We start from the raw sequence: 57671 nt of genomic DNA, 5'->3' as shown, positions 1-57671 counted from the left end.
GGACTGTCTGTGAGTGTGTAGCCAAAGCTCAGCCACGGAAAACCAGTTAAGAGTTTGCCACGCAACCACTCGAAAATAGCAAAACCAACAATGAGTACAGCGACACGTTGCCATGGGGTATTAACAAATCGACTGGCGAGCATAAAGGCAAGTGTTGGGTAGAGCGCCAGATACGCGCACAACAAAGCCATCAATAATAAGGAAATAGGTAAAGGCAAACCACCGTATTGGGCGATAGAGACATGGACCCAGCTGATCCCCAAGGAAAACCAAGCAAAACCAAAGATAAAACCATATTTGGCCGCTTGTTTTGGGCTTGGCATGTCAGTTACATAACAGGCGATAGCAAGTGCAAAAAAAGTCAGTGGCCAAACATTAAAGGGGGCATAGGCAAAAGTAAGAGCGAGGCCTGCAAATAATGCTAGCCACGCTCTTTTGTCTTTGCACAAGGAAAGTAGGTTACTCAGCTTCGTCGTCGCCATCTTCAGTTTTTGGCACAGTTACTTGTAACTGAATAATGCGGCGGTTATCAGAATTAGTCACCTTAAATTGCAGAGGTTCAATGTCGATGGTTTCACCTCGGCTAGGCATATGCCCAAACGCATGGAGAATAATGCCACCAATTGTATCCGCTTCTTGGGTGTCGTAACCTGTTTTAAAGAACTCGTTAAACTCATCCAGCGGGGTTAAGGCCTGCACCATATACACATGCTTAGACAGCTGGCGAATATCCTGCTGTTCTTCATCATCGTCGTGTTCATCTTCGATTTCACCAACGATGATCTCAAGAATGTCTTCAATGGTTACTAAGCCCGACACACCACCATACTCGTCCACAACGATGGCCATATGGTAACGCTTTTGACGAAACTCATTAAGCAGTGTGTCTACACGCTTGCTTTCAGGCACGACGATCGCAGGTCGTAAGTACTCCCTAATTGCGGGTAGGTTTTCGTCCTTGTTCAAAATCAATGGCAGTAAATCTTTAGCCAGTAGGATGCCTTCAACATGGTCTTTATCTTCACAAATCACCGGAAAGCGCGAGTGAGATGATTCCACCATGGTTGGCAATTGTTGTTCTAGTGATTGATCTACGTCCAGCGTGATCATCTGTGAGCGTGGGATCATAATATCGCGCACTTTAAGCTCAGAGACGCCTAACACACCTTCCATCATATCCTTTGTCTCAGGGTCTATCAGACTTCGCTCCTGAGCATCAGCAATGACTTCTACCAACTCTTCTTTGTTTTGGGGTTCCCCTTGCAGCATCTGTGTGATGCGTCCCAACCAGGTTTTGCCAGAAGAACCCTGGCTACTCTGCGAGTTATCGTCGCTCATTGTCGTGTTTTACTCCATAAAATAACAAATTGGATAATGATGCTATTTGACCATTAAATAATTACAAATCATCGCGGTAGGGGTCACTGATCCCCAGCTGCGCTAAAAACTCTTTTTCTAGACTTTCCATTTCTTCGGCGTCTTTTTCATTTATATGGTCAAAACCAAGTAAATGCAAGCAACCGTGGATCACCATGTGGGCAAAGTGTTCGTGAAAGGGCTTTTCCTGCTCAATGGATTCTGCTTTAACAACCTGCGGGCAGATGATGAGATCGCCAACGAGCGGCAGCTCGATGCCCGCAGGGGCTTCGAATGGAAATGACAGCACATTGGTGGGCTTATTTTTGCCACGATACTGATGATTCAGCTCTTGGCTTTCTTTTTCATCTGCGATACGAATTGTCAGCTCGGCATGCTCCAGATAAGGAGACAACGCTTTATCGGCCCATAGTTCGAATTGTTGCTGTGAAGGTAAATCTGCAAATTCGCAGGCAATTTGTAGGTCTAGCTCAACGCTCATCAGTCTTGCTCTTTTTGTTGTTTGGCCTGTTTAAAGGCCTGCTCTTTGAGTGCCTTCTCTTTTCGCTCTGCTTCTTCTTTTTTCTCATACGCTTCTACGATACGTGCCACCACAGGGTGGCGTACCACATCATGTGATTTAAAGAAGTTAAATGAGATTTCATCCACATCGCTGAGCACTTCTATGGCATGACGCAACCCAGAACGCGCTCCACGCGGTAAGTCAATCTGCGTGATGTCACCCGTTATCACCGCTTTTGAGTTAAAGCCGATACGAGTCAGGAACATTTTCATTTGCTCGGTGGTGGTGTTCTGGCTTTCATCAAGGATAATAAATGCATCGTTGAGTGTACGTCCGCGCATGTAGGCCAACGGGGCTACTTCGATAACATTTTTTTCAATCAAACGCTCTACTTTTTCAAAGCCAAGCATTTCAAATAAGGCATCGTAAAGCGGACGCAAATAGGGGTCGATTTTTTGTGTTAAGTCACCAGGTAAAAAGCCTAACTTTTCACCCGCTTCTACAGCTGGGCGAGTCAGTAAAATACGGCGGATCTCCTGACGTTCCAGAGCATCAACGGCGGCCGCAACGGCCAGATAGGTTTTACCTGTACCAGCAGGACCAATACCAAAGCAAATGTCATGTGTTAGGATGTTTGCCACATACTGGCTTTGATTAGGGTTGCGTGGTTTCACTACGCCGCGACGTGTTTTTATGTAGACCTCTTGGTCCCAGACTGCGGGCGCGTCTTGTTCTAATACATTCGCTTCACTAATTGCCAAGTGAACATGGTCAGGTTCAATCTCGTTGACTTGGCCTCGAACAGGCTGAGTGTCAACATACAGAGACTTTAAAATATCCATAGCGGCTTTGGTTTGTACAGGCTTACCTGTCACTTTAAACCAATTATCACGATGGGCGACTTCTACCCCTAAGCGGCGCTCTATTTGTTTTATGTTTTCATCGAATGGACCACACAATGATGAAAGACGATTATTGTCGGCGGGTTCTAGGTAAAATTCAATATTTTTTAACTGACTACTCAAAATGGCTTCCTATAACAAGTACGCCAGCAAAGGCTGGCGTAATCAATCTGATTTATGGCGTAAACGTTGTTACACCTAACTCATCAGCTTCTGGCTCTAGCGGGGCACGATTTAATATATCAGCCGGTGCCACGTCCTTACGTAAGTTCATTTCTGATTCTGTACGAATTAACTCGCCACGTAAAGAGTTTGGTAATGCTTCTGTTATACGTACATCAACAAACTGACCGATCACAGAGTGTGGACCTTCAAAGTTAACCACTCGGTTATTTTCGGTACGACCACGCAGTTCCATTGGGTTTTTCTTCGATGGACCTTCAACCAGAATACGCTGCTCGGTATCAAACATTTTGCGGCTGATATCTTGTGCCATTTGGTTAATACGGTTTTGTAGGATGTACAAACGCTCTTTCTTTTCTTGCTCAGAGACATCATCCGGCAAATCAGCCGCAGGCGTACCAGGGCGCGCTGAGTAGATGAAGCTAAAGCTCATATCAAAGCCAATGTCATTAATAAGGTTCATTGTGGCTTCAAAATCAGTCGCCGTTTCACCTGGGAAACCAATGATGAAGTCTGACGACATGCTTAAGTTCGGGCGAATTTTACGCAACTTACGAATTGTTGATTTGTACTCAAGTGCAGTGTGGCCACGTTTCATTAGATTCAAAATGCGGTCAGAGCCACTTTGTACTGGCAAGTGTAAATGGTCAACTAGCTCAGGTACATCTGCGTAAGCTTCGATAATGTCTGGTGTAAACTCTACAGGATGAGACGTGGTATAACGAATACGGTCAATACCATCAATTGCCGCAACATAGCGCAATAAATCTGAGAAATAACAGGTTTCACCATCATGGGTTTCACCTCGGTAAGCATTTACGTTTTGACCAAGTAGGTTTACTTCACGCACGCCTTGCTCTGCAAGCTGAGCCACTTCAAGCAATACGTCATCAAGTGGACGGCTAACCTCTTCACCACGCGTGTAAGGAACCACACAGAAGGTACAATACTTAGAGCAACCTTCCATGATAGACACAAACGCGGTTGGGCCTTCAGCTTTTGGCTCTGGTAGTCTGTCAAATTTTTCAATTTCAGGGAAAGAAATATCAACGACAGCGCCTTGTTTGCTTTGTACTTGTTTGATCATTTCAGGCAAGCGATGCAGTGTTTGCGGGCCAAACACAATATCAACGAAAGGCGCACGTTGGCGAATTGTGTCACCTTCTTGCGATGCTACACAGCCACCAACACCGATTACCAAGTCAGGGTTATCATCTTTTAATAACTTCCAACGACCAAGTTGGTGGAATACTTTCTCTTGTGCCTTTTCACGAATTGAACAGGTATTGAGTAAGATAACGTCAGCTTGCTCGGCTTCTTCTGTTAGTTGATAGCCGTTAGTGGCATCCAGTAGATCAGCCATTTTCTGAGAGTCGTATTCATTCATCTGACAACCCCAGGTTTTAATATGCAACTTTTTACTCATTGAAATATTGCCTCGTTTTCAATTCGGATCTTATGCACAACGTCGCGCAATTCGTGGTTCGCTATGCAATAGCAAAGCTTAAAGGACGCGTATTTTATATGACCTAGGGTCACTAGCCAAGTATAGTTTTTAACTTTAAAAGACTGGATCAAGGTTGAGCGTATTGGCGTGATTACAAATGGGCAAACGGGTGTGACTTAAGATACAATTCTGGTGGTTCAAATTAGGTGAGGCAAAGTTATGAAAAATAAGGTGGTGATTGTCGGTGGCGGCATGGTTGGCGCAGCTGCTGCGGTGCAACTGGCTAAGCAAGGCGCGCAGGTTACTGTGCTTGAACACTCGCCAATAGATGCTCAAGCCGTGCTTGATGATCCACAGATTGATATTCGTGTTTCTGCAATCAATCGTTTTTCAGAATCCTTGCTAGAAAAGTTAGGGGCAATGCGGTTATTAAAAGCAACGCGAGTTGCGCCTTACTATCAACTTGAAGCCTATGAACAGCTGGGTAATAGCCTGTTATTTGATGCCGCAGATGTATCGCAAACTCATTTAGGCCACCTGATTGAAAATAAACTCATTCAGGCCAGTCTTTGGGCACAATTTGCCGAGAATGGGGTGGCAGTGGAAACCGTCGATACATTGCCCACGGCAATTGAACAAAATTTAGACTCCATTACATTGCATTATGCTGACAAAAGCTATCAGGCTGATTTACTGATTGCGGCCGATGGAGGTCGCTCGCCACTAAGAGCACTTGCCAATATCGGCGTGACGGGTTGGCAATACCAGCAAAGTTGTATGGGGGTGCTAATCAAATTAGATGCGCCACAGCAGTATAAAACTTGGCAGCAATTCAAACCCTCAGGGCCAATCGCTTTTTTACCCATGCGTGCGCCTTATGCAAACTTAATCTGGTATCAAGATGCACAAACGCTTGCAGCTATGTCTAATGAGCAGCTGAAGGAGCGGATTGTTGAGCACTTTTTTGAATTGCCTGGAGATTTTAGCGTAGAACAAAAAGCCATCTTTCCATTAGCAAGACAACATGCCAACCAATACAGCCAAGGTCGATTGGTACTTGTAGGAGATGCCGCTCATACCATAAATCCATTAGCAGGGCAGGGCGTAAACCTCGGTTTTAAAGATGTAGCAGCGCTGGCTGAGTGTTTAGAAGAGCTGGAAGATTTAGGAGACTCTAAAGCGCTTAAGCAATATGAGCGAAAACGTCGAGCTGATAACTTAGCTATGATGAGCATGATGGATGCGTGTTATTTTGGCTTTTCTAACGATATAACACCGCTAAAGGCGCTACGTAATGGTATTTTGAAGATAGCGGATCAGGCCGGCCCTCTAAAGCGCAAGGTGCTAGAACACGCTATGGGCTGGTAACTAACTGACAATTTGTCGATTTTTAAAGCGGGCGCAGGTCCGTTTTTGCTATCAACGGGTTGGTACTAAAATATTTAACGGACAATAAAAATAATAAGTAGGAAACTAAAGGGAATAATTAAGAAGAGAAAAAATAAGAAATAACCTGAATGGTGCGGAGGGAGAGACTTGAACTCTCACACCCGAAGATACTGGAACCTAAATCCAGCGCGTCTACCAATTCCGCCACCCCCGCATCACAGGATATGCTTAGAAGCATAAAGTTCAGTAGTTAAGCTACTAGCTTGCCTAATATCTTAGGCTTCGACTTCCGCTTTAATTGGTAGATTAAAGTGGCTGGAGTACCAGGATTTGAACCTGGGAATGGCGGGATCAAAACCCGCTGCCTTACCGCTTGGCGATACTCCAACAGTCGATTATTCAAATCTATCAATTTTACATCTTGAGAAGATGGTGCGGAGGGAGAGACTTGAACTCTCACACCCGAAGATACTGGAACCTAAATCCAGCGCGTCTACCAATTCCGCCACCCCCGCATGGCTGGAGTACCAGGATTTGAACCTGGGAATGGCGGGATCAAAACCCGCTGCCTTACCGCTTGGCGATACTCCAACAACGTTTACTTAATTCAAATCTTGTGTGGTCCCAGGATTTGAATCTGGGGGAAATGAGTGAGGGATCAAAACCTCTCTCTTTTGCCTTACCGCTTGGCGATACTCCAACAAAAAGGTTTGATTATTTTACTTCTAATCGAGAAGTTGGTGCGGAGGGAGAGACTTGAACTCTCACACCCGAAGATACTGGAACCTAAATCCAGCGCGTCTACCAATTCCGCCACCCCCGCATCACAGGATATGCCTAAAGGCATAATTTAAGTAGTTAAGCTACTAGCTTGCCATAGGTGTTCCTAAGGCTTCGATATACACTTTAATTGGTAGGTAAAGTGGCTGGAGTACCAGGATTTGAACCTGGGAATGGCGGGATCAAAACCCGCTGCCTTACCGCTTGGCGATACTCCAACAATCGAGAGTTCTATATTTAATGTTTTACATCTTTAAAAGATGGTGCGGAGGGAGAGACTTGAACTCTCACACCCGAAGATACTGGAACCTAAATCCAGCGCGTCTACCAATTCCGCCACCCCCGCACAAGGAGGTCGTGCTTTTTTACCACATTGCACTTTGTGGGAGTAAATGGTGGCTATGCCCTGATTTGAACAGGGGACCCCATCATTATGAGTGATGTGCTCTAACCAGCTGAGCTACATAGCCATTGGCTGGAGTACCAGGATTTGAACCTGGGAATGGCGGGATCAAAACCCGCTGCCTTACCGCTTGGCGATACTCCAACAACGTTTACTCAAACCAACTTAAAAAGTTGGTGCGGAGGGAGAGACTTGAACTCTCACACCCGAAGATACTGGAACCTAAATCCAGCGCGTCTACCAATTCCGCCACCCCCGCAGTTTGACCAGCTAAATCGATGAGTTTGGTAGTAATAAAAGCATGGTGGCTATGCCCTGATTTGAACAGGGGACCCCATCATTATGAGTGATGTGCTCTAACCAGCTGAGCTACATAGCCATCTTTTTTTATTTCCCATCATCGCTGATGCGGGGCGTATTATGCTGATATGCCCCAAACACGTCAACACCTTTTTTGCAAAAAACTGACTCAAAGCGTTTGTTTGCAGATTAAATAGCCGAATTGGTCATTGAAATGTCACTGTCCGCTGCTATTTTAATCGATTAATAAAAAAGTATGTTCTGCTGCGACAAGACCAATATGCAGCAACAAACAAAAAAGGGCCAGCAGGCCCTTTTAATATTTTATGGTGTCTTAAACATTAAATAAGAAGTTCATTACATCGCCATCTTTGACGATGTAATCTTTACCTTCTTGGCGGAATTTACCCGCATCTTTAGCACCACTTTCACCACGATATTGAATATAATCATCAAAGGCAATGGTTTGCGCGCGGATAAAGCCACGTTCAAAATCTGTATGGATCTTGCCAGCAGCTTGCGGAGCGGTAGCGCCAACAGGAATTGTCCAAGCGCGAACTTCCTTTACACCAGCGGTGAAGTAGGTCTGTAGTTTAAGTAGTTCATATCCACCACGGATCACTAGGTTTAGACCAGGCTCTTCAAGACCAAGATCTTCCATAAACTCCAGCTTGTCTTCATCTTCAAGTTCAGACAGCTCTGCTTCAATGGCAGCACAAACTGGGATCACAACAGCATCTTCGGCTGCCGCGATTTCGCGTACTTTATCTAAGTAAGGGTTATTTTCAAAACCGTCTTCGTTTACGTTAGCAATGTACATGGTTGGCTTAATTGTTAAGAAGTTTATTGGCTTAATAGCCTCATTCTCTTCTTTATCCAACTGTAGTGAACGCAGTGTTAAGCCTTCATCTAAGTGGGCTTTTACTTTCTCTAACACAACGTTCTGGAACTTGGCTTCTTTATCGCCACCTTTGGCTTTTTTGGCATTTCTTTGCATGGCGCGATCAGCGGCATCCATATCTGCCAGTACTAATTCAGTGTTGATAACGTCAATATCATCAGCTGGATCGATAGTGCCCGCTACGTGAACGATATTTTCGTTTTCAAAACAGCGTACTACATGACCAATAGCGTCCGTTTCACGAATGTTCGCTAGAAATTGGTTACCCAGACCTTCACCTTTAGAAGCCCCTTTAACTAGGCCGGCGATGTCAACGAATTCCATGGTTGTAGGCAAAATACGCTGAGGGTTCACGATCTCGGCTAATTGATTTAGGCGATTATCAGGAACCGGTACCACACCCGTATTTGGCTCGATAGTACAAAATGGAAAGTTTGCGGCTTCGATACCCGCTTTAGTTAATGCATTGAAAAGGGTAGATTTACCAACGTTAGGTAAACCAACAATGCCACATTTAAAACCCATAGTTTTGAACCCTAATTTGTCTCAGATAAACGCAATATAAATTTAGATCACGGCTTAAATGAATGTAGTCTGTTTTGTGCTTTTAACACACCGTCTTTTGCCAGTATTTCCATACAACGCACCGCTTCATCCACTGCTGCGTCAATTTTTTCCTGATCTTCTTTAGGCGCTTTACCAAGCACCCAGCCAGTCACTTTATCTTTGTGCCCAGGATGACCAATACCAATGCGTAAACGCAGAAATTCTTTATTGTTGGCCATTTTCGCGATGATGTCTTTTAGGCCATTATGACCACCATGCCCACCGCCTTTTTTAAGTTTGGCGATGCCAGGGTCTAGGTCCATTTCATCATGTGCAACGAGAATATCTTCAACTGGAATTTTATAAAAATTCGCTAAACTGCTCACGGACTTACCACTTAAATTCATATAGGTGGTAGGGATCAGAAGTTTGAATTCTTTATTATTTATAATGACTTTACCTGTCAGACCAAAGTGTTTGGTGTCAGGTTTTAATTGGCAGTTGTAGCGCTTGGCCAGTTCAAGAATGAACCATTCACCAGCATTGTGACGTGTGTTTTGATATTCGGGGCCTGGATTAGCCAGGCCCACAAGCATTTGAATATTATTCAAGGTGCTGACACCTTAATAATTATTCAGCAGCTTCTTCAGTTGCTTCTTCAGATGCAGAACCTTTAGGCGCGTTTAGAGTAACAACCGCTTGGTCATGACCTTCGCCTTTAGCAAGTTCAACTGAAGCAACACCAGCTGGAAGTTTGATGTCAGTTAGGTGTAAAGTTGCACCAACTTCAAGAGCTGCTACGTCTACTTCGATGAACTCAGGAAGTGCAGCTGGTAAACATGTTACGTCGATTTCAGTAACGTGGTGAGCAATAGTGTTGCCGCCTTTAGTTGCTGCTTCTTCATTTAGGAAGTGGACAGGTACTTTAGTGTGGATCTTGTGGTTAGCATCTACACGTTGGAAGTCTAAGTGAGTGATCTTAGGCTTGTACGGGTGACGTTGAATGTCTTTAAGAATTGCTTCTACAGACTCACCAGCAATGTTTAGCGTAAGGATGTGGCTGTAGAAACCTTCATCTTCTTGAGCTTTGATTACTTTGTTGTGATCAAGAGTTAGCGTTAGCGCTTCTTTATCAGCACCGTAAAGGATTGCTGGTACCTTGTCTGCACGACGTAGGCGGCGGCTCGCACCAGTACCTAACTCAGCGCGTACTTCGGCATTCAATGTGTATAATTCGTTAGACATAATGTCTCCAAAAATTTTAGTTTAAAGTTTAAGGTGCTCGCGACCAAACACCCTACCTAAAAAAGGCGCGCTACTATACCATTGCTGAGTGATAAATAAAACATAGAGATACAAAAAAAGCACCCTGAGGTGCTTTTATAGTGCTAGTTGCTATGTTTATTCAACATCTTAGTGCTGAAACATAGCCGAAATAGATTCTTCGTTGCTAATACGACGAATCGTTTCTGCTAGCATATCAGCCAGAGTCAGTACTTTAATGTTATCTAGAGTACGTAGCTCGTCTGATAGTGGAATTGAGTCCGTAACGATTACTTCATCAATAACTGAGTTGCGTAGGTTTTCAGCAGCAGCCCCTGACAAAACAGGGTGTGTAGCGTAAGCAAATACGCGTTTTGCGCCATGCTCTTTAAGCGCTTCAGCTGCTTTGCATAATGTACCGCCAGTATCAATCATATCATCCACGATGATGCAGTCGCGACCTGCAACGTCACCAATAATGTGCATAACTTGTGATACGTTTGCTTGTGGACGACGCTTATCAATGATTGCCAAGTCGGTATCATTAAGCAGCTTTGCGATAGCACGAGCACGTACAACACCACCAATATCTGGTGATACAACAACCACATCGTCAAATTCACGTTCTTTCATATCATCTAACAGTACTGGGCTACCAAATACGTTATCAACTGGAACGTCAAAGAATCCTTGGATTTGTTCAGCGTGAAGATCAACCGTTAATACACGGTCAACACCAACACTAGATAGGAAATCGGCAACAACCTTAGCTGTGATTGGCACACGGGCAGAGCGTACACGACGGTCTTGACGAGCGTAACCAAAGTAAGGGATCACGGCAGTAATACGACCCGCAGAGGCACGACGTAGCGCGTCGACCATAACGATAAGCTCCATAAGGTTATCGTTAGTTGGGGCACAAGTTGACTGGATAATGAAAACATCCGATCCGCGTACGTTTTCATTGATTTGAACACTGATCTCGCCGTCGCTAAAACGACCAACTACAGCGTCACCTAATTCAATGAATAAACGTTTTGCAACTTTTTGAGCTAACTCAGGTGTTGCGTTACCAGCGAAGAGCTTCATGTCAGGCACGGTAGGGTTCCTCAGGCACTGAATTTTTGGACTAACATGCAATGACAGAGTCAAAACAGGCTAACTTAAACAATTTACTTCTGCATTTTAAGCCAACTATCAAGCTGCGTATGAGCAGGTGATATGTTGGTACTAGGGGCTACAAACCCTTGCCAGCATGACGGTAATGAACTGAGCACACGCTGTGCTGCATCTGCTGAATCAAGTTCAACAAAACAACACGCTCCGGTTCCTGTCATACGGGACGGGCCATATTTTAGCAACCAGACTAGGGTCTTTTCAACCTCGGGGTAGAGCTTTTTAACCAAAGCCTCACAATCATTACTGGTATTTGCCAGTTGCCAATCACTTGTCAGCTTTGCCGTATTTCGAGGTAAATCTGGGTGAGTGAAGATAGCACCTGTGCTGACATGAACACTTGGAAATACTACGCAAAACCAGCGCTGGGGCAGCTTTACGGCGGTTAACTTTTCTCCGACCCCTTGTGCTAAAGCGGTTTTTCCATTGACAAAAACAGGAACATCAGCCCCCAATTTAAGACCTATTTCAGCCAGTTCTTGCAAGCTTAAATGACATTGCCACAATTGATTTATTGCTAATAATGTTGTGGCAGCGTCTGATGAGCCACCACCAACACCACCTCCCATTGGCAGCTTCTTGCTCAGTGAGACTAAAATGCCGGTCTCTGCGCGGCGAAAAGGGCGCAGGGCTAATGCGGCTTTATAGATAAGGTTGTCTTCAAGGGGGATATCGCCGGTATCCCCAATAATTTCTACCTTATCATGCTCAGTACAGGAAAACGTGAGTTCATCACCAAACTCTAAAAATGTGAACAGGGTTTCTAACTCATGATAGCCGTCTGCACGTTGTGCGTTGATGTGTAAAAATAAATTAAGTTTGGCTGGCGCCATTAACGAAAGCGAAGTCATATTAAAACTGCCATGAGTTGAGCTGAATTTTGATTTTGAGTGTATTATGAGTCAGGTTAATTCGCGTTGGAAGCCACATATCGTCGACTAAGGAATATTGAGCATAGTTTGCTTGCCAAATTTGCCCCTGCTCATCTTGCCAACTGCTAGAGGTTAAACGCCCATAGCTATCGTATTGATTGCTATCGTTGTTTACTGTGCCAGTGAGCCAAGCAGGCGCTTGGGCAACCGGTAAATCCATGCCACTTAAGCGTTTAACGAGTTGTTGACTGTCACGGTCTAAATAGGTGTTGCCATCATATTCAAGTTCACTGTACTGCCCCAATTCAGTGAGGGATAAAATTCGAGTGCCAATGAAGCTAGTCAGGATCAGTTGTTGTTTGTCGTCTTTGAGCTGCCAATTAAAATTGGCTGACTGGCGTTGCTTGTCACTGAGGAAAGCTAACTTACCACTTGCTTGCCAGCTTTTTTGTTCCTGTAATAATGCTTTCCAGTCTTGGTTTGGCTGCTGTGTAGGGGTGATTCTTTGCGCACATCCGTTAAGAAATAAAAAAAACATGAGCAAAATCAAATGAAATCGTGTCAAATGATGTTCCTTACTTTCCATATTCGATTGATTTTTGGTAAAATTGCTGGCTTTAAAACAGGGCTCGGGCAATTCTGGCATCTATGACCATCATCGCACTCGGTATAAATCACAAAACAGCATCGGTAGAACTACGTGAAAAAGTTGCCTTTTCTCCTGAGCAATTGTCTCAAGCACTCACTGAGTTGGCCCATCACGCTCAGTTTAAAGAGTCCGTAATTGTTTCAACCTGCAATCGTACCGAAATCTATTGTAGCCTTGAGAGTGAGAATTCCCAAGCGCTTCTTCAGTGGCTTGCATGTTTTCACAACATAGATGAAGCACAGCTGAGTGATAATGTTTATGTTCATCATAATCAAGACGCAGTGAATCATTTGATGCGTGTAGCGTGCGGATTAGACTCGTTAGTGTTAGGTGAGCCGCAAATATTGGGTCAAATCAAGCAAGCGTACAGTAGCGCAAAACACCACAATGGCATCAAGCCTACCTTTGAGCGGTTGTTTCAAAAGACTTTTTCGGTTGCAAAACAAGTACGTACAGAAACTGACATCGGTGCCAGTGCGGTGTCGGTAGCCTATGCGGCAGTCAATTTGGCAAAACACATTTATGGTCAATTGGATAAAACTCGCGTGTTATTGATTGGTGCTGGCGAAACCATAGAGTTGGTTGCTAAGCATTTATTTCAACATCACCCCAAATCAATCACGGTGGCAAATAGAACGATTGAACGTGCACAAGGGTTGGCAGAAGAGGTCGATGGCCAAGTAATCTCATTAGCACAATTGCCAGAAGAATTACACAAAGCTGATATTGTTATTTCTTCCACCGCAAGTACTTTGCCAATAATCGGCAAGGGCGTTGTAGAACAGGCACTCAAGCAAAGGCGACACAAGCCAATGTTGCTTATCGATATCGCTGTACCGCGTGATATTGAGAGTCAGGTGGGTGATTTAGATGCGGCTTATTTGTATTCAGTAGATGACTTACAGGCCATTGTCAGCGAAAATATGGCCAGTCGTGAGCAAGCCGCGCGTCAAGCGCAGGCGATTATAGAAGAAAAAACCAGAGAGTTTGCCCAGTGGCAGCGCTCTTTAAAGTCTGTGGATGTGATTCGCCAATATCGCGACAGCGCCCAACAAATTAAAACCGAGTTGGTTGAAAAAGCACTTAACCAGCTAGAAGCAGGCAAGCCTTCAGATAAGGTATTGCTAGAGTTGGCCAATAAGCTCACCAATCGATTAACACATGCCCCAACAAAAGCGATTCAAGAGGCTGCAAAATTGGGTGACGTTGAGCAATTGGCACAACTTAAACAAACATTAGGAATTGAGCAGGAATAAGACGTTAATGAAAGAGTCCGTATACCGTAAGTTAGAGACCTTAGCCGAGCGCTATGAAGAAGTTCAAGCGATGCTAAGTGACCCAGAAGTGATCGGTGATCAGAACCGTTTTCGCGCGTTGTCAAAAGAGTACTCAGAGCTTGAAGATGTTGTAAAGGCGTTTGCTGCTTATCAACAAGCGCAAGAGGATGTCGCGACCTCAGAAGAGATGTTGAAAGATTCAGACCCAGATATGCGTGAAATGGCCCAAGAAGAATACAAAGAAGCCAAAGCAGCAATTGCACAGCTTGAAGATGATTTACAAGTGTTGATGTTGCCAAAAGATCCAAAAGACGATAACAACGTATTTCTTGAAGTGCGAGCAGGTACCGGTGGTGATGAGGCCGCTATCTTTGCGGGTGACTTGTTCCGTATGTATAGCCGTTATGCAGAAACGCAAAAGTGGAAAGTTGAAGTAGTGAGCGCCAATGAGGGTGAGCACGGCGGCTACAAAGAAATCATAGCCAACATTAGTGGTGATGGGGTGTATGGTAAACTGAAGTTTGAGTCAGGCGCACACCGTGTACAACGCGTACCAGAAACCGAATCACAAGGCCGAGTACATACTTCCGCATGTACCGTTGCCGTGATGGCAGAGATCCCTGAAGCAGAAGCGATTCAGATTAACCCTGCGGATCTAAAAATCGATACCTTTCGCGCCTCAGGTGCCGGTGGTCAGCACGTTAACAAAACGGACTCCGCGATTCGTATCACCCACATACCAACCGGCGTGGTAGTTGAATGTCAGGACGAACGTTCACAGCACAAAAACCGTGCTAAAGCGCTATCTGTACTGGGTGCTCGGTTGCAGCAAGCTGAAGACGAGAAGCGCCAAGCGGCAGAGGCATCAGAGCGTCGAAACCTAGTGGGAAGTGGAGATCGCTCAGAGCGTATCCGTACTTATAACTACCCGCAAGGGCGTATTACCGATCACCGTATCAACCTGACATTATATCGCCTTAACGAAATCGTAGCCGGTGACTTGGGTGCTATCATCGACCCGCTATTGTTAGAACATCAGGCTGATCTATTGGCCGCGATGGGTGAAGAATAAACGTGACGACATACAATGTAGCCCAAGCAATTGCATGGGCTACTGAACTTTTAAAGACCTCTTCCGACAGTGCTAAGTTAGATAGTGAAGTCTTGCTGCTGCATGTGTTAGATAAACCCCGCAGTTATCTTTTTGCTTGGCCAGATGAGCAACTTTCACAGCAACAGCAAACTCAGTTTATCGCGCTGATTGACAGACGAAGACTGGGAGAGCCTGTGGCCCATATTGTGGGCATGCGCGAGTTTTGGAGCTTGCCACTGGAGGTTAATGCCAGCACGTTGATCCCAAGACCAGATACCGAAACGCTGGTCGAGCACGCATTAAGTTTAGCGTTACCTGATAAGGCCAAAGTGCTTGATTTAGGGACCGGAACGGGGGCCATCGCATTGGCACTTGCATCTGAGCAAGCGTACTGGCAAATCACTGCACTTGACTATTCGCACGATGCAGTAGCTCTTGCAAAACGCAATCAGCAAAAGTTAGGTTTCAATAACGTAGAAATCGCTCAAAGTGATTGGTATCAGGCTGTAGTGCAACAAAGATTTGACTTGATAGTGAGTAACCCGCCGTATATTGAGCATGATGATCATCATTTGTCACAAGGGGATGTCAGGTTTGAACCCTTAAGTGCATTAGTGGCAGATGACGAAGGAATGTCTGATATTAAGATTATCATTGCGCAAGGTACACAACACCTTAATCATGGTGGTTATTTACTGATTGAGCACGGTTATCAGCAAGCTACTAAATTGCAGCAGTATTTTGCACAAATGGGTTATAGCAATATACTTACAATTAAAGATATGGCAGGCTGTGATCGTGTCACTCTAGCCCAATGGCTTGGTGAGTCCCTATAAACCCTATTTGACGTGCACTGAAAGGATCCCTATATGGATGATTTTTTGTTTTCTGATGAACCGAGTGAAGTCATTGAGCCAGAGCATAGTGGCAAATGGAAAGTGATCATCGTAGACGATGAACCTGAAGTCCATGCTGTGACTAAATTGGCTCTGAGTGATTTTGAATTTCAAAAAAAGCGCTTAGAATTTTTAAGCGCCTACTCAGGGGAAGAAGCACGTAAAGTCATCAGTGAACACCCTGACGCAGCCATTGTACTGCTTGATGTTGTGATGGAAACCGATGATGCTGGATTACAAGTTGCTAAGTTTATTCGTGAAGAAGCTAAGAATAACCACATTCGCATCATTTTAAGAACGGGGCAACCGGGACAAGCCCCTGAGCGTCAAGTAATCGTCAATTATGATATCAACGATTACAAATCAAAAACCGAATTAACCGCACAAAAGCTATTCACTGTAGTGATGTCGAGCTTGCGATCTTATCGCGATATTTTAGCGATTGAACAATCTCGCCAAGGCTTGGAAAAAATCATTTGTGCGTCACGGGATATTTTTGCCACCCATTCAATTGAACACTTTATCAAAGGAGTGATGCAGCAGTTAACGTCATTGCTTGGCACCGTGGATGAGGCGATGTATGCCACGTCATTGGTGGCCAGTAACTTAAGTGGCCGAAAGAGTGATCAACTTGTTGTATTTACTGGGCGTGGCGAATTTGAGCGCTGTGAAGGAAAGCCAATAACAGAAGTATTAACTACCGAGCAGCTTGATGCCTGCAACCAAGCATTGAGTGAGAAAGGCATTGTTTATAAAAACAATTACTTATTTGCATACTGCTCAAGTGAGTACAATCACAGTTCTATGCTTTTTGTGTCAGGTATCCCAGAATATTTAACCGACACGCAAAAACACCTGATAAAAATATTCTCGCAAAATGTACAGTTGGCATATGAAAATGTGCAATTACAAGCCGAGATTGAGAGCACGCAGCAGGAGCTCGTCTACCGTTTGAGCGAAGCGCTAGAGCAACGCTCAACTGAAACGGGTAATCATGTTAAGCGTGTCGCATATATGTGTGAGCTATTCGCAAGCCAGAGCGGTTTAAGTCACCATGATGTTGAGCTGCTGAGAATGTCATCACCACTGCATGACGTTGGTAAGGTCGGTATTCCTGATGCTATTCTCAATAAGCCTGGCAAGCTGAATGACGAAGAATGGGATGTCATGAAGTCACACACGCTTAAAGGGTATCGAATTCTCCAAGACTCAAGGCGTGAGATTGTAAATGCTGGCGCGGTGATTGCCAAAGAGCATCATGAAAAGTGGGACGGCACAGGTTATCCTGAAGGTAAAAAAGGTGAAGATATTCATATTTTTGGCCGTATCGTCGCATTAGCGGATGTGTATGATGCGCTGCGTCACAAGCGTTGCTATAAAGAACCTTGGACCAAAGAACAAGCGCTGGCAGAGATTAATAACCAAAAAGGCAAACACTTTGACCCTAGTTTGGTTGATATTTTAAATGAACACATTGATGATGTAGAAGCCATTTTGGCTCGTTTCCCTGACAAACAACACTAATAAAGAGTAAATATGGATTACTTAGCGTTAAAACATACACATATGCTATTCGTCGTGCTCAGCATTTTATTATTTTACACCCGCGCTTTTTCGCGTTTTGGCAGTGGTAAACTGGCTGCTAATAAGGGCGTTTTCATAGCTAGCCACGGTGTTGACACCCTGTTATTGGTTTCAGCAATCGCTTTGTTAGTCGCAGGTAGTATTAATCCTCTGGGCCAGCCTTGGTTACTTGAAAAGATAGTATTGGTAATCGCTTACATTGCGCTTGGCATAATAGGTGCGAAATCTACCAGTAGACAAACGCAAGTAGCGACTTTTATCGGCGCAACAATCTCGTTATTGGGTATCGGCTATTTAGCAAGTACAAAAGGTGCACTGGTCCTGTAATCTAAACGCCACAGGCCTATGTTAAAAAAGCGCTTTGATGCGCTTTTTTAGTTTCTTTGGTTAGTACTTATCACTTATTCTTGGGTGACGGAGATAATTAAAACTATGCAGCTCATAGCATCGCTATTTGGGTCTGTAGTAAAAAGTGGTAGACTAGACTTTCGTTTATTAGAAATTGTGAGTTGACTCGGGATATATGACTGATATCTGGTTCGAAGAACAAGACGGTAGTACAGATTACATACCTCAGGATCCTCTATTTCGCTGTATCAAGGCGGAGAGGCATTGGGATGCGCAAGCCAAGCTAGAAACCAGCTTTTGTCAGCTATCAGAGTTAGAATTGCTGGTAGAGAAAATTTGCGTCCAATACCCACATCCACATGAACGTTTAGATAAACTATTAGATGCTTTTTACACTGTTTGGCTATTCAGTGGCAGTGACCAAAATATTCCAGAATATACACTCAACAGCGTGTGTTATGTACTTAATATGCGCAGTGGTTCACCTACCGCACTGGCGATGATCCTCAGTCATCTATTGCAGCGAGCGGAGTTTGACGCAAATCTAGCTTTAAGCCAAGGTGAGGTTGTGGTGCACGTTGCAATGAGCAACGACGAAGGCTATTTAGTTGACCCAAATAGTGGCCAGCAAAACTGGTATATTGTGCCTGAAAACGACGCTGACGCAGATAAGAATGAAGAGCCATTAGAGTTGGTGATGGGAGATGAAGCGGTAAAGCTTTATCTTGCACAACAGAAGTGGGCCTTTATTGCGGCAGATAAGTTTAGTCATGCCTTAAGTTGCGTTGAGCTATTGATGGATTTAATTGGTGATGATCCTTACGAGCGTCGTGATAGAGGTTATTTACTTAATCAACTTAACTGCCCCAAAATGGCAAAGGAAGATCTACAATTCTTTGTTGACGAGTGCCCAGATGATCCAACCATAGAGATTATTCAGCACCAAATCGCAGAACTTGCCGATCACAACAACATACTCCATTAGAAAATAATAACGAGGGCTGTTATGGAACAAGGATCAGCTTTAATCACAAACAACGCTGTTATTCTGGGCTTGCTTGCACTCATTCTTGGGTTTGTGTTTTATACATCAAATCTAAAGCAGGGTTTTTGGGCCAAATTTTACAAATATGTACCCGCACTACTCATGTGTTACTTCTTGCCATCATTACTTAATACCTTTGGTATTGTTGATGGCAGTAGCAATGATGTGTACACGGTTGCTAAATACTTTCTATTGCCTGCATGCTTGGTTTTACTCACACTTAGTATTGATCTTAAAGCCATTCTAGGTTTAGGTAAAAAAGCCATCATTATGTTCTTAACCGGCACCATAGGGGTGGTGATCGGTGGTCCTGTTGCTTTGCTCATCGTTGCCACTATCATGCCCGAATTACTTGGTGTTTCGGGACCTGAGGCATTATGGCGAGGTATGGCTGCGTTAGCCGGCAGCTGGATTGGTGGTGGAGCGAATATGCTTGCCATGAAAGAGATATACGGCGCTGGCGGAGAAATTTTCACGGTGATGGTCACAGTTGATATTGTGGTTGCCAACTTGTGGATGGCAGCGCTGTTAATGCTCGCTGCAAAACACAAAAAGATAGATGAAAAAACTGGCGCTGATACCAGTTCAATCGACCGTCTAATAGATAAGGTTCAGCAGTTTGAAGCTCAGCATGCACGCAAACCCGAACTGAGAGATTTTATGATCATGCTGGCTTTAGCATTTGGTGCAACGGGCCTTGCGCATTTCGCGGCAGACTTATTGGTGCCGTTTTTTGTTGAACATTATCCCGGCCTGAAAAAGTTCTCACTACACAGTAAACTATTCTGGATTATCGTGTTAGTGACCAGCATTGGCTTGGCATTGTCATTCACTAAAGCGCGTCAGTATGAAGCGGTGGGTGCCTCAAAGGTCGGAGCAAGCTTTTTGTATATCTTAATTGCAACGATTGGCTTGCATATGGATATAACCAAAATTGTAGAAGCACCTAAGTATATAATAATTGGTGTAATTTGGATGGCGATCCATATTGGGCTATTATTCTTGGTGGCAAAACTTATCAAAGCGCCCGTGTTTTATGTTGCGGTGGGCAGTAAAGCAAATATCGGCGGGGCTGCCTCGGCACCAGTTGTTGCATCAGCATTTCACCCCGCATTGGCTCCTGTTGGGGTATTATTAGCAGTACTTGGTTATGCACTGGGTACGTATATGGCGTGGCTCTGTGGTCAGTTGCTGCGTATCATTGGCAGTTAAATTGGAAGAAATATGAATACACAAACGATCAATCTGGCTAACATAGAAATTGCAAACGACAAACCGTTTGTGTTGTTTGGTGGGATGAACGTACTGGAGTCGCGTGACTTGGCGATGCGCATTGCTGAGCATTATGTGGAAGTGACTCAAAAGCTAAATATTCCATATGTGTTTAAAGCATCTTTTGATAAAGCAAACCGTTCTTCTATCAATTCATACCGTGGTCCGGGAATGGAAGAAGGATTAAAGATTTTTGAAGAGATAAAAAGCACTTTTAATGTACCATTGATCACGGATGTTCATGAACCTTTTCAGGCGCAGCCAGTGTCAGAGGTGGTTGATATTATCCAGTTACCTGCGTTTTTAGCGCGCCAAACTGATTTAGTGGTGGCGATGGCAAAAACGGGGGCGGTTATTAATGTTAAAAAACCGCAATTTTTAGCGCCGCACGAAATGCGCCATATTTTGAAGAAAATCAACGAAGCAGGAAATGACCAGGTTATTCTATGTGAACGAGGTAGTAGCTTCGGTTACAACAACCTAGTGGTGGATATGCTGGGCATGGATGATATGAAACATATGGCACCGGTGATCTTTGATGCCACTCACGCATTGCAGCGACCAGGAGGACGCAGTGACTCAGCCGATGGACGTCGAGCACAGGCCGCTGAGCTGGCCCGTAGTGGTATGGCATTAGGTCTGGCAGGGTTATTTATCGAAGCACATCCAAATCCGAACGAAGCTAAATGTGACGGGCCCTGTGCTTTGCCATTGGCTAAGCTGGAAGGTTACTTAAAACAAATGAAAGCGGTCGATGAATTGATCAAGAGTTTCCCAGCGCTCGATACCAGTGCAAGTGACTTGTAATCAAAATAGATAGCCCAGTATATACTGGGCTTGTGGCTTAACTTGTAAGGCATTTTCGCTATGTCCAGAAGACTCCCTCCGTTGAATGCGCTCAAAGCGTTCGAAGCCGCAGCCAGACATTTGAGCTTTACAAAAGCTGCTGAAGAGCTTTACGTTACCCAAGCTGCGGTCAGTCATCAAATAAAAATCTTAGAAGAGCACTTGGGCCTGAAGTTGTTCCTACGCAAGAATCGCTCGTTGTTATTGACCGAAGAAGGTCAGGGCTATTTTCTGGATATTAAAGAGATCTTTTCTCAACTGATAGATGCCACTGAAAAACTATTGGCACGTGGTGCTAAGGGGTCATTAACCGTTAGTTTGACACCGAGTTTTGCGATTCAATGGTTGGTGCCAAGGCTCAGTTTGTTTAATGAGCTGCACCCTGAAATTGACGTTCGGATCAAAGCACAAGATCATGATGAAAACTCACTCACCGATGATGTTGACGTGGCTATCTATTATGGCCGTGGACATTGGAGTGGCGTACAAACACATAAATTACACACCGAGTACTTGGTACCGTTGTGTAGCCCGTTGTTACTTAACGGCCCGAAGCCTTTAGATCAGCCCAGCGACTTGGCCCATCATACGTTATTGCATGACACCACTCGAAAGGCATGGAAAGCGTGGATGAAAACAGCGGGCGTTAGGAATGTACAAGTGAATCAGGGACCAATCTTCAGCCACTCTTCCATGGTGTTGCAGGCCGCGGTGCACGGCCAAGGCGTGGCACTTGGCAACAGTGTATTGGCTAAGCCTGATTTGGACTCTGGGCGTTTGATTATTCCGTTCAATCACGTGCTAGAAAGTAAAAATGCCTACTATTTGGTGCTGCGAGAATCGCAGGCTGAACTGGGTAAAATCGTATCATTTAGAGACTGGATGCTCAGTCTTGTAGAACAAGAGCAATTGTAATGACAATACAGTGGTTCAAACCAAATAAACCCATCGCGCAATTTGTTTTTGCCCACGGGGCAGGGGCGGGTAGTGAATCGCCATTCATGCAAACCATGGCGCAACATTTATGTGACTTAGGCATTTTAGTTGGCCTGTTTGATTTTGAATATATGCAACAAGCTAAAGCGCTAGGAAAACGTCGCCCACCAGATAGAGCGCCAAAATTACTGGCCTGTTTTGCCAGTCAGTTAGCGCAAAGAGACTCGCAGCTTCCGCTGTTTGTTGGTGGTAAGTCAATGGGTGGAAGAATGGCGTCAATGCTGGTTACCGAGGGGGAATACCCAATAAAAGGCGTGATTGCAATGGGTTACCCATTTCACCCGCCAGGTAAACCCGACAAGCTCAGAACAGAGCACTTTGTGGATATTCCTTGTCCATTTCTAGTTTTACAAGGAGAGCGCGACACCTTTGGCAATCAAGCTGAATTGGCGCAACTGCAACTTGATAAAGCGCCAGAGTACATATTTTTTGCAGATGGTGACCACTCACTTAAACCGCGAAAAAAAAGTGGTTACAGTGAAGCAGAACATTTGCTAGAAGCGGCGCAACAGGCCGCTAAATTTATGCGGGAACATGCTAATGATTAAGCTCTTTTTACTCGCTGGAAGTGGCTTTTGCATGCTATCAGTGATGCTCGGCGCATTTGCGGCGCACGGCCTTAAGCGCCATCTGGATGAGTATGCTTTGAGTATTTTCAAAACTGCCAGTGACTATCAAATGACCCATGGCTTGGCATTGTTAGCTGTTGCCCTGCTGTTAAAGTGGGGCGTTAAGGTCAATCTATCTGGCTGGTTGTTGATAGCGGGTATTGCGCTGTTTAGTGGTAGTTTATACTTACTAGCGCTAACTGGAGTAAAATGGCTTGGTGCCATCACGCCGTTGGGCGGGCTATGTTTTATCGCCGCCTGGATAGTTTTGATCGTTAAAATCAGTAAACACACATTTTAAAAGAGAGCACCCATGTCGAGTGTTGTAATTTATTGTCGCAGCGGGTTTGAAAACGACGCCGCTGCTGAAATTAACCACCACGCTGCTTTGCAGGGCGTTGGTGGTTATGTAAAAGCAAAGCCAAACACGGGCTTTGTGACTTTTGAATGCTTTGCACCAAATGATGCTCAGGAACTTATCAAAAAGGTAGATTTTAAAAGCCTGGTGTTTGCACGTCAGTGGTTTGCGGGTGTGTTGCTGAGCAATATGCCAATTGAAGACAGAGTCAGCGAGGTAAAAGCCGCGGTGAGTGACTTTCCTTTATGTGGTGATTTGCGTGTTGAAACACCGGATACCAATGAGGGTAAAGAGCTGTCGAAATTTTGTAAAAAGTTCTCGACGCCATTGGCAAAAAGCTTAGAGAAATTTAACAAGCTGACACGGGAGCACAAGCCGTCTAAGCCCGTCTTACACGTGTTGTTTTTAGCTAATGACACGGCTTATGTGGGGTATTCATTCAGTCACAACAACTCACCATTTTTTATGGGGATCCCGCGCCTAAAAATGCCCAGTGATGCACCGAGTCGTTCTACCTTAAAATTGGATGAAGCGTTTAATGTTTTCGTTCCTAAAGATGAGGTGGAGCAGCGCGTGCAGCCTGGTATGCGGGCCGTGGATTTAGGCGCATGCCCTGGCGGTTGGACTTATCAGCTAGTGCGCCGAGGCATGTTTGTTGCCGCCATCGACAATGGCCCAATGAACGAATCTCTGATGGAATCAGGGCAAGTGAAGCACTTCACCGAAGATGGCTTTAAATACTTGCCAGAGAAGCGCAATATTAATTGGTTAGTATGCGATATGGTTGAAAAGCCATTGAAGGTGACTAACTTAATGTTGGACTGGATAGTTAACGCTTTCGCTAAAGAATTGATATTTAACCTTAAGTTACCGATGAAAAAACGCTTCGATAGCGTTTATGAATGTCTGACTTTAATTCATGAAGAATTGCCTAAATATGAAGTGGACTATGAGTTACAGGCAAAGCATCTGTACCATGATAGGGAAGAGGTAACGGTTCATATCAAGGTGAATCGCGTACCACAGAAGCTGTACAGTTAAATACTTTACAAGACCCCATTATTACCTTATTGGGGTCTTGGTAATATTTACGGGAGAAATCTGGTGCTAAGCTGCGACGAACATGATTACATAGAGATTGTTTGTATGTATCAATATCCCATAAGGCTCACGTTAAAAACTGGCGAGGTAGTAACGGGCATCGCGCTCGACACTAAGCGCAATCAGGCGCGTCAAGAGTGCATACAACTAAACCAAGGTGAGAAAACCAGTTTGGTTGTGCTTGATGAGATCCAAAAACTGGTAGTTACCATTAACAATCCCCATGTTAGTGAAATAACTTTTTTGACCAGTTAGAAAAATAGAGTTTTTTATAACCATATGAATAATAAGCTTAAGAAATAATCTTTTCAGAAAATAAAAGTTTAATAAGATTCCCCTCCTTTGATTGCTTACTGTGTTTTTGGAATTTACACAGGAGTATTTATGAACCACTTTCCTTTAGCGTTAATCATTACCTCAAGTATTGGCATATCGAGTGCCAAAGCGATGGCCTCAGACGATGTGATTGAGCCAATATTGCAGCGTATTTCCACGAGTGAGAACTCCAAAGACAATGACTTTTATATGAGTAAGTATGAAGTCACCGTGGCGCAGTTTAGCCAGTTTGTTAAAGATACTGGCTATCAAGTGCCAAAAAACTGTATGGCTTTTACGGATAAGCGCTGGCCCGATCCTGACAACCCTGGATCCTGGGACTTGCCTGAGTACATTGCCAACCCATATCGACCAGTTGTCTGTACAGGCATTCGTGGCGCGCTGGATTACGCTAACTGGCTCGCAGAAAAAACGGGTAAATCGTATAAGTTGCCCACTATATCGCAATGGCGCTATGCTGCGATGGCAGGTAAAACAGGGCGTATGGCATTTGCTGATGACCTCAAACAACAGGAAGTTTGTAAGTATGAAAACACCGAAGATATCGCCAATATCGCAGGGTTTAAAAAGCATCATCAAGTGCGTTACAAGCGCAGCGCCAACTGTAATGATGGCGCTGTTTACCATACTGTTGTGGGAATGTATCGGCCCAATCAATTTGGCCTGTATGACATGATGGGCAATGTTAGAGAGTTTACCCGCAGTTGTCATGAATATAGTGATTCAAAGCAGCAAGTGTGTCAGCAATATATCGTGGCGGGTGAAGCGTGGCACTGGCAGCCAAGAGGAGTAAATGTACTGGATTGGATTGATAAAGACTTTCAAGGTAGCCTTGAAGGTATTCGCTTAGTACTGGAAACCGACGACCCAGGCCGTGTCTCTGAGGCAACTATGAGGTTTGCACGTCAACTAAAAGAAGCGCAGCTTGCGCAGCGGCAACACCACTTACAACTGCAAAAAATCCCCGCCACCCCAATCGCTATTAAGGTGCAATTAGGTGAAAATAAAAGCCTTAAAGTTAGTTGGTTAGAGGTAAAAGGAGAAGCTATTAAATACGCTGTATATCGCGCAATGAGTGACTCTGCAAATGGCCATGCGACAGGTTTTACTTTACTCTGCGATAACCTAAAGTCACCACAATACATTGATAGCTCAGTCCCTGACGGAGCGTATGTTCGTTACCAAGTATTTTCTTACAACGAGCAAGGTGAAGGGCTTGGCAGTCAAATTGTCAGTTATGGCATGGCTAAAATATTTAAAGAAGATGAGCGTATAGAGACAGAGCACTTTTTTGATGGTCAGTATTATTGGTTGGGTAAGCGCGATAGTGCAACCGTAGCTGGGTTTAGCGCTAACCCTGACCATTTTCCTACAGGCATTAAGCCACATAAGCCTGCGTGGGTTCAGTTGGGTTTTTCAGTCAAACAGAGCAAAACAGCAATGCTCTCTTTCAGAGCACAAGCAGAGCAAGACACGCGTTTTGAGTTGTGGCAAGGAAATCATTTAGTGGGTCGTTATGACATCCCTAAAAGTGATAAGTTTGCAACGTATACAGCCTCAGCCGTTCTTGTTGCTGGTAATGTACCGTTGGAAATTCGTCTGGACGAATCGTCTTGGTTTGAATTGGACTGGTTAGAGTTTAAATAGATAGCTGACAAGGAAAGCCTTAAGTCGATTATCTGCCTTAAGGCTTGCAAAAGCATATAGCTGAAAATGAACTAGCCGATGTGCTTTTGTGGGGTTAAAAATGCCGACTACATGGGTTCATTATGTTGGCGTTCTAACCATTTTTGTTCTCCATTTCGTAGCAAGAAGTCATGATAGAGCTGACGCTTATTGTCTTGTGTGTCTAGATATTGATAGAGTGCACGCGCGGCATTGATACTACCATTTTTATCAAGCCCGCGTTGAGATTGCTGATAACTCTGCTCTAACAGGGCAATAGCTTGCTGGGTTTGATTTTGTACAAGCAAGAGCTTGGCTTGAAGCAGGCTGTGGTTAACTGTTTCGGCGTTGTTGTGCGCTAACAAAGCGCTTGCTGCAGTTAGGTTATCCGCTTTAAGGTATTGGTTAAATAGTCGTTCAAAAGAATCATCGATTACCCAAAAGTTATGTTGAGTCCGTGGCAACTTAATGATCTTCTCAAGGTACTTGATGATGCTGTCATTGTCTTTACTAAACAAAACGTAGTGTAAATAGACAAAAGCCAAATTAGCAGGATGAAGTTGTTGTTCAGTAATGAGCTGCTGAGCCTCATTTAACTGTACATACTTGCGTTCATTCAAACCTAGTTTAGCGGATAGAATGGAATCTAATATGTGCAGTTGAAAACGCCCTATTGCATCAATGTTTTGTTTGGCAAGTTCTGCACCATACTGCAATTGAGCGCTGACTTGTTCAGGGTTGCGCATGGCATAAGCTAAGAATGCGCGGGTTTTAATGAGTTCGAACTTAAGGGGCCAAATTTGCGAGAGCTGGTGGGTATCAACGGTGTTTAGCGTTTCAAGCGCGGTTTCGTATTGGCCTCTGTGTTTATGAATGAGCGCCATTTGCAAAGCCGCTTTTAGTTTTATTGGCATGTTTTCACTTAAGTCGGGTAACCTCAGAATGCTAGTTAAATAGGCCAGTGCTATGTCTGTGTGTCCTAACGCGTCAAAATGCTTAGCCAAAAATAAGTCGACACTGGGTTGAGGGGTATTGGCGCTGAGCTCGCGCAATAAATTGATCCAATGAGCTGGTGTTTGGTTGGGATTGAATAACCCAAGTCGATGTAGCTCACTGATTTTGCGCTCTAACAAAAGGTTTAACTGTTTTGAATCACGGCTAAAAATATAGTCGTGCCAATGCTTTCCATCCCCTTGGAGACGAAATTCAAGGAGAACACCATCGGTCAGTGTGTAAATACGGCCCCCCAGTAACCACTGTGCTTCACCGTCAAAGCGTGATTGCCATATCAATCTCGGCATAGTCAAAAAATCAGCAGAAAAAGGCGGGGGGGATGTCAAAGGCGTCAACTCAAATGAGCCCTGTGAGCTTTTTAATTGTATGTTGTCAAAGCTATTAAATGGTAGTGTGTGGATGATCGTAGGTTTAGGGTTAAGAGTTGCTGTTAGCCAAAAACCAAGCACTAACATGATGAGTAAAAGAATGATAAAGACGCGATGCTTGTATTGCGTTTTTTGCTTTACTAGAACTGGCGTTGATTGAGCTTTTTCGGTTATTTCTTGTATTGGCACATTCCATTTGTAGCCCCTTCTGGAGTAGGTCTGAATCGCGCGTTCACCAATAATTGCCCGTAACTGACTAATCGTTTGAAATACTACCTGCTCTGAAACAACTCGCTCTCGCCATACCGTCTCTAAGATCTGCTCTTTGCTCAGTGTTGTTCCAGCATTTTCAATAAAGAAGCTCAATAGTGCTTGCTGCTTGGGTTTGAGGTAGATGGGCTTACCTTCGCAGGTTAATAATCCATTCTCGGTATCAAAGCGAAACTTGTTAAATTCTACCTGCATGTGTTTGTTCTTATTATCAGCGATAGACACATTATAAACATTTAGGTACTTAGGTAAATGTTGGTCAGTGACCGACTAGTACGGGTAGCTTTACTTAAGGGGCTTGTCATTATAAAAAAGCCCCTCGCAAGAGGGGCTAAACACGACTTAATGGTAACTGTTATTAAATGCTTGGAGTCATGCTCATGCAGCTAGCGTAGAAGCTGGTGGTAGCGGGCCAGTCGCTAAATACGCCGATGACACCAACTTGTTTGGCCAATACGTCGAGTAGTATCAATGCATCTGAGTCGTTGGTAACTGCATCGCTGATGGATTGATAATACCAACCGCCGCCGGCTGCAAGCGGGCCTGAACGCTCTAAAGTCCAAGTGATGATATCTAGACCCGCGGCTTTTGCTGCTTTGGCATACTCAGACGGGACGATATTACTGTCGTTATCGAGTGTTACCAGCATCCAAAGTGGTGGCGCGATGATTTGCACACCTTCGTTTTTGAGCTCCGCCATGGTGGGCTGCCAGGTATCAGGGTTATTTGGGTTAAAGCCAGCGATATCGTATCTATCGTCGAGATAGACCGCTTGCGCGCCAAATTGTGCTTCGTTATTTATCCAGTATTTAACGTCTTCTAGGTTGAATGATTGTGCAAAAACATCCTCTGGAGCCACATCCAGTGCTTTGTACTCATCAATCATTTTTTGTGCGTACATAGCTTGTGTCATTCCTTCATAAGGCATAGGAACGCTGGCTGATTTTAGCTCTGGTGTCATTTTAACGTTGAGTGATTTGAATAACTCGATACTTTCTTTGTGTGTTAGCAGTGTACCTTGGCTGGCATATAGGTCCGTGCGCCAGTTTGCGGTGCCTTGTAGGTATTGTGCAACGGTTTTCGCGTTTGGATTGGCACCATCCATTTTGCCTTTGAGCTGTTTAAACTCAGCAAGGATGATGTCAGACGTACAGCATTGCGCACTAGCAGGTGCCCCCGTGGATTCATCGGCCGGTGTAAATGGCTGCGAGCACTTAGCCGCAAGTTCAGGAATGGCTAAAATGTTAGTGGTGGTATGTAAGTCACATTGTGAGTGACGACATACTAGCTCTTTGTCTTTGGTGAAGGTGACGTCACACTCTAAGATGCCTGCGCCCATTTTTGCCGCTGCAACATAAGACTCTTGAGTGTGTTCAGGGTACTGCATTGGTGCGCCACGGTGACCGATTGAAAAGTCAGTTTTGTAAAAAGGTCCATCCTGACACGCCTGAAGTTTGGTTTTTAACTCGCCATCTTCCAGTTGGTTTACCAGAAATTGTGCACGCGTACCAAGCTGTACGTCATTTGCGGTCCCTTTGGGCACTTCAACGATCACCGGCACTTCTACCTTTTCAATAACGGTAACGGGCTTTTCTACGACCACTTCTTTGGTCACTTCTTTGATTTCTGTGTCGTCACAGCCGCTTAACGCAATGGCAGCACTGAGAGAAAGTAATAGCTTGAACTTCATTTGAGTACATCATCTTGTTTATAAATAGAGAACAAATGCTAAGTTATAAACATGACAATAGAATGATAACTCTATGACAAATATAGCAATAGAGTCATTTTAGAATCATAACTCTATTACTTAGGTTGAAGTGTAATATCAGCGGTAATTTTGGCGGTAATTTTCAACCCAAAGACGCGTTGCACCACAGACTGCAACCGGCATCACAATCAGGTTAACCACAGGGATAGAAGTGAGTATAAACACCGCAAAACCGAACCCATAAGACAAGCCTTGCTTGGTTTTTAGGTCTGCTTTCATTTGTTTAAAATGAATTTTATGATTATCGAATGGGTAATCGTTGTATTGTACGTTGTACATCCAACAGGTGAACATCACCCAGAGTATTTGTCCAACCAGTGGTAAAACCCAAAGTAAAATAAAAAAGCCAATTGCACGGGGCAGGTAGTAACACAACTTGGTCCACTCTCTACCGAGCATACGTGGTACATCTTTGAGTAAGTCAGCCAGTCCATCGTCATTAATTTTTTGCCCAGTTAAGTACATTTCTACTTTTTCGCTGAGCAAGCCATTGAATGGCGCAGCGATAAAATTGGTGATCACCGTAAAGACCATACTATAGCTAAACAAAATCACCATAATGGCAATGGGCCACATTAGCCATTCAAGCCAACTTAACCAGCTTGGTAAAAGATTATTTAGGTAGTCAAACCCTTGTGTTAGCCAATCGTATAAAAAGAATAATGAACTCCCGAACAGTAATACGTTGATCAACAAAGGAATAAAAACAAAACGCTTCAACCCTTTTTGCGTAATAAGAGAAAAGCCTGAGAGGAAGTACTCTATACCTTGAGTCAACTGCACAACATACCTCAAATAACATGGTTAAATTTCCCCATAGTATAAGCCCGCGCAGGTGGATGAATAAACGAAAATGCGTAACAAACTATTGCATAACCTAGCCATCTAAAAAAATATATTTCAACACATTGATTTTGAAGTGTTTATATTTGTTGCTTAGCATCTCGGTTAGGCTACAATTGCTCGCTTTTTGACTGATTCTTAAAGCGATAGCCTATTCTAGTGGAGAAAATAAGTGAGCGAATTGCTGGGTATTGTGTGCTTGATCCTGATCAGTGCGTTGTTTGCTATGTCTGAGATAGCGATTGCAGCCGCGCGCAAAATAAAGCTCAAGATTATGATGGACGAAGGACATCATGGTGCCGAACAAGTATTAAAGCTGCAGGCGCATCCTGGAGCGTTTTTTGCCATGGTTCAGATTGCCTTAAATGCCATTGCCATTTTGGGAGGAATTTTAGGAGAGCAGGCGCTTACAGAGTCTGTTAGCTATTATGTGAGCTTAGTGTATCAAGGCCCGTTGCTTGACAAGATTAGTTTTGCGGTATCGTTTTTAACGATCACCTCGCTGTTTATTCTCTTTGCTGACTTGTTACCTAAACGCATAGCCATGTTAATGCCCGAAGCGGTCGCAGTAAAAGTGGTGACGCTGATGAATGCCATTACCACGGCTTTTAAGCCTTTGGTGCTGTTTTTCAATGGTGTAACCAATTTAGTGTTGAAAATTTTTGGCTTTCCTACTGAGCGCAAAGATGAAGTCACTACGGAAGAAATTGTCGCTATTATGGATGCTGGCGCTAAAAGTGGTAGTTTGCAGGCGCAAGAGTATCAACTGATAGGTAATGTGTTAGAACTAGAATGCCGAACATTGCCTATGGCGATGACAACCCGAGAATCGATTGTATTTTTAGACTTAGAAGATGATAGCGATACCATTAACCAGAAAATTCTCAATAATCCGCATAACCAATTTTTGGTGTGTGACGGTCATCTCGATAAACTACTGGGGTTTGTTGATACCAAGCAGCTTTTAAAGCAACTGTTACGCGGTGAAGCTGTTCATTTGAATGAGCAGATCATTGAAAAAGATGTATTTTATCTACCTGAAACGCTTACTTTATCCGAAGCACTGAATGCCTTTAAATCGGCAAGTGAGCAGTTTGCGGTTGTGGTCAATGAATATGCTTTGATCGTCGGTATTGTGACCATCAAAGACTTAATGAGCAGCTTTATGGGAGATTTAGTGACTTTTCATGGTGAAGAACAAATCGTGCAACGCGACAGTGAGTCTTGGCTGGTGGATGGCGCAACGCCGATGGTTGACCTATGTCGTGTGCTGGGCTGGGAAGATGTACCAGAAGTAAATCAGTATGAAACGGTCGCAGGCTTTTTGATCTATCGCTTAAAGCGTTTACCTAAGCGTGCTGATCACATCATTTGCGATGGTTATAAATTTGAGGCAATTGATATTGAAGGTGTTCGGGTCGAGCAGCTTTTGGTCAGTCGGTACAAAGAAGGTGGTACGGAATTCACACTTTAGCCTTGCTTATTGTTTAGCGTGCCCATACACTGAAAATTAGGCGTTGCAATTTAGCGCCTAATCGTCGGGAGATAAAATGCGGTTTAGTAAGTGGTTTATCATATCTTGTTTGTGTGTGTTGTTCTTATCAGTGATCAATGCACCGTTGAGCTATGCCAAGATTGAAAATCACTATGAACAGCAACAATCTATCTATATCGACGCAGATCCCATAGACCATGATCCACAGGAACCAATAGTTGGTACATTGGATTATGAGTTTCATGTTGTAGGCGCTGGCCTCATAGCGTGTAAGGGTAGTGACTTCTACACTTACACAGCACAACACTTTAGTATTCGTGCCCCTCCTGTTTTGTAAGCCCACTTCACAATAATTAATACAAACTTTTTGTCGTTAGCTTATATTTAAAAACAGGTGTTGTTATGTCTACATACCAAACAATTGGCAGCCAAACCATTGGTGCCGAGACCCATTTTGAGACCACTTTGGACAGTGCTGTTACCGTTTCAATGGATAGCCCTGCCACGACTGTGATGCATGGCTTTCATCAAGTTCCGCCGCAACGCATAGACAGTAGTACTAGCGTGGCAGATGCTTTGTTGATCATGCAACAAACACATATGCGTATTAGTTTCGTGGTCGATCAGCAAAACAATATGCTTGGTATTATCTCCAAAGCGAGATTATCCAGCAGTTATGTTCCGAGAATTTCTGCGAAAAAAGGCATTAGTCGTGCTGAGCTGAGCGTTGCTGATGTCATGATCCCTTTGGCTTCACTCAACAGTGTCAATGAGTTAACACTACGTACAGCTAAAGTAGGTGACATTGTCAAAAGTATGGAAGCGTCAGGTCATGAACATCTACTGGTAATGAGTCAAGCGCCTGCTCGCATATGCGGTTATTTTGATCTCATTGATATGAGCCGTATGACGGGCAAAGCAATGAATCAACACAAGCGGGCCAGCTCGTTCAGTGAAATAGTTGATAGCCTTTGGCACCATGCAGAAATTTAATCAGATTCCAATTTACTTGCTGTCAATCTTTCTGATTTTCAGCAGATAAATTAGATGCTCCTATGAAATAAAGTTAATGAAAATCAAGGCACCGCGAGGTGCCTTTTTCATGCCAAAATTAATTTGAGCACGAGTTAAATTATTACTCTTTAAGAGTGAAATATTTTGTTAGACACAGGGGCACGATTTATTTCTAATGCGCAAAAATAAACACTGAACACTTTAGACTTTTAAGGAACTTTAATGGCCAAAAACATCTCTTCTGAACACGCGCGTGATTGCTATAACGTGCGTCATTGGAGCCAAGGTTTTTATGGTATCAATGATCAGGGAGAGGTTACTGCAATGCCAAAGCTGACACAGCCAGAACATGCAGTAACTTTGCTCAGCATTGCTGAGCAAATCAAATCACAAGGGTACACGTTGCCTGCATTGGTACGTTTTCCTCAAATATTGAGTCAACGCGTACACAGCATTTGTGATGCATTTAATCAGGCTATCTCAGACTATCAATATCCAGAAGATTATTTGTTGGTATATCCAATCAAGGTAAACCAACAACGTGAAGTGGTTGAAGGTTTGATAGCCAGTCAAGCGGGCAGCAATAAAAAGCAGCTTGGGTTAGAGGCGGGCAGTAAGGCTGAACTACTTACAGTATTGGCGATGAGCGAACAGACTTCGGCTGTGATCGTATGCAACGGTTACAAAGACAAAGAGTATGTACGTTTAGCTTTGCTGGGTGAAAAGCTCGGCCATCAGGTTTACATCGTATTAGAAAAGCGTTCAGAGCTTGATATTGTTATGGAACAAGCTAAGGCATTGAATGTGACTCCTCGCTTGGGTTTGCGAGTCAGGCTTGCATCTCAAGGCAAGGGCAAGTGGCAAGCAAGCGGTGGTGAAAAGTCTAAGTTTGGTCTGTCAGCGTCACAAGTTTTGGCGGTGATAGATCAGCTAGCGCAGGCCAAGTTGTTAAGTGCACTACAGTTAGTGCATTTTCATCTTGGCTCGCAAATGGCCAATATACGTGATGTAAGGTTGGGCGTGAGTGAAGCTGCGCGTTTTTATTGTGAGTTGCGCCGTTTAGGGGCTAACTTGCAGTGTTTAGATGTAGGTGGTGGACTGGCAGTTGATTATGATGGCACGCGCAGTCAGTCACATAACTCGATGAATTATAGCTTGGCGGAATATGCAAACAATATCGTGTACACCATAGGTGATACGTGTAAGCAATATCAGCAACCCATGCCGAGGATCATTTCTGAGTCGGGACGAGCTTTGACAGCACATCATGCGGTGCTAATCACAGATGTGATCGGTACCGAAAGCTATCAACCTGAAATTGTAGTTGCGCCAGAGCATGATGCACCACGTTTATTGCACAACATGTGGAGTTCATGGCAGGCGCTCAACGGTCAGCGAGATGATCGCGCCTTGATTGAGATTTATCACGACACTCAAGGCGACCTTGCCGAAGTGCATAGCCAATTTGCAATGGGATTACTAAACCTAGAGCAACGGGCATGGGCTGAACAAATTAACTTAAGAGTGTGCTATGAACTTAATCAACGCATGGACAATAAGAATCGTTTCCATCGCCCAATCATTGACGAGTTGAGTGCGAAACTGGCGGATAAGTTCTTTGTTAACTTTTCATTGTTTCAGTCTCTGCCGGATGCGTGGGGAATTGAGCAGGTGTTTCCTGTGTTGCCATTGAGTGGTTTAACGGCGGAGCCGAAAAAGCGTGCGGTGCTACTGGATATTACCTGTGACTCGGACGGTACGGTTGAGCACTATGTAGATGGTCAGGGTATTGAAAGCACTTTGCCGGTGCCTGAATATCATGCTGATCAACCTTATTTACTTGGTTTTTTCCTCGTTGGTGCCTATCAGGAGATTTTAGGTGATATGCATAACTTGTTTGGCGATACTCACAGTGTGATAGCAACATTAGATAATGATGGGGTGCTGCATTTGAGTGATGTTGATGTCGGTGACTCGGTAGCGGATATGATGCGCTATGTACACTTAGATGTTGAACAGTTTAAAGCGAACTATGCAAAACTGGTGAGAAGCAAATTGCCAAAAGCTGAGCAGGCAATGTGTCTTGCAGAGCTTGAGCAAGGGTTAGATGGTTACACTTATTTGGAAGATGTTTAAGATATGAGCCAGTTGTTCGATCATACAGATCACTCGCTGTATTCAAATGGTATGACATTCTTGCGCCAGCCAATGGTGCGAGATATGACCCAGATTGACACCGATGTGGTGGTATTAGGATTACCATTTGATTTGGCGACCTCTGGCCGACCAGGCGCACGGTTAGGGCCTGATGCAATTAGAAGAGCATCGGTCCATTTGGCTTGGGAGTCGAAGAAGTACCCATGGACATTTTCATTGTGGGATAAGCTTAGTGTCTCTGATGCAGGTGATTTTACATATCCAATTGGTGACCCTGAATATTTTACTGCGCAGCTGGAGTTGGCGGCGCAGCAAATAATTTCTCAAGGTAAGACTTTGCTAGGGTTGGGGGGCGACCATTTTGTGACCCTGCCGCTTTTGCGTGCACACCATAAAATCTATGGTCAAATGGCACTGGTTCATTTTGATGCGCATACAGATACTTATAGCCAAGGATCTCGATATGATCATGGCACTATGTTTTATCACGCGCCGATGGAAGGCTTAATCAGTCAAGAGCATTCCATTCAGATTGGTATTAGAACTGAATATAACCAGAGTAATCATGGTTTTGATGTTATTGATGCCATGCAAGCAAATGATTTGAGCGCGCAGCAAATTGCTGAGCAGATAAAATCAAGAGTGGGTGATTTACCGGTCTATCTGACTTTTGATATCGATTGTTTAGATCCAGCCTTTGCACCAGGTACAGGGACTCCGGTGTGTGGCGGTTTAACCACGGATAAAGTGTTGAAAATTTTACGTGCCTTGCAAGGTGTAAACATGATTGGTATGGATGTGGTTGAAGTATCTCCTGCATACGATCAAAGCGAACTCACAGCAATCGCGGCGGCGACTATCGCTCACGAGTTATTACACCTTTGGGCTGTAAAGCATAGGCCTTAAAGTAAGCCTGATAGCAAAATGCCGAGCACAGCTCGGCATTTTTTTAATGATCTAAAAAGGGGAGGTGGTAGCGCCTTGCATACCAAATAAATAATGGTACTTCGAGTAGTAAAAACGTCACCAGTGTGAACCAAAACCAATTAACATCCATCACGATAAAACTAAATCGCATGTCGGTGTTATAAAATACCGAACCTACGACGCTAAGAGAAACGCAAGCCGCAATACTGTCCTGAATCGATATTTTCTTCAACGTATTTGCGCGATATGGATAGACTAACCCATATGCGATTGTGAGCACGATCATATTTAATACGACCACATTAAACTCAATTCCCATAACTGCTTTGGCCTACTTCTAATTAGTGCTACCCGCCAAGTTTATTGACACTCACGTTTAAATATTCAGCATATATTTGTCATGCCATTTAGAGTGCTCGGTAGCAGAGATTTTGTACTATACATCAAATCGGCCTCAATATAGTTTTCTTTAGTACAAAATGATTATTTATTTACACAGAAGGGTGTCTATCAGTTCAGGTAAGCTACCTTGATAGTGAAGTTGTTAAAATTTCAAGGTGAATTTTAATTTATCGAAATCTCGTAAAATCATGAAAATAGGAATTATATTTAACTTAAATTTAATATTTTAGTTTTGTTATAAAACATAATATTTACATATAAGCGGATTTTGTGTAGCTTGAAGATTCATGGGAACAAGACAGGCACAAATGAGGCTTGTCACTAGGTATAGCAGGATTGAACATGGTCAAAGTGAATTGTAAAGCGACGATAGTCACCCGAACCTTACAAGGGACACAGGAGCAAAGTCTAGAGTGTATCCAAAGTTTACTTAAGCTGTTGCAAATGCCTTGCAACATTGTACGCTGCGAGAAGTCATTTGTCGCATTGCCTGATGAGCAACTGGTATTTGTTGACCTTACTGGGTTCACGTGTGATGAGGTCTTTTCGTTTGATATGGCGGTGCTCGCTAAGCGAAAGTCATTGGTTCTATTCAATGCCACCGAAGGTCAGGTTGACGAACGTCGCGCTTTGCTTTCAGGTGTGAAGGGGGTGATATATGCTAAGGACGAACCAGATATTAAACTCAAAGGCATCAAAGCGATTAAAGATGGAGAGCTATGGTTTAGACGTAGCATTATCAGTAGCACTTTCTCAGAGCTATTGGTCGATCATGCGATTTTCAACACACCAGCACCTACGATTAAACAAGACGACAGTTCTTTCAATTTAACAAAAAGAGAAAAAACCATCGTTAAGTTGATAGCTGAAGGCGCACAAAATAAAGAAATTGCCAATAAACTACATATCAGCGATCACACGGTGAAAACACACCTCTACAGCGCATTTCGTAAGACCAAATCGCGAAACCGCATAGAGTTACTGAACTGGGCTAGACAGTTTTTCCCGGATGCGTTGACTCGCTCTTATTCTGAGTAGTGCTTTTGGCCGACCAGAGGCCTTTTTCTATGCCGCTATTGATAAGGTCCACGAGTGCCTTTTCAATGGCTTGTTTGACGCAGATATGCATAGGCTCGTTATTCGAATAACCACCTTCGGCTTCAGCTAGACGTTTGTAGCTTACATATCTGAAAAAGCCCGCGCGCATTTCTACGCTCAGTACTTTTTTGGTCGTGGCGACGGAAGTGAGCACCACGCCGGTACGAACGTCAACAGCACGCATATAGATTGAAATCACATCTTCGCGATACAGTTCGGATACGCCAATGCCAAAATACTCTGCACCTAAGCCGCCTGTTTTTGTGTTTGAGTCGTAACTTATAATTCCCCCTTCAAGAATAATCTTAGCTGTGGTGAGAGGAGGAAGTTGGCTGCTATTGTTATCACTCTCTTGCGCAGCCCGAATAATTTTTCGCTCCGTGAGAATATTTTGTAAACCCTCACGCTCAACGGGAACAAACCAATCGGTTTCGCTCAAGGCTTGCACCAGAATCGCTGACGCACCTTGAGTAACCGCGGTTGAGAACGAGCTGACATTGGCAATCGGTTTGTACTGTCCTGTTTGGTCGCGAAACGAGTAGACCGAAACGGGAATACTTCCCATGGGTTTCGGTAATGCTTTGAGCTGTGAAAAGGTTGTCGTTTGCTCTAGAGTTTGCGCTTGTGTTGTCTCTGGAGGCAGGGTTTTACTGATATGGCTACATCCAGCCAGAAGTAGGTAAATTAGACCAGCGAGGGTGAGCTTACGTGTATTCATTAGCCAAACCTCGGTATTTCTATCGTTGTAACCTCGCCAGAAATAAGGTGTGTGATCTGAATAGTAATACTGTCAGCATTACTAGTAAGCAATTGAATTTGATAATCACCACTGGTAAACACCGAGTCTTGTCCAAACACATTTTCGTCTGAGCTTTCACCAAACGCCAGATCGGTGACTTCTCTTACGATTCTGTTGATGTAGGCTCTCTCAAGAGACTCCTGCATTTTTTCTGCATAGCTTTTTGGTTCAATATGGGCTTTGTGTTTATTTTGTGCCTGCGCCTTGTTCATCAACATATTCGCATTGAGGGGATTGCCGCCAAAGCTTGGGTTGATAGGTGTGTAAACTAGTTCACTGGCATAGCTGTATTGGCAACAAGCCAATATTAATAGTAAGTATTTTTTCATAGTTAAAGACCACTGCTTGATAAGTCATCACTAAACTTGCTGAAGTTATTGCTGGCAAGTACTTTGATAAGAATAAGTGCTGCTTGTTCTACTTGTTCGTCTATAGGAGATAGGCGTCTCCCTAAATACGTGGTGTACACTACCTGATGATTGAGTTCTACGGTTAAAACGGTGCCTGCTTTTGGTAACAATGTTTCTTTAATAGTGACGGTCGCACCTGTTGTCGCTGGGATGTCTCGCCACAATATACTAAGTTGTCGATAAAATTCATGCCCCGAACGGCTGATGCTTTGGTCCAACAAGAAGCCGCTAATATCCACGGCTTTAGCGCCAAAACTGATGCTGATGGAAATAATGATTCCTAGAGTTCTTATGATCTTGTGCATAAATCTAACTGCTCGTATAAAAAGTTACACCGCCGCCATACTGCCTGATTACACAATGAGTGGAATAAAGAGGAGGGCGCATTAAACGCCGCTCCTCATTGGATGGAGAATCATTGCTGTACAATCGTGGTCGTGTTGTAGTCACCAATTTGGGTGACAGACACATCTCCATTGAGCTGCGACATACCACCTTCTACGAGGTTGCCCGTGCCTGTTTGAGTGATATTCAAGCTCAAATCATTACCGGCAACCACAAATGCACCTTGGTCAACGCCTACTATCATATTCATATCCCCTGTTTGGGCAATGTCGATGCTGTTATTTGAGCCTTCAAGCATAAGGTCGATGGCATTGAGGTTACCTTCTTGAACAAGGTCAAGCGTGTTGTTTTGACTACTTGTTTCGCTACTAAGCGTTACGCTAGTATCGTTCTCGTTACCGATTTGATTAAGCGTGATGTCGTTTGCTGAGGTAGTTAAACTCGTATCTGGGTGAGATGTTTGTATCATTGCATGGTTATCATCACCTACTTGATTGGTCACAAACACGTTGTCAGAGCCATTGAAGTTAGCTAAGTGGTTTACGTTACCATCACCAAGTTGCGTATTGGTAAACTGGTTATCATCACCAACGACACCCATGTAAGCGGTATTCAAACTACCCATCTGTAATGAGGTAAAGGTATTGTCATTACCAACCATGTCCACTTCAAGCGTATTCTCATTCCCTGTTTGTTGGCCATTTAGGTTGTTGTCATTTCCTACGATAAGACCACTACTAAAGCTATTATCATCGCCACGCTGTTGTACGATTAAGTTGTTGTCTTCACCTTCAACAATTGCAAAAGCGATAGTGTTATTGTTACCGTATTGTTCGCTCGCTAAACGGTTGTCGTCGCCATTGAGTAGGTCTACGAGGAGGTTGTTTTGGTCACCGTCTTGCTTGATTTTTATTTTGTTGTCATTACCTGTTAGCTCATTGATATCGGCGATGTTCCAAAAGCCATTTTGCTCAACTTCAAATTCATTGTTATCGCCGACAGCCTCTAGAACTCTAACTTCGTTCCACTCGCCGTCTTGCTCGATAGAAATCTCATTGTTATGACCTTGCAAGTCATTGATATAGGTCCAGTGTCCACCAGAACCTTGACGTACATTAATGGTATTTGCATCACCTTGTGCATTGACCTTAACTTCGTTACCGATGTCACCTAATCCTGCATTGCCGCTTTGCGACAGGGACAGCATGTTGGCATCTCCAGTCACAGCTAACTGAGTTTTCGCATCATTTCCAGATTGATAATTACTAATCTGGTTATCTAAACCGTCTACTGTCGCGATCTGTAAATTATTATTACCTGTTTGTTCACTGCTAAGTTTGTTGGCATCGCCTGTGACTGATAGCTGTGCGCCGTTAGTTTCGCCGCCTTGGGTTAGGTTGATTTCGTTACCCACGCCGGAGCCGCCCGTTGAGTTTTGAGTTATCTCAGCGCGGTTGTGCTGCGCACCAGCCATAAAGTCTGATTGAATAGCGCCTTGCGTGTTCTTGCTGGTTTGCTCAGCTGCAAGCGCAGCATTGCCACAACCTAATGCCATTGCGATGGCACAGGTAAGGAGAGACTTTTTAAGCATGATAGTTTCCTTCGTTAATCATTTTTATTTTGTAACGCTAATGTTGAGCACCATGTCACTACCAAGCTGATGGATCAGCAAAGATTGCTCGCCAAGTTGCGTTAAATTGACGATATTGGCGTCACCTTGTTGCACTATGGAGGTAAAGTTATTATCGCCATACTGAATTAAGTTAACGCTATTGTTAGCGCCTGCTTGTGTTATGTCGGCCAAGTTGTTTGAACCCAGTTGCACAAGGGACACCAAGTTTATGTCGTCGCCTATTTGATTTATCGTTGCTTTATTTAATGTTCCATTTTGCTTAACCGTTGCGTGTAGCTGTGCATGCATCTGCAACGATGGGCTTATACTCAAAGATAAGGGGGACTCTATAAGATCTGGAGTGCTTGCAAAGTTGAACGGGCTATAAAGAAAACACGCAGTCAGCATGGAAAAGACACCACGTTGAAGGTGTGCTTTTGCTTGGTAACAGGTCCTTTCTTTTGTTAGCATTTTGTTTCACTTTTGCTTCATTCTCAAACCTTGTACCTCACATTAGACAAGTGTCCCCAAATAAGAAATACGAAATTTTAATGAAATATTAATTGGTTTAAATCAACGCCTTATTTGTTTTCTTGTTTTTTAAGGATTGAAAGCAGTAAAAAAGGTTGAGTTATTATTCGCAAAATTCATGGTGTAATAATACATTATTGTTAATTTTATGTTTTGTTTTGTGTTTTTAACCTGTTTTTGTGATTTTACGGGTAAGTACTTGCGGAACAGTAATTTTTGGTGTTTTCTGATTAGGTTGCTTAATTTATGTTTTAAGTACTTTGTAATTGTGCATACGAAGTATTTCATACGATGTACTCATATACTCGCGTTTAGATAAGTGGGAATTCATGAACGGTAGGCTCAGTTTTTGAGGCTGCAAAAGGTGTTTAGTTCGCGGCAAAAGCCAAGGCTGAACGACTATTACTTATTTATGGATCCCAACAATGAAATTAAAATTATCTGCTTTATCACTTGCACTTATTCCTTGCCTTTCACAGGCGGCTATTTCAATGGACACACAGCAGTCGATCACAGCATCTGAAGATGCGCTGATTGTTGTTTACAAAAAAGATTCAACGAAAGAGCAGCGTATCTCGGCACGAAAATTAGTTGCCGCGAAAATCTCTGACCTTAACAATGACGAAATCGATGATGCCTATCGTTATGTTTTGCAAGGTCGCTTAGCCAAATTCAAATTAGACAAAAAACGCTCGCACAAAGAAGCAATTGCCATGTTGAGCCAGCACCCTGCGGTTGAGTATGCTGAGCCAGATTACAAGGTAAGCGTTATGGGTATACCGGACGACGCGCGATTTGATGAGCTTTGGGGTTTGCACAATACAGGTCAAACAGGCGGTACGGCGGATGCTGACATTGATGCCCCTGAAGCATGGGATATTTCTGTCGGTAGTCGCGATGTGATTGTTGGTGTCATTGACACTGGTGTTGACCACACTCACCCTGACCTTGCTGCCAACATGTGGGTGAACCCAAATGAAATCGCAGGAGATGGCATTGACAATGATGGCAACGGCTATATTGATGATGTGCACGGTATCAACGCTATCACAGGTGTGGGCGACCCTATGGATGACCAAGGCCATGGTACACACGTCTCTGGTACAATCGGTGCTCTGGGCAATGATGGTACAGGCGTAGCTGGTGTAAACCATGAAGTGTCTATTGTTGGTTGTAAGTTCTTAGATGCCTCTGGCAGCGGTACAACGTCAGATGCTATCAAGTGTATCGATTACCTAGTTGGTTTACGTGAAGCCGGCGTGGATATTCGCGTGTCAAACAACAGTTGGGGTGGGGGTGGTTTTAGCCAAGCATTAGCTGATGCGCTTACAGCCTCTGAAGAAGCGGGTATTTTATTTGTTGCAGCAGCGGGTAACAGCGCGGTTGATAACGATTCATCACCACATTATCCATCAAGCTATGAGCATGAGTCAGTATTAGCGGTGGCAAGTACCACTCACACAGATGACATGTCTAGCTTTTCACAATGGGGTTTAACCAGTGTTGACTTAGGTGCACCAGGTTCAGCTATCCTATCGACAGTACCAGGTGGTGGTTACTCATCTTATTCTGGTACATCTATGGCAACACCACACGTTGCAGGTGCCGCAGCGTTGACATTATCAGTCAACCCAACACTTACCACAGCTGAGCTTAAAGCAATCTTGATGGACTCAGGCGATGATAACGCTGCGCTTAATGGTAAGGTGGTATCGGGTAAACGCTTAAATGTAGCAAATGCGCTGGAAGCGGCAGACCCAGAACCTGGCTTTAGATTGTCGGTAACGCCGATGTCGCAAGAGATCGTTGCCGGTGAGAGCGCAAACTACAACTTTGATGTGTTGTCGGTAGCAGATTGGACTGGTGAGATTGCGCTTACGGTAGAGAGTGAGTTACCAGGGGCCGTGCTGTCTTCTGACATTGTTCAACCGGGACAAAGCTTTGCTTTAACCGTACCAACTACAGAAGATACTCAGTGGGGCAGCTACACATTCACGGTTACGGCAACCAGTGGTGAATTGGTAGAAACTAAGTCAGTGTCTGTCTATGTATATCCACAAGGTCTGAGTGAGTTTAATTACAGCAATGATAGCAGCGCAGATATTCCTGATAACGACCCTGCAGGTATTACTTCCGTGATTACCGTTGCTGATGATGTAACTATCTTTGGTTCAAGCACATTCTTAGATATTACACATACTTATATCGGCGATTTGCTGGTTAGCTTAACTTCTCCACAGGGTACAACGGCGATATTACACAATAAAGCGGGTGGCAGTGCCGATGACATTAATCAGTCATTCGAATCTGATGCATTCAACGGTGAAGTGGCAACCGGCGATTGGGTACTACGTGTTGAAGACACCTATGCTCAAGACGTGGGCACATTGAACCAGTGGTCACTCACATTAACTGGTTTAGGTGAAGTTTCACCGGCCGAACCTGTTGCAGGATTTAGTTATGTAGCAGATATGCTTAATGTTACCTTCACTGACAGTAGTACTGACGCAAACAATGACATTGTCAGCTGGGAGTGGGACTTTGGCGATGGCAATACATCAACAGAGCAAAACCCTGTACATGCTTATGGCGCAGCAGGTACGTATGATGTAGCGCTGAGTGTGACTGATGAAGGTGGTCGTACAAATACCAAAGTTCAGTCTGTGACTGTTGCTGATACGGTACTTGAGCTTAAAGTGAAGCGTGCAAACAAAACACGACTTGACTATGCGCGTATCGAACTTTCATACCAAGGTGCCACATCAGAGACGGTAGATGTGTACCGCGATGGTGTTAAAATTGACACAACTGACAACACAGGCACATACCGCGACTTCATCCGTCAAGCGACGCAAGAGCAGTATGTTTATAAGATTTGTGTTGGTGAAAATATCTGTTCAGAAGAAGTAACGGTTACGTTTAATTAATATAATTTCTAGCTAACAAAAAGAAAAAGCGAGACCAGTGGTCTCGCTTTTCATATATTAATTTAAATTAATAACCAATTTTATGCTTTAGAGTCACTTCACATGGTGCCGTGTTGCTGCTAAAGCCAGATTGAATAAATAGGTGGTCACCAGCTTTTAAGTTCATCAAGATTTGCTTGGTGTTGTTATATCTTCTTTTTGCTGTTTGATAATCAAAGTCAGTTGAGTTGTCTCTGTTTACATCGTAGTAAATGTTACAGCCGCCAGCAACACCTTCATTGGTTACCCATTTGAAAGATACTGTGTAGTTTGAAACTGTGTAATCAAACTTTGCAGTGCCTGTGCCATACTCACCAACATACACATCTGTCCATCGTGCTTGTGGTACACCTGGGCGTGGCTGCTCAGTGATGCTTACATTTAAAGCTGATGCATTAGCGAATGATGAAAATGCTAAGGTTGATAAAATAAGTGCAAGACTTGTCTTTTTCATAATTAATTTTCCTTTTAAAAATCCGCGACAAAACTAACGCGTAGATTTTAATTAGTCAACGGGTGTTTTTTAGGTACAACTTTAATTGTTTAGATTAGTTGAATTGTTATTGGCAAGTTCTCTTGCAGTTTGGTCTCTTTGTCGAGAGTTTGTTGTTGTTTTGGGGGGTAATTAAATTTTTATTTATTTTTCAAATAGAAACTTAAAGTGTTCAGAAGTAGTTTAAACATCATTTCCTGATTAAGAGAGTTACTCACAGTGGTAATTAAATGGACGTGGTGCTGAGCCCTCGCAATCTTCTGCGCCTCAGGTATAATTCGAAGCTCATCTATCGGGGCTGTTATGATCTCTAAAAATCAACTAAAACTCTTGCGTGCGCTTGCACAGAAAAAATATCGCAAACAACACGGCTTGTATTTAGTACAAGGTGAAAAAAATGTATTAGAGTTGCTAGGAGCGGATATCCCTGCTGAGCAGCTGTTCGCCAGCGCTGAGTTTATCGCCAAGCACCAGTCACAGCTAAAAGGCATCAATGTGATTGAAGCTGATAGTGACAGCTTAACCAAAGCCAGTACGTTAACCAGCAACAATGCTGCAATTGCGGTAGTCAAGTTTCCAGATGAGCAACCTATTGATAGTTCAGGTATGATTTTAGCTCTCGACGGTGTATCTGATCCTGGCAATCTCGGTACTATCATTCGTGTTGCAGATTGGTATGGCTTTAAACAAATTGTGCTTAGCGAGGAGTGTGCAGATCATCTCAATCCAAAAGTGATCAGTGCCACAATGGGCTCCTTTGTTCGAGTAAGTGTAGTGCGTACTAATATAGTAGAATTTTTAGCGGACTATGATGGCGCAATTTATGGTGCCTATTTGGATGGACAAAGCGTTCACAGCACTCAGTTTGCTACACAAGGTGTGCTGGTGATGGGCAGTGAGTCACACGGTATTAGCGAGCAAGTAGGTCAATATATTAACTCACCCATCACCATTCCAGCGTTTGGTGGCGCAGAGTCTTTGAATGTAGCCATGGCAACGGGCATTATTTTGGATAACATTAAGCGTGGTAGTTAATTTTTATCGTGCACTTTGCTATCTTTCATTTAAGTAGCGGATAAAAATAACAATATGCGGTTAAGCAGTATCAAGCTGGCGGGCTTTAAGTCATTTGTCGAGCCAACCAAGATCCCATTTCCAGACCCTATGACCTGTGTGGTCGGCCCGAACGGCTGCGGCAAATCTAATGTGATTGATGCGGTGCGCTGGGTGCTGGGTGAAAGCTCGGCAAAAAACCTGCGTGGCGATGCGATGACCGATGTTATCTTTAATGGCTCAACCAATCGTAAAGCCATCTCTCAGGCCTCTGTAGAGCTGGTTTTTGACAACGCTGCGGGAAAGCTACCAGGCACATTAGCCGACAGAACCCAAGTTGCGATAAAACGTTTGGTTACCAGAGATGGGCAATCACTGTACTTCTTAAATGGTAGTAAGTGTCGTAAGCGCGATATTACTGATATTTTCCTAGGTACAGGGCTGGGTCCACGCAGTTATGCCATTATTGAGCAAGGCATGATCTCTCGTCTAATTGAAAGTAAACCCCAAGAGCTCAGAGTTTTTCTCGAAGAAGCCGCGGGTGTGTCAAAATACAAGGAGCGACGCAGAGAAACGCAAACTCGCATCAAAAGTACGCGAGAAAACCTAGAGCGTTTGTTGGACATGCGACAGGAGCTGCAAGCACAGCTGGACAAGTTAGCACTACAAGCTGAGGATGCGAAAGCGTATCGTAGCCTAAAGGCACAAGAGCGCACGCTAAAAGGGGAGCTTGCGGTACTGAAGTGGCAAGCCCTGCATCAAAAACAGCAACAAAAGTCAGAACAAATCGCCAAGCTCACGCAAGAGCTAGACTTTTTTAACAATGCGCATGGTGGTCATGATGATGTGCTGGCGAGTCTCGAAGGACAGGTGGCGCAAATAAATGATGGCGTCGGTGTGCAACAACAAAGCATCCATGTAACGCATACCGAATTAACTCGTAGCGAGCAGCAAAAAATTCATTTGTTAGATAAGTTACGTGCACTGCAAGAAGCACTAGACAAACAACAACAAGCATATCACGAAGCTGAACATTTACTTGCTCAGCAAAAGCAGCGGGTGGAAGAGTACTACGATGCATTGCAACAAAGTACCGAAGAGGTGCTTGTTTATGAAGCGCAGTACCAAGAATGTGAGCAAAGCTACCAATCCTTATTAGAGCGCTTTGCTGAGCTTGAGGCGCGTCAACACGCGTTACAAACCGAACAATCACAGGCTCAGCAGCAGCACCATCAAGCACAGCAAAATTTATCTCAAGCACAGCAGTCGCTGAACCATGAAAAAGAGAAATATCAGGTCAGTTTAGAACAACTTAAGTTACTGGAATTACAAAACCCTGATGCAGAGTTGGCACAGCAGCGCCAGTCTTATAGCAGTAAAGCGCAGAGCATGGCTCGCCTGCAGTCTCAAGCAAAAGAGTTTTTAGAGCGTGCAGCTCAATTGCAAGCGCAACAGCAACAGCAACAGCTGCGTTTTCAAAGTTGCCAATCCGACTACGCAAACTGTATTGCTAACATAAACGCGCTCACCCAAGTGTTGTCTGAACACAGCACCAGTGATGAAGAAAGCTACTTAAACACTTTACGCGTGAAACCAGGTTATGAAAGTGTGGTAGAGCGCGCTTTGCTGGGGCTGACAGAGCTAAAACAAGCTATAGGTGAAAGTAATAACGCGGTTTGGCCTAGTGAAGCACAGCCGCGAGACGGCAGCGTTGCAACTATGGTGGAGTCGGGCTGCTACCCCGATTTACTGAATCATATTCAACTGCTTGAAACTAACCAGTCATATCAGAGTGATGGAGACTGGTTGATGGCTGTAGATAGGCAAGGCACATTATACGGCAAGAATTGGCGAGCGGGCATACCAGACTCTCAGCAGGGCAGCGGCGTATTACTACAACGTGCCAAGTTGAGGGAGCTGGAACAACAGCGACCGGAACTTGAACAGCAACAGCAGCAAGTACAAAGTGAACTGGCAGAGATAACTGAGGCGCTCAGACAAAGTGAGCATCGCCAGCTGCAAAACAAAGATCAGATCCATCAACTGGCTCAGGACATGGCCAGCGCACAAACTCGAATTGATATGCTCAAGGAGCAGGTTGTGCAATGGCAGGAGCAATGCCAAGTGTTACGCGAGCAACAGCAACAAACGATAGAGAGACAACACCTCCAAGAACAAAAAGAACAACAATGTCAGCAAGCGTTAATACAATGTGATGAACACTTGGCGCAGCTTGAACAGGAGAGTTCGCGCTTTTCACAGCAATTTGCTGACGCCAAACATGCTCAGCAGCAAGCAGCAACCGCCAAACAAAAGGCGCAACAGCATCTACACGATGCAAAGTTGGTTCAGCAACAGACCAATAGCGACTGGCAGCTAAGCCAATCAAAGGCAGAACATCTTCAACACAGTTTAGAGCAAGGCCAAGAACGCTTGCAGGAGTTGTTAGAAGAGCAAATGATGTTGCAAGAACCATTGGCTGAAGCGGATGAAAAGATAGCGCAATTGTTGGCAACTCAACAAGCGCAGCAACAAGTACTTGGGCAATTGCAACAACAGCTTGCACAGGCAAAGCACGAGCTACATGAAAAACAAGCTAGCTTGAAAAGTGCGCAGTCTGAAGTACAAGGGCTAAATGAGAAGTTACAACAGCTTAAGTTAGATGAACAAGGTTTAATGATCAAAGCACAGGCCGCGTTGGAGCCTTTGCAAGAGTTACAGCAAAACTTAAAAAGCGTGTTAGAGCAGTTATCTGATGACGCTCAGCAGGGAACACATCAAGCAAAGCTGAACAAGGTCAGTCAAAATTTGTCTGAGCTGGGGGCGGTAAACCTTGCTGCGATTGATGAGTTTGAACAGGCAAAAAACAGAAAAGAGTACTTAGATACCCAATTAGATGACTTAACTGCGGCGTTAGATACTTTGGAAGGGGCGATAAAGAAAATTGACAGAGAAACAAAAACGCGTTTTAAATCAACCTTTGATCAAGTAAATGAAGACTTAGCTGAGCTGTTTCCAAAAGTGTTTGGCGGCGGTAGTGCATATCTGGAATTGACCAGTGACGATCTACTTGAAAGCGGCGTTTCTATCATGGCAAGGCCGCCTGGAAAGAAAAACTCGACAATTCATCTGTTAAGTGGTGGAGAAAAAGCGCTGACCGCATTATCATTGGTGTTTTCTATATTTAGACTTAATCCAGCACCATTTTGTATGCTCGATGAAGTTGACGCGCCACTTGATGATGCCAACGTAGGACGGTTTTGCCGTCTGGTTGAAGAAATGTCGCAAACGGTGCAATTTATATATATCAGCCATAACAAGATAGCCATGGAAATGGCTGGACGGTTGACAGGGGTAACCATGGCAGAACCTGGTGTTTCGCGTATGGTTGCTGTAGATATTGAACAAGCGGTGCAGATGGCACAAGCGTAATAATAAAAAAGGTGAGTGATGGCCACAGAGTTAAGATGGGCGTTAATTGTGATCAGCGCATTGGTAATTGGTGGACTGTTGATCCATGGGCTTTGGTCGGTACGTAAAAAGGGCGGCGAAGAATCTACACAAGCAAACAACAAAGCAGAGCCTACCGATGAGCCAAGCACAACCAAAGCGACGTTTGATGATGAACCTGAATTAGGTGAGTTAAGCTTTGCCGCCACGGACGACGAGCCGCAACATCAAGAAGATAACGTGGCGCATGTGGCTGAGGACGAAGCAGAGGCCGTTCAACAAGACGAAGCAGATGATGATCAGGCACAGCCTGCACAAGAGCCTCAAGACTTTATTATTTTGCATATCGAGATGCCAGAGGGACTAAGTATGGCAGGCTCCCGTCTACTACCTTCGGTGTTAAGCTTGGGCTTTAAATACTCGGAAGAGGGCTTTTTTAACCGCCATGTGGAGCCTTCGGGCAATGGACCTGTATTGTTTAGATTGGTAAATATGTTTAACCCAGGCACGTTCGATATAGATAATATGGAACAGTTCAGCACCGCTGGGGTGAGCCTGTTTATGACATTGCCTTGTGATGGTGATGGCTTAGCTGCTTTTAATATGTTACATGGTGCAGCCAAGAAGCTAGCCGATGAATTTGGCGCAACTGTATTAGATAGCAACCGCGAGCCGCTGAGTGTGAACACTGTGCGCGCATATGTTGAAAGGGTACGTGAGTTTTCATAACCTAGATTATTTATAAGTAATTATTTTTTAAGCCACGAAGCCTCAAAGTGTGTTCGTGGCTTTTGTGTTTTAGAGGTGCCAATGTCAGAGCCAATTAATAATCAAATCCTCAGCCTAAGGGCGCAGTTAGAAGAGCATAACTATCAATATTATGTGATGGATAATCCAACGGTACCGGATGCGGAATATGATCGCCTAATGCGAGAGCTTATTGCGCTTGAAACGGCACATCCAGAGCTTTTAACCGCAGACTCTCCTTCACAAAAAGTGGGCGGTGAAGCATTGGGTAAGTTTGAGCAAGTCCAACACCAAGTGCCCATGCTGTCTTTAGACAACGCCTTCGATGAGGCTGAGTTCACAGCATTCAATCGACGTATCAAAGAGCGTTTGTTAAGTACTCAAGAGTTAGCGTTTTGCTGCGAACCTAAGCTGGATGGTTTGGCGGTATCGATTTTATATCGTGATGGGGTATTGGTTCAGGCTGCCACGCGTGGTGATGGTCAAGTTGGTGAAAACATTACCGAGAACGTTAAAACCATCCGCAATATTCCACTGCGACTGCGCGGTGATGATATTCCTCAAGAGCTTGAGGTGCGTGGTGAAGTATTTATGGATAGCGCAGGGTTTGCACGACTAAATGAAACCGCCTTAGCAAAAGGCGAAAAAACCTTTGCCAACCCGCGTAATGCAGCGGCGGGGAGCTTGCGACAGCTTGACTCAAAAATTACCGCTAAACGTCCTTTGATGTTTTACGCGTACTCGCTTGGTGTTGTGCAAGGCGCGCAACTGCCCAATGAGCATTTTGCACAGTTGAAAAAGCTCACCGAGTGGGGCTTTCCGATGTGCCCAGAGACACGCCTTGTTGAGGGCACAGAGCAAGTTATTGAGTATTATCAAGATATTTTGGCTCGTCGTGGTGAGCTGGCATATGAAATTGATGGTGTGGTGATCAAGGTCAATGACAAGGCCTATCAGCAGCAACTCGGCTTTGTAGCACGCGCGCCACGTTGGGCTATCGCGTTTAAATTTCCTGCTCAGGAAGAGATCACGCAATTATTAGATGTTGAGTTTCAGGTTGGTAGAACTGGTGCCATCACGCCTGTTGCGAGGCTAGAGCCTGTGTTTGTCGGTGGCGTGACGGTATCAAACGCGACATTACATAATCGCGATGAAATTGACCGCCTAGGCGTAAAAATAGGTGATACCGTGATTGTGCGCCGTGCAGGAGATGTGATCCCTCAGGTGACACAGGTGGTCTTAGATCGCCGCCCTGACAATGTCCGTGAAATTGAGTTTCCTGAGCATTGCCCTGTGTGTAATTCACATGTGGAGCGCGTTGAGGGAGAAGCGGTGACGCGTTGTACGGGAGGCTTGGTGTGCCAAGCACAGCGCAAACAGGCCATTAAGCACTTTGCCTCTCGTAAGGCATTGGATGTTGATGGTCTTGGCGACAAAATTGTCGAACAGCTGGTGGATAGAGAGCTGGTGCATACGCCAGCGGATTTATTCGTGTTAAAGCAAGGGCACTTTGAATCCCTTGAGCGTATGGGTCCAAAGTCTGCGAAAAACCTTGTAGAGGCCTTAGAAGCTTCGAAAACCACAACTCTAGCGAAATTTCTCTATGCGCTGGGTATTCGCGAAGTTGGGGAAGCCACCGCGCAAAACTTGGCAAATCATTTTTTAACCCTCGATAAGGTGATGAGTGCATCGATAGATGCCTTGCAGGAGGTGAGTGATGTAGGGGTCATCGTGGCACAGCATCTTCACGCGTTTTTCAATGAACCTCATAACCAAGAGGTGGTCAGTGCACTATTAGCCGTGGGCTTAAATTGGCCCGACATAGAGCAAAAATCTGAGCAACAACAGCCATTGGCAGGGCTAACCTATGTATTGACGGGCACACTGAGCCAGTTAAATAGAAACGATGCGAAGGCGCGACTTCAAGCGTTGGGCGCGAAAGTCTCTGGGAGTGTGTCTAAAAACACTCATGCGCTGGTGGCCGGTGAAAAGGCGGGCTCTAAGCTTACCAAGGCACAAGAGCTGGGTATTGATGTGCTGGATGAAGATGCACTGATAGCTTTGTTTGCGCAGTATGAGTGACGGGCTTTAGACGAGTTAAACGCGCCTTCGTGCGCGTTTTTATAGCTTCTTAGCCAAGAAGTAGCTGGTATGTCCGGGCGGTGTGTCTTCAAGTACCCCATACTCTTGGTAGCCAAGTTTTTCGTAAAAGGGTTTGGCCTGAAAGTCTAATGTTTCAGTGCGAATTTGATGTAGGCCTTTGCTGCGGGCAAACTCCTCCAAATGTTGCATGAGCGTCGAGCCAATTCCAAGCCCTCTCGTGTGTTCTGAAAGCCACAATAGCTCCAATAGGCAATAACTCCAGATGACGCTTGCTTGCAGTCCACCTATGATGTCACCTTGTACATTTTGTACGGTAATAACAAATCGGAATCCTAAGTCAAAATCACCATCACATTTCATATGTTGCGCATTAAACGTGGCAATACCCTTGTTAATTGCATCGAGTTGTTGCGCCGTAGGCGAGGTCGATAATTCTATTTTCAAAAAAGTGCTCCACAGTAATAGGGCCGAGGCTTGATAGCATTGTGCGATTATCAAACATAGCTACAAAAACTATGAATAACATCATAAAGCGTCAATAGATTATTCATTTGCACAGACGTTTGCACTTAGCGAGCTTTCGCAACACTCAGCAACAAGTGGTAAAGTGGCTGCATGATGGTCTTGAATAATGTTAAAACGGCCTCCATTTCGGTTACATCAAAAAATAAATGTATTTAAATTAAGTACGAGTCGGCGGTGGGAGAGAATGAATGAAGCAGTATGGCCCAGAATACTGGGATAAGTATGGAGTATATCGTACGCCGATAGGATTTAATTTAACGCTCGTGGTGCTGTTGCGGGCCTACTTACTATGGATTTTCTCAGCCCTTGCTCGTCGTCCTGATTTAGATTTAATGTCTTTGTTTTTTCAATCAAAAACACACTTTTTTGTGTCGTTAGGTATCGGTGCGATAGCATTAGTACCGACGGTGCTCTTTTCGTTGCGCCGGCCTAGCAGCTCCCAAAAACTTGCCAAATATTGGCGCTACATGCGCTGGCCACTTGTGTTTACTGCGATTGCAGATTTAAGCTGGTTGGTGATGCAAGCATCGCAAAGCCACTATCAATTTTCTATGTATATTGCGGTGCAGATGGTGATGTTGCTTTGGGTCATTCTATACTTACTCAAAAGCAAATACTTAGGCTGCTTTTTTAACGATTGGCCGGAACCAGAGCAGCAGGATAAGAAAAAATAAGGAGCGGTTATGCTTAAATGGCGCGATATTTTAAACTTTGCCAATCATGGCAACCCACAACCCAGTCACAAAATTGAGAAAACCCCGCAGCAGTGGCAAAGTGAACTCAGTGATGAGGTTTACCAAATTACGCGTAACAAAGGAACTGAACGGCCATTTAGTGGTGGCAGTTGTAGTGTGTTTGAGCCGGGTAAGTATGCGTGTACGTGTTGTGGCAATGTATTGTTTGATGGCGATGAAAAGTTTGAAAGTGGCTCTGGCTGGCCCTCATTCACCCAGCCTGCCCAAACTAATGCCATTGCTTACATCAGCGATAGTTCGCATGGTATGCAGCGTATTGAAATAGTATGTAATGTTTGCGATGCACATCTGGGGCATGTTTTTCCTGACGGGCCACCGCCAAGTGGGCTGCGCTATTGTGTAAATGCATTGTCTATGAAAAAGCTTTAATCGAGTGACAGACCAAGCTCTTGCATGTGTGAGAGTATTTTTGCAAAGCGAGTATGTTGCTCAGCATCAAGCGACATTGTGCTTAAGGTGTTGTAGCATTTTTTTGCTAAAGCTGAATTAAAAGTTTGTCCGCTTTTGCCTGTGTGATCCAACATACACTGTAGTAGGTTTAAGGCAATACTGGGGTTTTTGGGCATGATCCTAAATGCCTGCGCAAAAGCCTCCATAGCCACTTCCAGTTGACCTTTTTTAAACTGGGTAACGGCATGGTTATTTAGCTCTTTAGGACCCATAGTAATATCGCGACGTTCATCTTGCTGTTGTTGTATGTAGCGCATTGTAATGGGGTCGCTGACCTGCTTGTGACGCTTACAGTGTGCGATGATCTGTGTAAACAAATCTTGTGCCTTGGAGTGAAAACCAAGCTCATGTAAAGCTTTGGCCTTATCAAGCGCCGCATCGACTGAACGAATAGAGGGTTCATCATCTAGTTGTTCAATGAGCTGGCGTGCCTTTTTGCTCTCGTCTTTGAGGTAATGAATACGGGCATGGAGCACATCTATCTGCTCTTGGTTAGTGGCATCTGGAAATTGCTTTTTTAAATCGCCAAGATATTGCTGGGTTTGCCTAGTGATGCGGTTGATCAACTCGGCTTGATCGGTGGTTAACGCAAAGTCGATACCCGCTCTTGCTGCGTTTAAATATACTTCGGGCCCGTCATGAATAGAGTTTTTAGCAAAATGGGCTATGTCCTTCATGGCGTTATAATTACATTCATAGTCGTGATTAAGCGACGCCACACGTCCTAGTGACTTTTGCCTGTCAATGTTACGCGGCGCAATAATTGAGGCCTCTTTAAGCCGTTGCTGTGCTTGTTCAAGCAGGTTGAGCTTAATCTCCAGTCTACCTAGTAGGTCGAGCGCGACCAAGCGTGTCTCAGGTTGCTCCAACATGCTTGCCAGCATACGCTGTGCAATCGCATCTTCATTATTTATGATAAGCGCTTCAATTAGCCCAACTTTTGCCCAGGTAAACTTTTGTAATTCCAGAGCTGATTTATAAAAGTGCTTTGCATCGTCAATGCGCCGAAGACGTAATAATATTTCACCTTTGAGCTTTAACAGAATCGGGCTGTAAGCGTGATCTTGCTTATCAAGGTCATTATCAATGAGCTTGAGTGCTTTGGAATCATTACCGTCATCGATCAAAGCATAGATGTTTTTGAGTGCATGCTTACGTCTAAGCACTCTGTCAATTCTGGTTTTCAGTTCTTTGATTGAGAAAGGTTTTACTAAAAATTCGTCAGGGTTTAGTTCTAAAATACTGTGCACTACAGCAGGACTGGTTTCAGCAGACACAAAGATAAACGCAGTGGTTTTTTTTATAAGCTTCTTATGCTTAAGTTCTTCATAAAGTTGGTAGCCATCTTGCCCATGGGTGAGATCAAATGAGCAAATGATAAGTTCAAAGTTATGCGTTTTGCATAGGTCTTTGGCAACGGAGCTATTCTCTGCAAACTGCATATCTCTAAAGCTTAATTGTTCTAAAGAGCGCTTCATATAACTCAATGCGAGTGGCTGCTCTTCAACAATCAAAATTTTGGAATTAACAAAGGGCTGTATACTCACTTACCAAAGCAACTTCTGATGAAAGACCTGTTCCAAGTCTAGACGCTTATCTATGGATTTAAAATATTTAGAGGGATTTGATAAAACCAAACCATCCTAATGTATTAGTTTTTGTGTGTTGTAAGCTTTATTTAGAATTCTGCAATGGAAGATAAGCGCATACTATTGGGTTCGAAAACTATAAGGCCAGTCATAAAATATTAAGAGATGACTTTTGAAAGCGAGTGTTGATTAAATGGTGGGTCGTACTTGAGCAGAATCTGTGGCTTTCGCCTTTTTGTTAAAAGGGCGGCGATGCGCTTTATGGTGATATTCAATAAGGAGTTATACGAAGGTGCTTTTTGATTAAATGGTGGGTCGTACTGGAGGTGAACCTGTGACTTTCGCCTTTTGTTAAAAGGGGCGGCGATGCGCTTTATGGTGATATTCAATAAGGAGTTATACGAAGGTACTTTTTGATTAAATGGTGGGTCGTACTGGAGGTGAACCTGTGACTTTCGCCTTTTGTCAAAAGGGGCGGCGATGCGCTTTATGGTGATATTCAATGCTTTATGTTGATATTCAATGCTTTATGTTGATATTCAATAAGGAGTTATAAGAAGGTGCTTTTTGATTAAATGGTGGGTCGTACTGGACTTGAACCAGTGACCCTCGCCTTGTAAGGGCGATGCTCTCCCAACTGAGCTAACGACCCCAAATAATCAGTTCTTTGCGTACACCAAATGAATGGTGGGTCGTACTGGACTTGAACCAGTGACCCTCGCCTTGTAAGGGCGATGCTCTCCCAACTGAGCTAACGACCCGCAAAGAGTATCTAAATGGTGGGTCGTACTGGACTTGAACCAGTGACCCTCGCCTTGTAAGGGCGATGCTCTCCCAACTGAGCTAACGACCCATTTAGATTTTATACTTTCTGTAGAAAGTGGTGGGCGATCTGGATTTAACCAGTTATCTTCGCCTTTCGTTATGAAGGGCGGCGATGCTCTCCCAAATTTACCACCTTTAGAAGATGGTGGGTGATACTGGACTTGAACCAGTGACCCTCGCCTTGTAAGGGCGATGCTCTCCCAACTGAGCTAATCACCCTAATCGGTTTGTTCTATAATGGTGGGTTTTACTGGATTTAACCAGATATCCTCGCCTTTCGTTAAAAGGGCGGTGATGCTCTCCCAAATTCACCATTCTAAAATCCTGGGTTTTACTGGATTTAACCAGATATCCTCGCCTTTCGTTAAAAGGGCGGTGATGCTCTCCCAAATTCACCATTTTAAAATGGTGGGTCGTACTGGACTTGAACCAGTGACCCTCGCCTTGTAAGGGCGATGCTCTCCCAACTGAGCTAACGACCCGATATAGAACCTTAGATAATACACACCACCTTTGAAAGTGGTGGGTCGTACTGGACTTGAACCAGTGACCCTCGCCTTGTAAGGGCGATGCTCTCCCAACTGAGCTAACGACCCATATCTAAGTTACAACGACAATTGCTGCGTCGTTGTGGGGCGCTATTATAGGGAGACTTGAAATAGTGTCAATACTTGAAGTTACAATTTTAGTTTATGTGCGGTTTTTATCGCCAGTTCGTAATTGCTCTTCATTATTACATAAGCAAATTCGTCGCGAAAAATAAGTGGTTCTACATAAGCGTATTACCCTATTCATCAATGAAGTGGGCTTACGTTATTAACGTGAGTAGAAGAAACACTCTGAATTGTAGATTGAAATTGTTCGGTTAGGGGCACATTCATTTATGGCACACTAAACCTAATGCTTTATAAAGAGCAGGGCGGTAGCGATTAAAAAGTGCAAGAGCCACTATCAGGTTTTTAAAATATTTCGCGACAAGATACGACTAAGTGGAATAAAATTAATCAGCAGGTGAGCAGGCCTCGAGCGAAGTTACATTTATAGCTCTTTCCTACAGCCGTTTTTTTGAGCGAAAACAAGGCTTTTTATTGTTTTTTAATGGCTTGATGGTTATATTGTCATCGAATTGGTGTTTTTTAAAACGTTTGATAAAAAGTTCGTGAAAAACTGTTGACTTTGTTTGTGGCCCTGCATAGAATGCGCCCCGCACTCAGCGATACAGACGAGCAATTAACTTTGCAAAGTCCGTTAGAAATGGGGCTATAGCTCAGCTGGGAGAGCGCTTCGCTGGCAGCGAAGAGGTCTGCGGTTCGATCCCGCATAGCTCCACCATTTTACAGTGCAATGTCCTAGAGCACATATTTGTGTCCCCTTCGTCTAGAGGCCTAGGACACCGCCCTTTCACGGCGGTAACAGGGGTTCGAATCCCCTAGGGGACGCCACTTAATTTAAGTGATGTTTTCTAAGTATTCTCGAGTAATACTTAGATGTATAAAGCTCATATGGTGAGAGCTAAAATAGCCAGTCCTAGTGACACAGAAATA

General features: G+C 44.1%; 51 protein-coding genes and 19 tRNA genes (1 of these 70 running past the window's edge). 30 read left to right on the top strand and 40 right to left on the bottom strand.

What is annotated here, in order from left to right; all coding sequences use genetic code 11:
* The 5 genes from lnt to miaB form a co-directional block, all read right to left on the bottom strand.
* Positions 1–482: the 5' portion of an apolipoprotein N-acyltransferase gene (gene lnt, locus L1070_RS16315; protein ID WP_237126335.1), read on the bottom strand. Its footprint begins 1096 nt before the window's first position; 482 of the gene's 1578 nt are visible here — the first part of the coding sequence; the start codon lies at positions 480–482; its stop codon lies off the left edge, out of view.
* Positions 460–1338: a CNNM family magnesium/cobalt transport protein CorC gene (gene corC, locus L1070_RS16310; RefSeq protein ID WP_070987334.1), complete on the bottom strand. Its 879-nt coding sequence runs from the start codon at positions 1336–1338 to the stop codon at positions 460–462. The genes lnt and corC overlap by 23 nt, the downstream gene beginning before the upstream one ends.
* A 61-nt stretch (positions 1339–1399) precedes the next feature.
* Complete coding sequence (gene ybeY, locus L1070_RS16305; protein WP_237126334.1) at positions 1400–1858, bottom strand: rRNA maturation RNase YbeY; 459 nt, start codon at positions 1856–1858, stop codon at positions 1400–1402.
* Complete coding sequence (locus L1070_RS16300) at positions 1858–2904, bottom strand: PhoH family protein (RefSeq protein WP_070987330.1); 1047 nt, start codon at positions 2902–2904, stop codon at positions 1858–1860. The genes ybeY and L1070_RS16300 overlap by 1 nt, the downstream gene beginning before the upstream one ends.
* A gap of 52 nt (positions 2905–2956) precedes the next feature.
* Positions 2957–4390, bottom strand: coding sequence for a tRNA (N6-isopentenyl adenosine(37)-C2)-methylthiotransferase MiaB (miaB, locus tag L1070_RS16295; RefSeq protein ID WP_070987328.1), 1434 nt, complete (start codon positions 4388–4390; stop codon positions 2957–2959).
* Positions 4391–4630: 240 nt separating this feature from the next.
* Here miaB and L1070_RS16290 point away from each other — a divergent pair, with 240 nt between their 5' ends.
* Positions 4631–5779 carry an FAD-dependent oxidoreductase gene (locus L1070_RS16290; protein ID WP_237126333.1) on the top strand — a complete coding sequence of 383 codons (1149 nt, stop codon included), beginning with the start codon at positions 4631–4633 and terminating at the stop codon, positions 5777–5779.
* Positions 5780–5929: 150 nt separating this feature from the next.
* Here the strand turns inward: L1070_RS16290 and L1070_RS16285 are convergent.
* The 17 genes from L1070_RS16285 to lolB form a co-directional block, all read right to left on the bottom strand.
* Positions 5930–6014 (bottom strand) — tRNA-Leu (locus tag L1070_RS16285).
* A gap of 98 nt (positions 6015–6112) precedes the next feature.
* A tRNA-Gln gene (locus L1070_RS16280) sits at positions 6113–6187 on the bottom strand.
* 43 nt (positions 6188–6230) lie between these two features.
* A tRNA-Leu gene (locus tag L1070_RS16275) sits at positions 6231–6315 on the bottom strand.
* Position 6316: 1 nt separating this feature from the next.
* Positions 6317–6391, bottom strand: a tRNA-Gln gene (locus tag L1070_RS16270).
* A 147-nt stretch (positions 6392–6538) separates the two neighbouring features.
* A tRNA-Leu gene (locus L1070_RS16265) sits at positions 6539–6623 on the bottom strand.
* Between the two features lie 100 nt (positions 6624–6723).
* Positions 6724–6798: transfer RNA gene (locus tag L1070_RS16260), tRNA-Gln, on the bottom strand.
* A 43-nt stretch (positions 6799–6841) separates the two neighbouring features.
* Positions 6842–6926 (bottom strand) — tRNA-Leu (locus tag L1070_RS16255).
* 47 nt (positions 6927–6973) lie between these two features.
* Positions 6974–7050 (bottom strand) — tRNA-Met (locus L1070_RS16250).
* Between the two features lie 2 nt (positions 7051–7052).
* Positions 7053–7127, bottom strand: a tRNA-Gln gene (locus L1070_RS16245).
* Positions 7128–7157: 30 nt separating this feature from the next.
* Positions 7158–7242, bottom strand: a tRNA-Leu gene (locus L1070_RS16240).
* Between the two features lie 43 nt (positions 7243–7285).
* A tRNA-Met gene (locus L1070_RS16235) sits at positions 7286–7362 on the bottom strand.
* Positions 7363–7617: 255 nt separating this feature from the next.
* On the bottom strand, positions 7618–8709 hold the full coding sequence (gene ychF / locus L1070_RS16230) for a redox-regulated ATPase YchF (protein WP_237126332.1): 1092 nt from the start codon (positions 8707–8709) through the stop codon (positions 7618–7620).
* A gap of 47 nt (positions 8710–8756) precedes the next feature.
* Positions 8757–9341, bottom strand: coding sequence for an aminoacyl-tRNA hydrolase (gene pth / locus L1070_RS16225; RefSeq protein ID WP_237126331.1), 585 nt, complete (start codon positions 9339–9341; stop codon positions 8757–8759).
* 19 nt (positions 9342–9360) lie between these two features.
* Positions 9361–9975: a 50S ribosomal protein L25/general stress protein Ctc gene (locus L1070_RS16220; RefSeq protein ID WP_070987319.1), complete on the bottom strand. Its 615-nt coding sequence runs from the start codon at positions 9973–9975 to the stop codon at positions 9361–9363.
* Positions 9976–10143: 168 nt separating this feature from the next.
* Positions 10144–11091 (bottom strand): ribose-phosphate pyrophosphokinase, encoded by a 948-nt coding sequence (locus L1070_RS16215; RefSeq protein ID WP_070987317.1) that lies wholly within the window; start codon positions 11089–11091, stop codon positions 10144–10146.
* 74 nt (positions 11092–11165) lie between these two features.
* Positions 11166–12020 (bottom strand): 4-(cytidine 5'-diphospho)-2-C-methyl-D-erythritol kinase, encoded by an 855-nt coding sequence (gene ispE / locus L1070_RS16210; RefSeq protein ID WP_237126330.1) that lies wholly within the window; start codon positions 12018–12020, stop codon positions 11166–11168.
* 1 nt (position 12021) lies between these two features.
* A complete protein-coding gene (gene lolB / locus L1070_RS16205) occupies positions 12022–12627 on the bottom strand; it encodes a lipoprotein insertase outer membrane protein LolB (protein ID WP_275423302.1) in 606 nt (201 codons plus the stop codon).
* A 62-nt stretch (positions 12628–12689) separates the two neighbouring features.
* On the opposite strand from lolB, the gene hemA reads away from it, so the two are divergent.
* The 14 genes from hemA (at position 12690) to L1070_RS16135 (ending at position 26097) form a co-directional block, all read left to right on the top strand.
* Positions 12690–13946, top strand: a complete 1257-nt coding sequence (gene hemA, locus L1070_RS16200) for a glutamyl-tRNA reductase (protein ID WP_070987311.1) — start codon at positions 12690–12692, stop codon at positions 13944–13946.
* 7 nt (positions 13947–13953) lie between these two features.
* Positions 13954–15039 carry a peptide chain release factor 1 gene (gene prfA, locus L1070_RS16195; RefSeq protein WP_070987309.1) on the top strand — a complete coding sequence of 362 codons (1086 nt, stop codon included), beginning with the start codon at positions 13954–13956 and terminating at the stop codon, positions 15037–15039.
* Between the two features lie 2 nt (positions 15040–15041).
* Entirely contained in the window at positions 15042–15896 is an 855-nt protein-coding gene (gene prmC, locus L1070_RS16190) for a peptide chain release factor N(5)-glutamine methyltransferase (protein ID WP_237126328.1), read from the top strand.
* Between the two features lie 33 nt (positions 15897–15929).
* Complete coding sequence (locus L1070_RS16185; protein ID WP_070987305.1) at positions 15930–17480, top strand: response regulator; 1551 nt, start codon at positions 15930–15932, stop codon at positions 17478–17480.
* 12 nt (positions 17481–17492) lie between these two features.
* Positions 17493–17867, top strand: a complete 375-nt coding sequence (locus L1070_RS16180) for a SirB2 family protein (RefSeq protein ID WP_237126327.1) — start codon at positions 17493–17495, stop codon at positions 17865–17867.
* Positions 17868–18063: 196 nt separating this feature from the next.
* Positions 18064–18873 carry a tetratricopeptide repeat protein gene (locus tag L1070_RS16175; RefSeq protein ID WP_237126326.1) on the top strand — a complete coding sequence of 270 codons (810 nt, stop codon included), beginning with the start codon at positions 18064–18066 and terminating at the stop codon, positions 18871–18873.
* Positions 18874–18894: 21 nt separating this feature from the next.
* Entirely contained in the window at positions 18895–20145 is a 1251-nt protein-coding gene (locus tag L1070_RS16170) for a DUF819 family protein (RefSeq protein ID WP_070987298.1), read from the top strand.
* 12 nt (positions 20146–20157) lie between these two features.
* Positions 20158–21012 carry a 3-deoxy-8-phosphooctulonate synthase gene (gene kdsA / locus L1070_RS16165; RefSeq protein WP_070987296.1) on the top strand — a complete coding sequence of 285 codons (855 nt, stop codon included), beginning with the start codon at positions 20158–20160 and terminating at the stop codon, positions 21010–21012.
* Positions 21013–21072: 60 nt separating this feature from the next.
* Positions 21073–21966, top strand: a complete 894-nt coding sequence (locus L1070_RS16160; RefSeq protein ID WP_070987294.1) for a transcriptional regulator GcvA — start codon at positions 21073–21075, stop codon at positions 21964–21966.
* On the top strand, positions 21966–22595 hold the full coding sequence (locus L1070_RS16155) for an alpha/beta family hydrolase (RefSeq protein WP_237126325.1): 630 nt from the start codon (positions 21966–21968) through the stop codon (positions 22593–22595). Before L1070_RS16160 ends, L1070_RS16155 begins: the two co-directional genes overlap by 1 nt.
* Positions 22588–22956, top strand: a complete 369-nt coding sequence (locus tag L1070_RS16150) for a DUF423 domain-containing protein (RefSeq protein ID WP_237126324.1) — start codon at positions 22588–22590, stop codon at positions 22954–22956. The genes L1070_RS16155 and L1070_RS16150 overlap by 8 nt, the downstream gene beginning before the upstream one ends.
* Before the next feature lie 12 nt (positions 22957–22968).
* Complete coding sequence (gene rlmM / locus L1070_RS16145) at positions 22969–24054, top strand: 23S rRNA (cytidine(2498)-2'-O)-methyltransferase RlmM (RefSeq protein ID WP_070987290.1); 1086 nt, start codon at positions 22969–22971, stop codon at positions 24052–24054.
* 63 nt (positions 24055–24117) lie between these two features.
* Complete coding sequence (locus tag L1070_RS16140; protein WP_343221764.1) at positions 24118–24369, top strand: Rho-binding antiterminator; 252 nt, start codon at positions 24118–24120, stop codon at positions 24367–24369.
* Between the two features lie 129 nt (positions 24370–24498).
* The gene (locus L1070_RS16135; protein ID WP_237126322.1) at positions 24499–26097 is read left to right on the top strand and encodes an SUMF1/EgtB/PvdO family nonheme iron enzyme; all 1599 of its coding nucleotides are present in this window, start codon (positions 24499–24501) and stop codon (positions 26095–26097) included.
* 107 nt (positions 26098–26204) lie between these two features.
* On the opposite strand, the gene L1070_RS16130 is transcribed toward L1070_RS16135, so the two are convergent.
* The 3 genes from L1070_RS16130 to cysZ all read right to left on the bottom strand — a co-directional run bounded on the left by L1070_RS16130 (position 26205) and on the right by cysZ (position 30321).
* Entirely contained in the window at positions 26205–27962 is a 1758-nt protein-coding gene (locus L1070_RS16130; protein WP_237126321.1) for a winged helix-turn-helix domain-containing protein, read from the bottom strand.
* Positions 27963–28125: 163 nt separating this feature from the next.
* A complete protein-coding gene (locus L1070_RS16125; RefSeq protein ID WP_237126320.1) occupies positions 28126–29457 on the bottom strand; it encodes a glycerophosphodiester phosphodiesterase family protein in 1332 nt (443 codons plus the stop codon).
* Positions 29458–29595: 138 nt separating this feature from the next.
* The gene (cysZ, locus tag L1070_RS16120) at positions 29596–30321 is read right to left on the bottom strand and encodes a sulfate transporter CysZ (protein ID WP_070987278.1); all 726 of its coding nucleotides are present in this window, start codon (positions 30319–30321) and stop codon (positions 29596–29598) included.
* A 232-nt stretch (positions 30322–30553) separates the two neighbouring features.
* Here cysZ and L1070_RS16115 point away from each other — a divergent pair, with 232 nt between their 5' ends.
* From L1070_RS16115 to speB, 5 genes are all read left to right on the top strand, one after another.
* Entirely contained in the window at positions 30554–31855 is a 1302-nt protein-coding gene (locus L1070_RS16115) for a CNNM domain-containing protein (protein WP_237126319.1), read from the top strand.
* Positions 31856–31931: 76 nt separating this feature from the next.
* Complete coding sequence (locus L1070_RS16110) at positions 31932–32213, top strand: hypothetical protein (protein ID WP_070987274.1); 282 nt, start codon at positions 31932–31934, stop codon at positions 32211–32213.
* A 65-nt stretch (positions 32214–32278) separates the two neighbouring features.
* Positions 32279–32869, top strand: coding sequence for a CBS domain-containing protein (locus L1070_RS16105; RefSeq protein ID WP_070987272.1), 591 nt, complete (start codon positions 32279–32281; stop codon positions 32867–32869).
* Between the two features lie 243 nt (positions 32870–33112).
* Positions 33113–35026, top strand: coding sequence for a biosynthetic arginine decarboxylase (gene speA, locus L1070_RS16100; protein ID WP_070987269.1), 1914 nt, complete (start codon positions 33113–33115; stop codon positions 35024–35026).
* Positions 35027–35029: 3 nt separating this feature from the next.
* On the top strand, positions 35030–35953 hold the full coding sequence (gene speB, locus L1070_RS16095) for an agmatinase (RefSeq protein ID WP_070987267.1): 924 nt from the start codon (positions 35030–35032) through the stop codon (positions 35951–35953).
* Positions 35954–35996: 43 nt separating this feature from the next.
* Here speB and L1070_RS16090 read toward each other — a convergent pair whose 3' ends face one another.
* Positions 35997–36293, bottom strand: coding sequence for a hypothetical protein (locus tag L1070_RS16090; RefSeq protein WP_070987265.1), 297 nt, complete (start codon positions 36291–36293; stop codon positions 35997–35999).
* Between the two features lie 425 nt (positions 36294–36718).
* Here L1070_RS16090 and L1070_RS16085 point away from each other — a divergent pair, with 425 nt between their 5' ends.
* Complete coding sequence (locus L1070_RS16085) at positions 36719–37414, top strand: response regulator transcription factor (protein WP_070987263.1); 696 nt, start codon at positions 36719–36721, stop codon at positions 37412–37414.
* On the opposite strand, the gene L1070_RS16080 is transcribed toward L1070_RS16085, so the two are convergent.
* The 5 genes from L1070_RS16080 to L1070_RS16060 form a co-directional block, all read right to left on the bottom strand.
* Positions 37368–38192 (bottom strand): CsgG/HfaB family protein, encoded by an 825-nt coding sequence (locus L1070_RS16080; RefSeq protein ID WP_070987261.1) that lies wholly within the window; start codon positions 38190–38192, stop codon positions 37368–37370. The two genes, L1070_RS16085 and L1070_RS16080, sit on opposite strands and share 47 nt — an antisense overlap.
* Positions 38192–38602, bottom strand: coding sequence for a curli assembly protein CsgF (locus L1070_RS16075; RefSeq protein WP_070987259.1), 411 nt, complete (start codon positions 38600–38602; stop codon positions 38192–38194). The genes L1070_RS16080 and L1070_RS16075 overlap by 1 nt, the downstream gene beginning before the upstream one ends.
* Before the next feature lie 2 nt (positions 38603–38604).
* Positions 38605–38988 carry a CsgE family curli-type amyloid fiber assembly protein gene (locus L1070_RS16070; protein WP_070987256.1) on the bottom strand — a complete coding sequence of 128 codons (384 nt, stop codon included), beginning with the start codon at positions 38986–38988 and terminating at the stop codon, positions 38605–38607.
* 110 nt (positions 38989–39098) lie between these two features.
* Positions 39099–40619 (bottom strand): curlin, encoded by a 1521-nt coding sequence (locus tag L1070_RS16065; RefSeq protein ID WP_237126318.1) that lies wholly within the window; start codon positions 40617–40619, stop codon positions 39099–39101.
* A 24-nt stretch (positions 40620–40643) separates the two neighbouring features.
* Positions 40644–41111: a hypothetical protein gene (locus L1070_RS16060; RefSeq protein ID WP_070987252.1), complete on the bottom strand. Its 468-nt coding sequence runs from the start codon at positions 41109–41111 to the stop codon at positions 40644–40646.
* A gap of 485 nt (positions 41112–41596) precedes the next feature.
* Here L1070_RS16060 and L1070_RS16055 point away from each other — a divergent pair, with 485 nt between their 5' ends.
* Positions 41597–44098 (top strand): S8 family serine peptidase, encoded by a 2502-nt coding sequence (locus L1070_RS16055; RefSeq protein ID WP_237126317.1) that lies wholly within the window; start codon positions 41597–41599, stop codon positions 44096–44098.
* Positions 44099–44165: 67 nt separating this feature from the next.
* Here L1070_RS16055 and L1070_RS16050 read toward each other — a convergent pair whose 3' ends face one another.
* Positions 44166–44591 carry a hypothetical protein gene (locus L1070_RS16050; protein ID WP_237126316.1) on the bottom strand — a complete coding sequence of 142 codons (426 nt, stop codon included), beginning with the start codon at positions 44589–44591 and terminating at the stop codon, positions 44166–44168.
* A gap of 342 nt (positions 44592–44933) precedes the next feature.
* Between L1070_RS16050 and L1070_RS16045 the strand changes: the two genes are divergently transcribed.
* From L1070_RS16045 to ligA, 4 genes are all read left to right on the top strand, one after another.
* Positions 44934–45665, top strand: a complete 732-nt coding sequence (locus L1070_RS16045; RefSeq protein ID WP_237126315.1) for an RNA methyltransferase — start codon at positions 44934–44936, stop codon at positions 45663–45665.
* A 54-nt stretch (positions 45666–45719) separates the two neighbouring features.
* Positions 45720–49115: an AAA family ATPase gene (locus L1070_RS16040; protein WP_237126314.1), complete on the top strand. Its 3396-nt coding sequence runs from the start codon at positions 45720–45722 to the stop codon at positions 49113–49115.
* An 18-nt stretch (positions 49116–49133) separates the two neighbouring features.
* A complete protein-coding gene (gene zipA, locus L1070_RS16035; RefSeq protein ID WP_237126313.1) occupies positions 49134–49862 on the top strand; it encodes a cell division protein ZipA in 729 nt (242 codons plus the stop codon).
* Between the two features lie 81 nt (positions 49863–49943).
* Positions 49944–51962, top strand: coding sequence for an NAD-dependent DNA ligase LigA (gene ligA / locus L1070_RS16030; RefSeq protein ID WP_237126312.1), 2019 nt, complete (start codon positions 49944–49946; stop codon positions 51960–51962).
* Between the two features lie 39 nt (positions 51963–52001).
* Here the strand turns inward: ligA and L1070_RS16025 are convergent, their stop codons facing one another.
* A complete protein-coding gene (locus L1070_RS16025; RefSeq protein WP_237126311.1) occupies positions 52002–52427 on the bottom strand; it encodes a GNAT family N-acetyltransferase in 426 nt (141 codons plus the stop codon).
* Positions 52428–52696: 269 nt separating this feature from the next.
* On the opposite strand from L1070_RS16025, the gene L1070_RS16020 reads away from it, so the two are divergent.
* Together L1070_RS16020 and msrB are read left to right on the top strand one after the other, a co-directional pair.
* A complete protein-coding gene (locus L1070_RS16020) occupies positions 52697–53182 on the top strand; it encodes a DUF2919 domain-containing protein (protein ID WP_237126310.1) in 486 nt (161 codons plus the stop codon).
* Positions 53183–53191: 9 nt separating this feature from the next.
* Positions 53192–53632, top strand: a complete 441-nt coding sequence (gene msrB, locus L1070_RS16015) for a peptide-methionine (R)-S-oxide reductase MsrB (RefSeq protein WP_237126309.1) — start codon at positions 53192–53194, stop codon at positions 53630–53632.
* On the opposite strand, the gene L1070_RS16010 is transcribed toward msrB, so the two are convergent.
* The 7 genes from L1070_RS16010 to L1070_RS15980 form a co-directional block, all read right to left on the bottom strand.
* Positions 53629–55260, bottom strand: coding sequence for a response regulator (locus tag L1070_RS16010; protein WP_343221763.1), 1632 nt, complete (start codon positions 55258–55260; stop codon positions 53629–53631). The genes msrB and L1070_RS16010 overlap by 4 nt on opposite strands.
* A 618-nt stretch (positions 55261–55878) precedes the next feature.
* Positions 55879–55954, bottom strand: a tRNA-Val gene (locus L1070_RS16005).
* Between the two features lie 33 nt (positions 55955–55987).
* Positions 55988–56063, bottom strand: a tRNA-Val gene (locus L1070_RS16000).
* A 16-nt stretch (positions 56064–56079) separates the two neighbouring features.
* Positions 56080–56155: transfer RNA gene (locus L1070_RS15995), tRNA-Val, on the bottom strand.
* A 115-nt stretch (positions 56156–56270) separates the two neighbouring features.
* Positions 56271–56346 (bottom strand) — tRNA-Val (locus L1070_RS15990).
* A 187-nt stretch (positions 56347–56533) separates the two neighbouring features.
* A tRNA-Val gene (locus L1070_RS15985) sits at positions 56534–56609 on the bottom strand.
* A 38-nt stretch (positions 56610–56647) separates the two neighbouring features.
* Positions 56648–56723, bottom strand: a tRNA-Val gene (locus L1070_RS15980).
* Between the two features lie 660 nt (positions 56724–57383).
* On the opposite strand from L1070_RS15980, the gene L1070_RS15975 reads away from it, so the two are divergent.
* Both L1070_RS15975 and L1070_RS15970 read left to right on the top strand, forming a co-directional pair.
* Positions 57384–57459 (top strand) — tRNA-Ala (locus L1070_RS15975).
* Between the two features lie 34 nt (positions 57460–57493).
* Positions 57494–57569, top strand: a tRNA-Glu gene (locus tag L1070_RS15970).
* The last annotated feature ends 102 nt before the right edge of the window (positions 57570–57671 follow it).

The organism is Pseudoalteromonas sp. MMG022, from assembly GCF_021654245.1.
Classification (GTDB): Bacteria; Pseudomonadota; Gammaproteobacteria; order Enterobacterales; family Alteromonadaceae; genus Pseudoalteromonas; species Pseudoalteromonas amylolytica.
This window is presented reverse-complemented; position numbering and strand designations above follow the sequence as displayed.

Coding starts and splice junctions, on each gene's coding strand:
- hemA (WP_070987311.1), top strand. CDS start 12,690: ATGACCATCATCGCACTCGGTATAAATCACAAAACAGCATCGGTAGAA.
- L1070_RS16075 (WP_070987259.1), bottom strand. CDS start 38,602: ATGAAAAAATACTTACTATTAATATTGGCTTGTTGCCAATACAGCTAT.
- prfA (WP_070987309.1), top strand. CDS start 13,954: ATGAAAGAGTCCGTATACCGTAAGTTAGAGACCTTAGCCGAGCGCTAT.
- msrB (WP_237126309.1), top strand. CDS start 53,192: ATGCTTAAATGGCGCGATATTTTAAACTTTGCCAATCATGGCAACCCA.
- ychF (WP_237126332.1), bottom strand. CDS start 8,709: ATGGGTTTTAAATGTGGCATTGTTGGTTTACCTAACGTTGGTAAATCT.
- lolB (WP_275423302.1), bottom strand. CDS start 12,627: ATGGAAAGTAAGGAACATCATTTGACACGATTTCATTTGATTTTGCTC.
- L1070_RS16040 (WP_237126314.1), top strand. CDS start 45,720: ATGCGGTTAAGCAGTATCAAGCTGGCGGGCTTTAAGTCATTTGTCGAG.
- L1070_RS16020 (WP_237126310.1), top strand. CDS start 52,697: ATGAAGCAGTATGGCCCAGAATACTGGGATAAGTATGGAGTATATCGT.
- L1070_RS16070 (WP_070987256.1), bottom strand. CDS start 38,988: ATGCACAAGATCATAAGAACTCTAGGAATCATTATTTCCATCAGCATC.
- L1070_RS16045 (WP_237126315.1), top strand. CDS start 44,934: ATGATCTCTAAAAATCAACTAAAACTCTTGCGTGCGCTTGCACAGAAA.
- L1070_RS16180 (WP_237126327.1), top strand. CDS start 17,493: ATGGATTACTTAGCGTTAAAACATACACATATGCTATTCGTCGTGCTC.
- L1070_RS16060 (WP_070987252.1), bottom strand. CDS start 41,111: ATGCTAACAAAAGAAAGGACCTGTTACCAAGCAAAAGCACACCTTCAA.
- speB (WP_070987267.1), top strand. CDS start 35,030: ATGAGCCAGTTGTTCGATCATACAGATCACTCGCTGTATTCAAATGGT.
- L1070_RS16080 (WP_070987261.1), bottom strand. CDS start 38,192: ATGAATACACGTAAGCTCACCCTCGCTGGTCTAATTTACCTACTTCTG.
- L1070_RS16170 (WP_070987298.1), top strand. CDS start 18,895: ATGGAACAAGGATCAGCTTTAATCACAAACAACGCTGTTATTCTGGGC.
- L1070_RS16105 (WP_070987272.1), top strand. CDS start 32,279: ATGTCTACATACCAAACAATTGGCAGCCAAACCATTGGTGCCGAGACC.
- L1070_RS16150 (WP_237126324.1), top strand. CDS start 22,588: ATGATTAAGCTCTTTTTACTCGCTGGAAGTGGCTTTTGCATGCTATCA.
- L1070_RS16055 (WP_237126317.1), top strand. CDS start 41,597: ATGAAATTAAAATTATCTGCTTTATCACTTGCACTTATTCCTTGCCTT.
- L1070_RS16090 (WP_070987265.1), bottom strand. CDS start 36,293: ATGGGAATTGAGTTTAATGTGGTCGTATTAAATATGATCGTGCTCACA.
- L1070_RS16135 (WP_237126322.1), top strand. CDS start 24,499: ATGAACCACTTTCCTTTAGCGTTAATCATTACCTCAAGTATTGGCATA.
- L1070_RS16175 (WP_237126326.1), top strand. CDS start 18,064: ATGACTGATATCTGGTTCGAAGAACAAGACGGTAGTACAGATTACATA.
- speA (WP_070987269.1), top strand. CDS start 33,113: ATGGCCAAAAACATCTCTTCTGAACACGCGCGTGATTGCTATAACGTG.
- ybeY (WP_237126334.1), bottom strand. CDS start 1,858: ATGAGCGTTGAGCTAGACCTACAAATTGCCTGCGAATTTGCAGATTTA.
- L1070_RS16220 (WP_070987319.1), bottom strand. CDS start 9,975: ATGTCTAACGAATTATACACATTGAATGCCGAAGTACGCGCTGAGTTA.
- L1070_RS16065 (WP_237126318.1), bottom strand. CDS start 40,619: ATGCTTAAAAAGTCTCTCCTTACCTGTGCCATCGCAATGGCATTAGGT.
- miaB (WP_070987328.1), bottom strand. CDS start 4,390: ATGAGTAAAAAGTTGCATATTAAAACCTGGGGTTGTCAGATGAATGAA.
- L1070_RS16155 (WP_237126325.1), top strand. CDS start 21,966: ATGACAATACAGTGGTTCAAACCAAATAAACCCATCGCGCAATTTGTT.
- L1070_RS16050 (WP_237126316.1), bottom strand. CDS start 44,591: ATGAAAAAGACAAGTCTTGCACTTATTTTATCAACCTTAGCATTTTCA.
- L1070_RS16185 (WP_070987305.1), top strand. CDS start 15,930: ATGGATGATTTTTTGTTTTCTGATGAACCGAGTGAAGTCATTGAGCCA.
- kdsA (WP_070987296.1), top strand. CDS start 20,158: ATGAATACACAAACGATCAATCTGGCTAACATAGAAATTGCAAACGAC.
- L1070_RS16085 (WP_070987263.1), top strand. CDS start 36,719: ATGGTCAAAGTGAATTGTAAAGCGACGATAGTCACCCGAACCTTACAA.
- rlmM (WP_070987290.1), top strand. CDS start 22,969: ATGTCGAGTGTTGTAATTTATTGTCGCAGCGGGTTTGAAAACGACGCC.
- L1070_RS16290 (WP_237126333.1), top strand. CDS start 4,631: ATGAAAAATAAGGTGGTGATTGTCGGTGGCGGCATGGTTGGCGCAGCT.
- L1070_RS16125 (WP_237126320.1), bottom strand. CDS start 29,457: ATGAAGTTCAAGCTATTACTTTCTCTCAGTGCTGCCATTGCGTTAAGC.
- ispE (WP_237126330.1), bottom strand. CDS start 12,020: ATGACTTCGCTTTCGTTAATGGCGCCAGCCAAACTTAATTTATTTTTA.
- L1070_RS16110 (WP_070987274.1), top strand. CDS start 31,932: ATGCGGTTTAGTAAGTGGTTTATCATATCTTGTTTGTGTGTGTTGTTC.
- L1070_RS16130 (WP_237126321.1), bottom strand. CDS start 27,962: ATGCAGGTAGAATTTAACAAGTTTCGCTTTGATACCGAGAATGGATTA.
- zipA (WP_237126313.1), top strand. CDS start 49,134: ATGGCCACAGAGTTAAGATGGGCGTTAATTGTGATCAGCGCATTGGTA.
- L1070_RS16160 (WP_070987294.1), top strand. CDS start 21,073: ATGTCCAGAAGACTCCCTCCGTTGAATGCGCTCAAAGCGTTCGAAGCC.
- corC (WP_070987334.1), bottom strand. CDS start 1,338: ATGAGCGACGATAACTCGCAGAGTAGCCAGGGTTCTTCTGGCAAAACC.
- ligA (WP_237126312.1), top strand. CDS start 49,944: ATGTCAGAGCCAATTAATAATCAAATCCTCAGCCTAAGGGCGCAGTTA.